At 69.5% G+C, this 55965-nt stretch carries 63 protein-coding genes (2 of these 63 cut by a window edge); 44 read left to right on the top strand and 19 right to left on the bottom strand.

Features of this window, described 5'->3' with window-relative positions; genetic code table 11:
- The 3 genes in view from ACQEU1_RS26375 to ACQEU1_RS26365 are tightly spaced (at most 35 nt apart) and all read left to right on the top strand, a layout consistent with a single transcriptional unit that may run on beyond the window.
- A protein-coding gene (locus ACQEU1_RS26375; protein WP_433206980.1) for a DUF983 domain-containing protein crosses the window boundary here: on the top strand, positions 1–406 show its 3' portion. Its footprint begins 32 nt before the window's first position; only the last 406 of its 438 coding nucleotides appear in the window; its start codon lies beyond the left edge, outside the window; its stop codon occupies positions 404–406.
- A gap of 15 nt (positions 407–421) precedes the next feature.
- Positions 422–1288, top strand: a complete 867-nt coding sequence (locus ACQEU1_RS26370) for an Fpg/Nei family DNA glycosylase (RefSeq protein ID WP_433206977.1) — start codon at positions 422–424, stop codon at positions 1286–1288.
- A 35-nt stretch (positions 1289–1323) separates the two neighbouring features.
- Positions 1324–1764, top strand: coding sequence for a hypothetical protein (locus ACQEU1_RS26365; protein WP_433206974.1), 441 nt, complete (start codon positions 1324–1326; stop codon positions 1762–1764).
- Here the strand turns inward: ACQEU1_RS26365 and ACQEU1_RS26360 are convergent.
- From ACQEU1_RS26360 to ACQEU1_RS26350, 3 genes are read right to left on the bottom strand one after another with little or no spacing between them, the layout of a single operon-like run.
- The gene (locus tag ACQEU1_RS26360; protein WP_433206971.1) at positions 1761–2336 is read right to left on the bottom strand and encodes a LutC/YkgG family protein; all 576 of its coding nucleotides are present in this window, start codon (positions 2334–2336) and stop codon (positions 1761–1763) included. The two genes, ACQEU1_RS26365 and ACQEU1_RS26360, sit on opposite strands and share 4 nt — an antisense overlap.
- Positions 2329–3747 carry a LutB/LldF family L-lactate oxidation iron-sulfur protein gene (locus ACQEU1_RS26355; RefSeq protein ID WP_433206968.1) on the bottom strand — a complete coding sequence of 473 codons (1419 nt, stop codon included), beginning with the start codon at positions 3745–3747 and terminating at the stop codon, positions 2329–2331. The genes ACQEU1_RS26360 and ACQEU1_RS26355 overlap by 8 nt, the downstream gene beginning before the upstream one ends.
- Positions 3729–4436, bottom strand: coding sequence for a (Fe-S)-binding protein (locus ACQEU1_RS26350; RefSeq protein ID WP_433211781.1), 708 nt, complete (start codon positions 4434–4436; stop codon positions 3729–3731). The genes ACQEU1_RS26355 and ACQEU1_RS26350 overlap by 19 nt, the downstream gene beginning before the upstream one ends.
- Before the next feature lie 111 nt (positions 4437–4547).
- On the opposite strand from ACQEU1_RS26350, the gene ACQEU1_RS26345 reads away from it, so the two are divergent.
- From ACQEU1_RS26345 to ACQEU1_RS26335, 3 genes are read left to right on the top strand one after another with little or no spacing between them, the layout of a single operon-like run.
- A complete protein-coding gene (locus ACQEU1_RS26345; RefSeq protein WP_285636256.1) occupies positions 4548–5810 on the top strand; it encodes a sensor histidine kinase in 1263 nt (420 codons plus the stop codon).
- A 9-nt stretch (positions 5811–5819) separates the two neighbouring features.
- Positions 5820–6368: a DddA-like double-stranded DNA deaminase toxin gene (locus ACQEU1_RS26340; RefSeq protein ID WP_433206964.1), complete on the top strand. Its 549-nt coding sequence runs from the start codon at positions 5820–5822 to the stop codon at positions 6366–6368.
- 28 nt (positions 6369–6396) lie between these two features.
- Positions 6397–6813 (top strand): Imm1 family immunity protein, encoded by a 417-nt coding sequence (locus ACQEU1_RS26335; protein ID WP_433206961.1) that lies wholly within the window; start codon positions 6397–6399, stop codon positions 6811–6813.
- Positions 6814–7044: 231 nt separating this feature from the next.
- On the opposite strand, the gene ACQEU1_RS26330 is transcribed toward ACQEU1_RS26335, so the two are convergent.
- Positions 7045–7212: a hypothetical protein gene (locus ACQEU1_RS26330; RefSeq protein ID WP_177220854.1), complete on the bottom strand. Its 168-nt coding sequence runs from the start codon at positions 7210–7212 to the stop codon at positions 7045–7047.
- Between the two features lie 102 nt (positions 7213–7314).
- Between ACQEU1_RS26330 and ACQEU1_RS26325 the strand changes: the two genes are divergently transcribed.
- From ACQEU1_RS26325 to ACQEU1_RS26275, 11 genes are all read left to right on the top strand, one after another.
- A complete protein-coding gene (locus tag ACQEU1_RS26325; protein WP_433206958.1) occupies positions 7315–8175 on the top strand; it encodes a S49 family peptidase in 861 nt (286 codons plus the stop codon).
- Between the two features lie 72 nt (positions 8176–8247).
- Positions 8248–9105 carry a LytR/AlgR family response regulator transcription factor gene (locus tag ACQEU1_RS26320; protein ID WP_433206955.1) on the top strand — a complete coding sequence of 286 codons (858 nt, stop codon included), beginning with the start codon at positions 8248–8250 and terminating at the stop codon, positions 9103–9105.
- The gene (locus ACQEU1_RS26315; RefSeq protein ID WP_433206952.1) at positions 9102–9530 is read left to right on the top strand and encodes a hypothetical protein; all 429 of its coding nucleotides are present in this window, start codon (positions 9102–9104) and stop codon (positions 9528–9530) included. The genes ACQEU1_RS26320 and ACQEU1_RS26315 overlap by 4 nt, the downstream gene beginning before the upstream one ends.
- A gap of 1 nt (position 9531) precedes the next feature.
- Positions 9532–11331: a cation acetate symporter gene (locus ACQEU1_RS26310; protein ID WP_433206949.1), complete on the top strand. Its 1800-nt coding sequence runs from the start codon at positions 9532–9534 to the stop codon at positions 11329–11331.
- Positions 11332–11589: 258 nt separating this feature from the next.
- Positions 11590–11940: a DUF485 domain-containing protein gene (locus ACQEU1_RS26305; protein ID WP_285636228.1), complete on the top strand. Its 351-nt coding sequence runs from the start codon at positions 11590–11592 to the stop codon at positions 11938–11940.
- Positions 11937–13538 (top strand): solute symporter family protein, encoded by a 1602-nt coding sequence (locus tag ACQEU1_RS26300; RefSeq protein ID WP_433206946.1) that lies wholly within the window; start codon positions 11937–11939, stop codon positions 13536–13538. The genes ACQEU1_RS26305 and ACQEU1_RS26300 overlap by 4 nt, the downstream gene beginning before the upstream one ends.
- Positions 13539–13652: 114 nt before the next feature.
- Positions 13653–14147, top strand: a complete 495-nt coding sequence (locus ACQEU1_RS26295; protein WP_433206943.1) for a SigE family RNA polymerase sigma factor — start codon at positions 13653–13655, stop codon at positions 14145–14147.
- Positions 14144–14887, top strand: a complete 744-nt coding sequence (locus ACQEU1_RS26290) for a hypothetical protein (RefSeq protein ID WP_433206940.1) — start codon at positions 14144–14146, stop codon at positions 14885–14887. The genes ACQEU1_RS26295 and ACQEU1_RS26290 overlap by 4 nt, the downstream gene beginning before the upstream one ends.
- Positions 14888–14963: 76 nt before the next feature.
- Positions 14964–15287 (top strand): rhodanese-like domain-containing protein, encoded by a 324-nt coding sequence (locus ACQEU1_RS26285; RefSeq protein WP_433206937.1) that lies wholly within the window; start codon positions 14964–14966, stop codon positions 15285–15287.
- Between the two features lie 2 nt (positions 15288–15289).
- Complete coding sequence (locus ACQEU1_RS26280) at positions 15290–16195, top strand: DUF4328 domain-containing protein (RefSeq protein ID WP_433206934.1); 906 nt, start codon at positions 15290–15292, stop codon at positions 16193–16195.
- Between the two features lie 63 nt (positions 16196–16258).
- Positions 16259–17266: a glycerophosphodiester phosphodiesterase gene (locus ACQEU1_RS26275; RefSeq protein ID WP_433206931.1), complete on the top strand. Its 1008-nt coding sequence runs from the start codon at positions 16259–16261 to the stop codon at positions 17264–17266.
- Between the two features lie 3 nt (positions 17267–17269).
- Here the strand turns inward: ACQEU1_RS26275 and ACQEU1_RS26270 are convergent, their stop codons facing one another.
- Complete coding sequence (locus ACQEU1_RS26270) at positions 17270–18454, bottom strand: cytochrome P450 (RefSeq protein ID WP_433206928.1); 1185 nt, start codon at positions 18452–18454, stop codon at positions 17270–17272.
- 89 nt (positions 18455–18543) lie between these two features.
- Here ACQEU1_RS26270 and ACQEU1_RS26265 point away from each other — a divergent pair, with 89 nt between their 5' ends.
- The 9 genes from ACQEU1_RS26265 (at position 18544) to ACQEU1_RS26225 (ending at position 25078) form a co-directional block, all read left to right on the top strand.
- Positions 18544–19284, top strand: coding sequence for a glycerophosphodiester phosphodiesterase (locus ACQEU1_RS26265; protein ID WP_433206925.1), 741 nt, complete (start codon positions 18544–18546; stop codon positions 19282–19284).
- A gap of 27 nt (positions 19285–19311) precedes the next feature.
- On the top strand, positions 19312–20247 hold the full coding sequence (locus ACQEU1_RS26260; protein WP_433206922.1) for a DUF5926 family protein: 936 nt from the start codon (positions 19312–19314) through the stop codon (positions 20245–20247).
- A gap of 45 nt (positions 20248–20292) precedes the next feature.
- Complete coding sequence (locus ACQEU1_RS26255; RefSeq protein ID WP_433206919.1) at positions 20293–20631, top strand: DUF952 domain-containing protein; 339 nt, start codon at positions 20293–20295, stop codon at positions 20629–20631.
- Between the two features lie 90 nt (positions 20632–20721).
- On the top strand, positions 20722–21246 hold the full coding sequence (locus tag ACQEU1_RS26250; RefSeq protein ID WP_433211778.1) for a SigE family RNA polymerase sigma factor: 525 nt from the start codon (positions 20722–20724) through the stop codon (positions 21244–21246).
- A gap of 3 nt (positions 21247–21249) precedes the next feature.
- The gene (locus tag ACQEU1_RS26245; RefSeq protein WP_433206916.1) at positions 21250–22053 is read left to right on the top strand and encodes a hypothetical protein; all 804 of its coding nucleotides are present in this window, start codon (positions 21250–21252) and stop codon (positions 22051–22053) included.
- A gap of 179 nt (positions 22054–22232) precedes the next feature.
- Entirely contained in the window at positions 22233–22826 is a 594-nt protein-coding gene (locus tag ACQEU1_RS26240) for a hypothetical protein (protein ID WP_433206913.1), read from the top strand.
- Positions 22827–22853: 27 nt separating this feature from the next.
- Complete coding sequence (locus ACQEU1_RS26235) at positions 22854–23432, top strand: hypothetical protein (RefSeq protein ID WP_433206910.1); 579 nt, start codon at positions 22854–22856, stop codon at positions 23430–23432.
- 104 nt (positions 23433–23536) lie between these two features.
- Positions 23537–23944: a YciI family protein gene (locus tag ACQEU1_RS26230; RefSeq protein WP_433206907.1), complete on the top strand. Its 408-nt coding sequence runs from the start codon at positions 23537–23539 to the stop codon at positions 23942–23944.
- A 3-nt stretch (positions 23945–23947) separates the two neighbouring features.
- Entirely contained in the window at positions 23948–25078 is a 1131-nt protein-coding gene (locus ACQEU1_RS26225) for an RNA polymerase sigma factor (RefSeq protein ID WP_433206904.1), read from the top strand.
- Positions 25079–25149: 71 nt separating this feature from the next.
- Here ACQEU1_RS26225 and ACQEU1_RS26220 read toward each other — a convergent pair whose 3' ends face one another.
- The 4 genes from ACQEU1_RS26220 to ACQEU1_RS26205 all read right to left on the bottom strand — a co-directional run bounded on the left by ACQEU1_RS26220 (position 25150) and on the right by ACQEU1_RS26205 (position 28681).
- On the bottom strand, positions 25150–25710 hold the full coding sequence (locus ACQEU1_RS26220; protein ID WP_433206901.1) for a ferritin: 561 nt from the start codon (positions 25708–25710) through the stop codon (positions 25150–25152).
- Positions 25711–25809: 99 nt separating this feature from the next.
- Positions 25810–26997, bottom strand: coding sequence for an arginine deiminase (locus ACQEU1_RS26215; protein ID WP_433211775.1), 1188 nt, complete (start codon positions 26995–26997; stop codon positions 25810–25812).
- 147 nt (positions 26998–27144) lie between these two features.
- Positions 27145–27843 (bottom strand): CPBP family intramembrane glutamic endopeptidase, encoded by a 699-nt coding sequence (locus tag ACQEU1_RS26210; protein ID WP_433211772.1) that lies wholly within the window; start codon positions 27841–27843, stop codon positions 27145–27147.
- Between the two features lie 73 nt (positions 27844–27916).
- Positions 27917–28681, bottom strand: a complete 765-nt coding sequence (locus tag ACQEU1_RS26205; RefSeq protein ID WP_433206898.1) for a DUF2470 domain-containing protein — start codon at positions 28679–28681, stop codon at positions 27917–27919.
- A gap of 78 nt (positions 28682–28759) precedes the next feature.
- Here ACQEU1_RS26205 and ACQEU1_RS26200 point away from each other — a divergent pair, with 78 nt between their 5' ends.
- Together ACQEU1_RS26200 and ACQEU1_RS26195 are read left to right on the top strand one after the other, a co-directional pair.
- Positions 28760–29224: a hypothetical protein gene (locus ACQEU1_RS26200; protein ID WP_433206895.1), complete on the top strand. Its 465-nt coding sequence runs from the start codon at positions 28760–28762 to the stop codon at positions 29222–29224.
- Positions 29221–29673, top strand: a complete 453-nt coding sequence (locus ACQEU1_RS26195) for a hypothetical protein (RefSeq protein WP_433206892.1) — start codon at positions 29221–29223, stop codon at positions 29671–29673. The genes ACQEU1_RS26200 and ACQEU1_RS26195 overlap by 4 nt, the downstream gene beginning before the upstream one ends.
- On the opposite strand, the gene ACQEU1_RS26190 is transcribed toward ACQEU1_RS26195, so the two are convergent.
- From ACQEU1_RS26190 to ACQEU1_RS26175, 4 genes are read right to left on the bottom strand one after another with little or no spacing between them, the layout of a single operon-like run.
- Entirely contained in the window at positions 29670–30812 is a 1143-nt protein-coding gene (locus ACQEU1_RS26190) for a VWA domain-containing protein (protein ID WP_433206889.1), read from the bottom strand. The two genes, ACQEU1_RS26195 and ACQEU1_RS26190, sit on opposite strands and share 4 nt — an antisense overlap.
- Positions 30809–31441: an IclR family transcriptional regulator gene (locus tag ACQEU1_RS26185; protein WP_433206886.1), complete on the bottom strand. Its 633-nt coding sequence runs from the start codon at positions 31439–31441 to the stop codon at positions 30809–30811. Before ACQEU1_RS26185 ends, ACQEU1_RS26190 begins: the two co-directional genes overlap by 4 nt.
- Positions 31441–32604 (bottom strand): fumarylacetoacetate hydrolase family protein, encoded by a 1164-nt coding sequence (locus ACQEU1_RS26180; RefSeq protein ID WP_433206883.1) that lies wholly within the window; start codon positions 32602–32604, stop codon positions 31441–31443. Before ACQEU1_RS26180 ends, ACQEU1_RS26185 begins: the two co-directional genes overlap by 1 nt.
- Entirely contained in the window at positions 32601–33464 is an 864-nt protein-coding gene (locus ACQEU1_RS26175; protein ID WP_433206881.1) for a hypothetical protein, read from the bottom strand. The genes ACQEU1_RS26180 and ACQEU1_RS26175 overlap by 4 nt, the downstream gene beginning before the upstream one ends.
- Before the next feature lie 70 nt (positions 33465–33534).
- On the opposite strand from ACQEU1_RS26175, the gene ACQEU1_RS26170 reads away from it, so the two are divergent.
- The 6 genes from ACQEU1_RS26170 (at position 33535) to ACQEU1_RS26145 (ending at position 41673) form a co-directional block, all read left to right on the top strand.
- Entirely contained in the window at positions 33535–34707 is a 1173-nt protein-coding gene (locus ACQEU1_RS26170) for a homogentisate 1,2-dioxygenase (RefSeq protein WP_433206879.1), read from the top strand.
- A gap of 33 nt (positions 34708–34740) precedes the next feature.
- Positions 34741–35904, top strand: coding sequence for an SWIM zinc finger family protein (locus ACQEU1_RS26165; RefSeq protein WP_433206876.1), 1164 nt, complete (start codon positions 34741–34743; stop codon positions 35902–35904).
- 880 nt (positions 35905–36784) lie between these two features.
- A complete protein-coding gene (locus ACQEU1_RS26160; RefSeq protein ID WP_433206873.1) occupies positions 36785–38209 on the top strand; it encodes a DUF5691 domain-containing protein in 1425 nt (474 codons plus the stop codon).
- Positions 38206–39291 (top strand): ATP-binding protein, encoded by a 1086-nt coding sequence (locus ACQEU1_RS26155; protein ID WP_433206870.1) that lies wholly within the window; start codon positions 38206–38208, stop codon positions 39289–39291. Before ACQEU1_RS26160 ends, ACQEU1_RS26155 begins: the two co-directional genes overlap by 4 nt.
- On the top strand, positions 39284–41461 hold the full coding sequence (locus ACQEU1_RS26150) for a DUF5682 family protein (protein ID WP_433206867.1): 2178 nt from the start codon (positions 39284–39286) through the stop codon (positions 41459–41461). Before ACQEU1_RS26155 ends, ACQEU1_RS26150 begins: the two co-directional genes overlap by 8 nt.
- Complete coding sequence (locus ACQEU1_RS26145; RefSeq protein ID WP_433206864.1) at positions 41458–41673, top strand: hypothetical protein; 216 nt, start codon at positions 41458–41460, stop codon at positions 41671–41673. Before ACQEU1_RS26150 ends, ACQEU1_RS26145 begins: the two co-directional genes overlap by 4 nt.
- Here ACQEU1_RS26145 and ACQEU1_RS26140 read toward each other — a convergent pair.
- Complete coding sequence (locus ACQEU1_RS26140; protein WP_433206861.1) at positions 41670–42044, bottom strand: cupin domain-containing protein; 375 nt, start codon at positions 42042–42044, stop codon at positions 41670–41672. The two genes, ACQEU1_RS26145 and ACQEU1_RS26140, sit on opposite strands and share 4 nt — an antisense overlap.
- 60 nt (positions 42045–42104) lie before the next feature.
- Here ACQEU1_RS26140 and ACQEU1_RS26135 point away from each other — a divergent pair, with 60 nt between their 5' ends.
- Positions 42105–42554, top strand: a complete 450-nt coding sequence (locus ACQEU1_RS26135; RefSeq protein ID WP_433206858.1) for a MarR family winged helix-turn-helix transcriptional regulator — start codon at positions 42105–42107, stop codon at positions 42552–42554.
- Between the two features lies 1 nt (position 42555).
- Here the strand turns inward: ACQEU1_RS26135 and ACQEU1_RS26130 are convergent, their stop codons facing one another.
- Positions 42556–43134 (bottom strand): TMEM165/GDT1 family protein, encoded by a 579-nt coding sequence (locus ACQEU1_RS26130; RefSeq protein WP_433211769.1) that lies wholly within the window; start codon positions 43132–43134, stop codon positions 42556–42558.
- Between the two features lie 327 nt (positions 43135–43461).
- Between ACQEU1_RS26130 and ACQEU1_RS26125 the strand changes: the two genes are divergently transcribed.
- Genes ACQEU1_RS26125 through ACQEU1_RS26110 form a run of 4 tightly spaced genes read left to right on the top strand, consistent with a single transcriptional unit; the run spans position 43462 to position 50005 of the window.
- Positions 43462–44916, top strand: a complete 1455-nt coding sequence (locus tag ACQEU1_RS26125; RefSeq protein ID WP_433206855.1) for a cytochrome ubiquinol oxidase subunit I — start codon at positions 43462–43464, stop codon at positions 44914–44916.
- A 12-nt stretch (positions 44917–44928) separates the two neighbouring features.
- On the top strand, positions 44929–45900 hold the full coding sequence (gene cydB / locus ACQEU1_RS26120) for a cytochrome d ubiquinol oxidase subunit II (protein WP_433206853.1): 972 nt from the start codon (positions 44929–44931) through the stop codon (positions 45898–45900).
- A complete protein-coding gene (gene cydD, locus ACQEU1_RS26115; RefSeq protein ID WP_433206850.1) occupies positions 45900–48893 on the top strand; it encodes a thiol reductant ABC exporter subunit CydD in 2994 nt (997 codons plus the stop codon). The genes cydB and cydD overlap by 1 nt, the downstream gene beginning before the upstream one ends.
- Before the next feature lie 5 nt (positions 48894–48898).
- Complete coding sequence (locus ACQEU1_RS26110; protein ID WP_433206847.1) at positions 48899–50005, top strand: GAF domain-containing sensor histidine kinase; 1107 nt, start codon at positions 48899–48901, stop codon at positions 50003–50005.
- Here ACQEU1_RS26110 and ACQEU1_RS26105 read toward each other — a convergent pair.
- Entirely contained in the window at positions 49983–50600 is a 618-nt protein-coding gene (locus tag ACQEU1_RS26105; RefSeq protein WP_433211766.1) for a response regulator, read from the bottom strand. The two genes, ACQEU1_RS26110 and ACQEU1_RS26105, sit on opposite strands and share 23 nt — an antisense overlap.
- Before the next feature lie 61 nt (positions 50601–50661).
- Between ACQEU1_RS26105 and ACQEU1_RS26100 the strand changes: the two genes are divergently transcribed.
- On the top strand, positions 50662–51156 hold the full coding sequence (locus ACQEU1_RS26100; RefSeq protein WP_433206844.1) for a GNAT family N-acetyltransferase: 495 nt from the start codon (positions 50662–50664) through the stop codon (positions 51154–51156).
- 88 nt (positions 51157–51244) lie between these two features.
- Here the strand turns inward: ACQEU1_RS26100 and ACQEU1_RS26095 are convergent, their stop codons facing one another.
- Complete coding sequence (locus tag ACQEU1_RS26095; protein WP_433211763.1) at positions 51245–51877, bottom strand: macro domain-containing protein; 633 nt, start codon at positions 51875–51877, stop codon at positions 51245–51247.
- 32 nt (positions 51878–51909) lie between these two features.
- On the opposite strand from ACQEU1_RS26095, the gene pheA reads away from it, so the two are divergent.
- The 3 genes from pheA to ACQEU1_RS26080 all read left to right on the top strand — a co-directional run bounded on the left by pheA (position 51910) and on the right by ACQEU1_RS26080 (position 53745).
- Positions 51910–52800 carry a prephenate dehydratase gene (gene pheA, locus ACQEU1_RS26090; protein WP_433206841.1) on the top strand — a complete coding sequence of 297 codons (891 nt, stop codon included), beginning with the start codon at positions 51910–51912 and terminating at the stop codon, positions 52798–52800.
- Complete coding sequence (locus tag ACQEU1_RS26085) at positions 52797–53390, top strand: histidine phosphatase family protein (RefSeq protein ID WP_433206838.1); 594 nt, start codon at positions 52797–52799, stop codon at positions 53388–53390. Before pheA ends, ACQEU1_RS26085 begins: the two co-directional genes overlap by 4 nt.
- 70 nt (positions 53391–53460) lie before the next feature.
- Positions 53461–53745, top strand: a complete 285-nt coding sequence (locus ACQEU1_RS26080; RefSeq protein WP_433206835.1) for a DUF7660 family protein — start codon at positions 53461–53463, stop codon at positions 53743–53745.
- A 1-nt stretch (position 53746) separates the two neighbouring features.
- Here the strand turns inward: ACQEU1_RS26080 and ACQEU1_RS26075 are convergent, their stop codons facing one another.
- Positions 53747–54097 carry a metallopeptidase family protein gene (locus ACQEU1_RS26075; protein WP_433206832.1) on the bottom strand — a complete coding sequence of 117 codons (351 nt, stop codon included), beginning with the start codon at positions 54095–54097 and terminating at the stop codon, positions 53747–53749.
- Complete coding sequence (locus ACQEU1_RS26070) at positions 54094–55116, bottom strand: septum formation family protein (protein ID WP_433206829.1); 1023 nt, start codon at positions 55114–55116, stop codon at positions 54094–54096. Before ACQEU1_RS26070 ends, ACQEU1_RS26075 begins: the two co-directional genes overlap by 4 nt.
- Positions 55117–55308: 192 nt before the next feature.
- On the opposite strand from ACQEU1_RS26070, the gene ACQEU1_RS26065 reads away from it, so the two are divergent.
- Positions 55309–55965, top strand: the 5' portion of a protein-coding gene (locus ACQEU1_RS26065; RefSeq protein ID WP_433206826.1) for a hypothetical protein. The gene runs 30 nt beyond the window's last position; the window shows 657 of its 687 coding nt (coding positions 1–657); the start codon lies at positions 55309–55311; its stop codon lies beyond the right edge, outside the window.

Here is a 55965-nt window from a genome sequence, read left to right as displayed (position 1 = left end):
GATGTGGACGGTCCACAGCCGCATCGAGTGGCGCAACCCGGTGGAGTCCGACGACTTCGAACACGACGTCAGCGGCGGTGTCCTGCCCGGCATCATGATGGCGGGCATGCTCGTCGTGATGGTGGTCGTGCTGATCGCCTGGACGCCCGCGCAGGTCGTCGTGCCGGCGTGGCTGATCCTCGCGCTGATCTTCCTGTTCGCCTTCTTCCCGGTCCGCTGGGCGCTGCGCCGCCCGCACACGCTGGTCGCGGAGAGCAAGGCCACCGCCGACGAACTGCCACCCGAGCGGTGGATCGGGTCCGTGCGAGGCCCGCTCGCGGTGCGCCAGGAGGCCTCCAGGGTCGCCCGCACCATCGAGATGCACTCGCTGCCGGACGTCGAAGGCCCGTTGCAACCCGTCGACTGATGCGACACTGGACCGGTGCCCGAGCTACCCGAGGTAGAAGCGCTGGTCCACCACCTGCGTGAGAACGCGGTGGGCCGCACGGTGCACCGCGTCGACGTCGCGTCGCTGCAGGTGCTGAAGACGTTCGACCCGCCGTGGACGGCGCTGCACGGCCAGGAGGTCGTGGCGGCGCACCGGCACGGCAAGCACCTCGACCTGGAGGTCGCGGACGGCCTGCACCTGGTCGTCCACCTCGCCCGCGCCGGCTGGCTGCGCTGGGCCGACACCATGTCCGCCCCGCCGCCCAAGCAGGGCCGCGGGCCGCTCGCGTTGCGCGTGCACCTGGGGCCGCCCGGTCAGGGGCCCGGGTTCGACCTGACGGAGGCGGGCACCAAGAAGGGGCTCGCCGCGTGGATCGTGCGCGACCCGAAGACCATTGCGAGCGTCGCCCGGCTGGGGCCCGACGCGCTGGGGATCACCCGCACGCAGCTGGAAGACCTGTTCGCCGGGCGCACCGAGCGGCTCAAGACGTCGCTGACGGACCAGGGCCTGATCGCGGGCATCGGCAACGCGTACTCCGACGAGATCATGCACATGGCGCGCCTCTCGCCGTACGCCACGGCGGGCAAGTTGAACGACGAACAGCTCGACCACCTGCACGAAGCGATGCTGACGACACTGACCGATGCCGTCGCACGGTCCGTTGGTCAGGACGCGGCCCGGTTGAAGGGCGAGAAGCGTTCGGGGTTGCGGGTGCACGCGCGCACGGGGCTGCCCTGTCCCGTGTGCGGTGACACGGTGCGTGAGGTGTCGTTCGCGGACAAGGCGTTCCAGTACTGCCCGACGTGCCAGACGGGCGGCAAGCCGCTGGCCGACCGCCGGCTGTCCCGGTTGCTCAAATAACCACCGCTTAACCGCACCCGGCTTTGCTCGGACGCATGATCCGTCTGGGCAAAGCCATTGCCGTTCTCGCCATCGCGGCCGCGGCATCCGTGATCGCGCCGATGAACGCCAACGCCGCCGAGTACGGGTGCTCAGGCTCGCTGATCGACACCTACAAGGTGAAGTCCAGCGTCGGCAACCACCTGAGCACCATCCGGCTGTACTACAACTCCAGCACCGGCTACAACTGCGCCGCCAACGTGAAGACGGCGTACTACTCGCAGTTCAAGCACGACGCCTCGATCCAGCTGCTGAACTCGGACTGGGCGGAGGACAACCACCGGCCCGGCTACAACATCGACACCGACAGCGGGAAGTTCCAGTACTACGCGGGTCCCGTGAAGGTGTACGGCAAGGGCAAATGCATGTCCGTCACCGCCCACACCTGGTACTACGACGAGATCGGTTACGGCCACGGCAGCGGCCACTGCGGTTAGACGATCAGGACCTCCAGCGTGCGCGGTCCGTGCACGCCCTCGACCCGGTTGAGCTCGATGTCGCTCGTCGCCGAGGGGCCGCTGATGAACGTCAGCGGGCGCGTCGGTTCCAGTCGTCGCAGGGCTTCTGGAACCGACGCGGCGATCTGGTCCCGGCGCACCACGCACAGGTGGTAGTCGGGCAGCAGGGTGAGCGCCCGCCGTCCCTGGGCCTCGCCGCCGTCGAGCACGATCGTGCCGGTGTCGGCGATCGCGACCGCGCACCCGGTGAGCACGCCGTCGGCCTGGTCGAGCTCCTCGATGGACAGCGGTTCGTGCAGCCACGTGACGCCGTCGATCAGCCACTCCGCGGGAACGTCCTGGGGCGCAACGATTCTCTTGCCCCTGAGGCGTTCCAGAGCGGCCGGCACGTCGGCCACCTCGTGGACGATCGCGCGGTAGTCGGCGACCCGTTCGGCGAAGAGCTCGACGCCGCCGGGGCCTTCGACGTGGTAGCCCCGGACAGTTGGTGCCGCCGGAGGGACGTTCGCTCGCCGGATGCGGTCGAGGATCTCTTCTTTGGCGCTAGCCACGGTTCTTCCTCCACCACGTGCGGAACGACTCGGCCGGCGGTGCGGGCACGTCCCGTGAGGACGTCCACTTCGAACCGGGCCACGGCAGCGACGTGATCTTGCCGTCGCGGGCCAGGAAACGGGCCAGGGAACCGGCTTTCTGCGCTTTCTCGTAGCGCGAGGCCGACGCGAACATCCACGCGGCGGCCGCCATCGCGACCGACTCCGCCGTGCGCCCCTTGGCTTCCACGGCCTCGGCGCGCAGGTGCGTGAGGACGGACGGGATGTCGATCCGGACCGGGCAGACCTCGAAGCACGCGCCGCACAACGACGACGCGTAGGGGAGCGAGGCCGCCTGCGGGTCGTGCATGTCGCCGACCAGCTGCGGGGTGAGGATCGCGCCGATCGGGCCGGGGTAGACCGAGCCGTACGACTGGCCGCCGGTGCGTTCGTAGACGGGGCAGACGTTGAGGCACGCACTGCACCGGATGCACCGCAGCGCCTGGCGGCCGACGGAGTCCTCCAGCGTGGCGGTGCGGCCGTTGTCGATCAGCACGAGGTGGAACCTCTGCGGGCCGTCGTCCGGGGTGACGCCCGTCCACACGCTCGTGTACGGGTTCATGCGTTCGGCCGTGGACGAGCGCGGCAGCAGCTGGAGGAAGACCTCCAGGTCCTGCCACGTCGGCACGAGCTTCTCGATGCCCATCACGGTGATCAGGGTCTCCGGCAGCGTCAGGCACATCCGGCCGTTGCCCTCGGACTCCAGCACCACGATCGACCCGGTGTCGGCGACGGCGAAGTTCGCGCCGGAGATCGCGACCTTCGTGGTCAGGAACTTCTCGCGCAGGTAGACGCGGGCGGCCTCGGCGAGGTCGGCCGGTTCGTCGCTCACCTCGACGCCCATGCGGCGTTGGAAGATCTCGCGGATCTCCGAGCGGTTGCGGTGGATCGCGGGCACCAGGATGTGCGACGGCCGGTCGTCGCCGAGCTGCACGATCAGCTCGGCGAGGTCGGTCTCGATGGCGTGCACGCCGCCTTCTTCGAGCGCCTCGTTCAGCCCGATCTCGGCCGTGGCCATGGACTTGACCTTGACGACCTCGCGCGCGTCCTCTGCTCGGCACAGGTCGAGGACGATCCGGTTGGCCTCCTCGGCGTCGCGTGCCCAGTGGACCGTGCCGCCCCTGGCCGTGACCTGCTCCTCCAGCTGGAGCAGGAGCGGTTCGAGGCGGGCCAGGACGTCGTTCTTGATCTGCTCGCCGGCGACCCTGAGCATCTCCCAGTCGGTCATCTCGGCGACCGCGGCTTCGCGACGTCCCCGGATCGTGCCGGTGGCCCTGCGCAGGTTCTGCCGCAGCTGGGTGTCCTGGAGGGCCTCCCTGGCGGCCTTCGGGAACGTCGGGCTGCCCAGCCACGTCACCGGGTTGCGAGCCACGGTTCCTCCTCCGTCGAAGCCAGGATCTCGGCCAGGTGCACCGGTCGCACGCCCGCGCGCAACCGCGAGAGCCCGCCGCCGATGTGCATGAGGCACGAGTTGTCGCCCGCCGACAGGACCTCCGCGCCCGTGTCGAGCACGCACCGCATCTTGTCGGCGAGCATCGCGGTGGACGTCTCGGCGTTCTTCACCGCGAACGTGCCGCCGAACCCGCAGCAGTGCGTCGCGTCGGGCAGCGTCACCAGATCGAGTGCTTTCACGGCCCTGAGCAGCGCCAACGGCTTGTCGCCGACACCGAGCATGCGCAGCGAGTGACACGTGGGGTGGTAGGTGACCCGGTGGGGGAACCAGGCGCCGACGTCCGTCACGCCGAGCACGTCGACGAGGAATTCCGCGAGCTCGAACGTGCGCGGCGGAGACTCACCCAGGGTGGGATGGATCTCCCGAACCATGCCCGCGCATGACCCGGATGGCGCAACGACGTGGTCGTAGCCCGCGAAGACGTCGGTGTACTTGCGCGCCAGAGGCTTCGCGTGGTCCCGGTAGCCGGTGTTGAAGTGCATCTGGCCGCAGCACGTCTGGTCGAGGGGGAAGTCGACCTCACAGCCGAGCCTCTCCAGCAAACGCACCACGGCACGGGCCGTCTCCGGGAAGAACGTGTCGGTCAGGCAGGTCGCGAACAGTGCCACTTTCACCCGCACACCCTCTCCCTGAATTCATCCGATGTCTACCCGTACCGGTGGACCGTCCGGGGGTACGCTGGGCGCGCCTCTTGCTATAGGGGCACCCCACAGCACAGCATGTGCACCGTGGGCGACCTGTTGACCGAGCGCGCCGTGCTCGGTGTCATCGCGACCCTGGCCGTTCTGGGCCTCTTCGTGATGCTGTGCCGCGCTCGACGAGTCAGCACCTCCGTCGAGGATGCTGTGATGGACATGCTCGACCGCATGTCCAGGGCGTCGAGCGACCTCCGCGCGGGCTTGACCGAGGAGGCGGCCAACAAGGCCACACCCCACCTGCGCGAGATGCTCAGGTGCGTGGCGGTCGCCATCACCGACGAGGAGGGCACCGTCCTGTCGTGGGACGGCGGCGCGAACGACCACTACGAGTACCTCCGCGACACCGTTGCCCGAGCCATCAACAACTGCCACAAGGAACACGTCGACCACCGCAAGCTCGGCTGCGAGCTGCAAGGCCCGTGCTCCCTGCACAGCGTTGTCGTGGTCCCCCTGGTTGTCGAGGGAGACGTGGCCGGCACGTTGATCGTGGTCTCGGGCGTCGCCTCGAAGCGCCAGATCCGCATGGCAGAGGAAACGGCCCGCTTCGTCTCGACCCAGCTGGAACTGGAAGTAGTCCAGAAGCAGCGGCAGGCACTCGCCCAGGCCGAGGTGAAGGCCCTGCGAGCCCAGATCTCCCCGCACTTCGTCTACAACGCGCTGAACACGATCTCCTCGCTGATCCGCACCGACCCCGCGCACGCCCGCGAGCTGCTGCAGGAGTTCGCGGAGTTCACGCGCTACTCGTTCCGCACCGACGGCCTGTTCACGACCCTCGCCGACGAACTGACCAACATCCACCGCTACCTGACCATCGAACAGGCGCGCTACGGGTCCCGGCTGAACGTGCGTCTTCGAATCGCACCCGAGGTCCTGCAGGTCGTCCTGCCGTTCCTCGTGCTGCAACCGCTGGTCGAGAACGCGGTGCGCCACGGCCTGGCCAAGAAGCCGGGCGGCGGCATGCTCACCATCACCGCCGAGGACAACGGCAACGAAGCGCTCATCAGCGTCGAGGACGACGGCGTCGGCATGGACCCCGAACGCCTCGACGACATCAAGGACGCCCACCAGACGGGCGCGCACGTAGGTATCGGCAACATCAACGACCGCATGCGCACCGTCTTCGGCGTGGAGTACGCGCTGGTGGTCGAGACGGCCCCCAACGCGGGCACCAAGGTGATCCTCAACGTGCCGAAGTTCGCCCGCAACGTGCTGCCGAACCTGAACATCGGGTCGCAGATGACGGACGAGCCGATGACGAACGAGCAGCCGGCGATCCGCGCCTGATCAGCTGGCTTGGCGAGCATCGGCGAGGTGGTCGCCGCGCCGCGGCAGGTCATCACAGATCTGCCGTTCACGGCTCTGGCAGAGGCTCTCGAGTTGGCCGAGGACGCGAAGCACTGGTCGAGCAAGCTGCAGACGGCAGCGGGCAAGAGGAGTTCCCACGTCATCACTTGGTTCGGCCAAGCGGCTGAAGGCATCGGTGAACTTCAACGAAGGCTCACCGACATCCAACGGTCGGTAGCGGCGACCGCGAACAAGCTGGAAGGGCTGGACCAGGACGGGCGGGTCCGAGGGCCGGTCGGGAGCGGGCGAGGGCCGTTACGCGATCAAGCGGTCGAAGGGCTTCGCCGACTCGGCTTGGTGTCTGGACGGGGGACGCTGACGGTCGCAGACCACGTCGAGGTGCAAATCGCTGTTCAGCTAGAGCTCAGCGGGGAAGCAGACACGATTTTGGCCGTCAACAACCGCCCTTGCGACGTGGCCCATTTTCCTGCGACCGCGTGGTGCCGGGGGTGCTTCAACCCGGCCAACGCCTTACGGCCTACTGGCCGGGCGGAGTGAAGACGTACATCGGCAAGGAGCGTTGACCGTGGCCTATGTGCTCGACGTGGCTTACCGGCACGATCAGGAACCCAGGCACCTGCGCAGCCGCGAGGACGTGGACGCGTTCGTCGAAGAGTTGCTGGCCCTCGGACCTGCGTACAACGCTGCTACTGCTTACGTGGTGGAGGAAGGCAGCGATGACCTCCCCGATCACGAGCTGCTGATCGGCGCGAATGCTACGACCGGGTTCGGTTCCGCGCGGTACAGCGGAGAAGCAGGCACGTGGTACGTGCAGGGTGAGCACACCAAGCCTGGAAACGTCTCGTTCGCCTACTTCGGGACAGAGCACGAGTTTCCAGCAGACGCCGAGGTGCCGCTGGACCTCGTCCGCGAAGTCCTGTGGGGACTGCTTGAGAACCGAGGCGGGCGACCCGCCGGCCAGAACTGGGTCGAGACGGACTGATCCGCGCCTGATCTTTCCGAAAGTTGCACGCACAACCATGCTCAACCCAGGCGTGCATCGTGCCGATTGTGGTGGTGACCCATGACCCGCCGGTCGTTTGAGCAACCAGAGGCCGGCCGCGAGCAAAGGCCACATCCAGTGCACGAACCCAAGGCACCCGAACGCGTCCGCGTCTGCATCAAGTGCACCGCAAAGGGCTTCAACAGCTGCAAGTGCTGACCCAGTAGCAGGTCAGCGCGCTGCGACCGCCAGAGTCGTGATCAGCACGACGGCGCACACGCCCCAGCTCACCCACATCCAGTAGATGTGCATCGGTGTCGGTCCGGCCGCGTTCTGCCGGCCCCGGTCGTCCCACCACTCGACGTACCGTTCGAGCCACCGGATCGGGTTGAACGTCACCGGCCGAACCTAGCAGCTCAAATCGTGTTCCAGATCACGCGGGAGCAACCTGCCACCATCGAGGCTCCCGCGTGACCGCGAAACGCACGTACTGTCGAGTACATGAGCGTCACGGACAAGATCGCGGCCCGTCTGCCGAGGGTCATGGACCGGGGTGAGCGGCCTCCGGTCGTCGCCGCGGTGCGGTTGCACGGGGTCATCACCCCGCAGTCCTCGCCGGTCGCGCGCAACACGATCAGCCTCCAGAACGTCGAGTCGGCCATCAACCGGGCCTTCGACAACGAGCGGCTCATCGCCGTGGCTCTGCTCATCAACTCTCCCGGGGGCGCGCCCACCCAGAGCGCGTTGATCGCCGAACGCATTCGCGAGCTCGCCACCAAGAAGCACGTGCCGGTGCTCGCGTTCTGCGAGGACGTCGCGGCGAGCGGCGGGTACTGGCTGGCGTGCGCTGGCGACGAGATCTACGCGCACGGCACGAGCCTCGTGGGTTCCATCGGCGTGGTGAGCGCGGGCTTCGGCCTCAACGGTCTGCTGGACAAGGCGGGCGTCGAGCGCCGCGTCTACACCGCGGGCGAGAACAAGGTGCGGCTCGACCCGTTCCAGGCGGAGAAGCCGGAAGACGTCGAGTGGCTCAAGGGCCTCCACGCGGACCTCCACGAGCAGTTCAAGGCGTGGGTGACGGAACGGCGTGGCGCGAAGCTCTCCCAGGACGCCGACCTGTTCAGCGGTGAGGTGTGGACCGGCAGCAAGGCGCAGGAGCTCGGGCTGATCGACGGCATCGGCACGATCCGGACCGTCATCGCCAAGCGCTTCCCGGACGCCGAGCTCACCATCGCGGAGCCGCGCAGGCCGTTGCTGGCCAAGCTCGGGCTGACCGGCGCGTCCACCCGATCGGGCGATCTCGTGGCGCAGGTGCTCGCCAGTGTCGAGGAACGTGCTCGCTGGTCCCGATTCGGGCTGTGAGCATCAGTTCGGTTTCACCGGGCGTGTCGAGACCTACCCCGGCGTAGACACGACTGCACATTGGTGGGCAAGATGCCCGACACAGTGAGTACCCAAGACAACGCCGGTCTCCTCGTCCTCGCAGTCGATGACGAGGCCCCTGGCCTGAGCGAGATCAAGTTCCTGCTCGAGAGCAGCCCTCACATCCGGCACGTCCTCACGGCCTTCGACGCCGCAGAGGCACTGCGCATCCTGAGGGGTGACTACGAGCAGGAGGTCATGGCTCGGACCAAGGCCGGCCTGCCGCCGGTCGACGCCGTCTTCGCCGACATCAACATGCCGGGGCTCTCCGGCATGGACCTGGCGCGGGTGCTCAGCGCGTTCCGGTACCCGCCCGCGCTCGTGTTCGTGACGGGCGTCGAGGAACGGGACGCGCTCGTGACGGCGTTCGACGTCGGCGCGCTCGACTTCATCAACAAGCCGATCAACGAGGAACGCGTCCTCAAGGCGATCTCGCGCGTCGCGGACCGGGTGGGACGCACGGCGGCACCCACCACGCCCGCGGCCCAGGCGGCGCAGAACCCCGCCGAACCGACCGACGACGAGGTCATCCCCGTCGAGCTCGGCGGCACCATCAAGCTCGTGCCGCGCGCGTCCGTGCGGTACGTCGAGGCGCAGGGCGACTACGCCCGCCTGCACACGCAGGACGGCAGCCACCTCGTCCGCATCCCGTTGGCACAGCTCGAAGAGCGGTGGGCCAACGCCGGGTTCGTGCGCATCCACCGGTCGTTCCTGGTGGCGTTGCCGCTGGTGAGCGAGCTGCGGATGACGGCGAACGGCTACGCGGTCGTCATCGGCACTGGCGAGGGCGCCAAGGAGCTCCCGGTCAGCCGCAGGCACACCAAGGAGCTCAAGGAACGGATCGTGCGACCGCCGAAGAGCGGCTGGTGAGCAGGCACGACGCGGGAAAGCCGGAGCAGCCCGCCCGCGAGGCCTGGCTCGGTGAGCAGGGCAGCAGGCCACGCCGGCGCCGGGTCGTGCTCGCGGACTCCACGAAGAGGACCGGCAAGGCGTTACGGACGATCATCGAGCTGGAGGAGCAGACCAGCGTCGGTGAGAAGCTGGTGCGCGACCTCATCCGCCAGCAGCTCAAGTCGGCGTTCGGGCTCGCGTTCGCGGTCCTGATCGGCATGTGCCTGCTGCCGATCACGTTCTACCTGGTTCCCTCCATCGGGGACCTCAAGATCCTCGGCATCCCCATCCCGTGGCTCGTGCTCGGTCTCGCGCCCTTCCCGATCCTCTACGGCGTCGGGTGGGTGTTCCGCAGGCAGGCCGAACGGCACGAGCGGGACTTCGTGAACATGGTCGACCGCTGACGTGAACGCCACCTACTGGAGCCTCAGCGCCATCGTCGCCGTTGCGGCCGTCACGTTCCTGCTCGGCTACGTCGGGTCGCGCAAGGCGAACACCACGCCTGACTTCCTGGTGGCCCGCCGCGCGATCCCCGCCACCCGCAACGCCGCCGCGATCTCCGGCGAGTACCTGTCCGCCGCGTCGTTCCTCGGTGTGGCCGGGCTCGTGCTCAAGGACGGCGTCGACGCCCTCTGGTACCCGATCGGCTTCACCGCGGGCTACCTCGCGCTGCTGCTGTTCGTGGCCGCGCCGCTGCGCCGGTCCGGCGCCTACACGCTGCCCGACTTCGCCGAGGCACGGCTGGGGTCGGCGAACGTCCGGCACTTCAGCACGTTCTTCGTGGTCTGCATCGGCGTGCTCTACCTGGTGCCGCAGCTCCAGTCCGCCGGCCTGACGCTCACCACGATCACCGGCCTGCCCGCGTGGTTCGGCGGCCTGATCGTCACGGCCATCGTGGTGATCAACGTGCTCGGCGGCGGCATGCGCGCGATCACGCTCGTGCAGGCGTTCCAGTACTGGGGCAAGCTCTTCGCGATCGCCGCGCCGACGTTCGTGCTGTTCGTGGTGTTCCTGGCCTCTCCTGACCGCGGCACGCAGCCGATCAGCGACGACGGCGTGGTGCGGTTCCCGAAGTCCGAGTCGGTCACCATCGCCGAGCAGGTCGTGAAGGTCCGCGTCGAGGTGCCGCTCACGTTGAAGGTGCGCGGCCAGATCGACGGCAGGGACGCGGACGGCGCGGTGTTCTGGGGCCGCGGCGTCTACGAGCTCAGCCCCGGCACGACCATGGAGTTCACCGCGGGCAGCCCGGTGCCGGTGGTCGAGGGGTCGCCGACGTCGAACTTCGACTGGACGCGCCCGCAGACCGGCGGCATCTCCGAGCTGATCAGGACGTACTCGCTGATCTTCGCGACGTTCCTCGGCACGATGGGCCTGCCGCACGTGCTGGTCCGCTTCTACACCAACCCGGACGGCAAGGCGGCCCGCCGCACGGCGCTGCACGTGCTCTACCTGCTCGGCCTCTTCTACATCTTCCCGACGGTGCTGGGCGTGCTCGCGCGGCTCTACCTGCCGCAGCTGCTGGTGACCGGGAGGACCGACGCGGCGGTGCTGATGCTGCCGGAGACGATGCTGCCGAACCTCGGCGGTCAGATCGTCGGCGCGATCGTCGCGGCGGGTGCGTTCGCGGCGTTTCTTTCGACCAGTTCGGGACTCGTGGTGTCGGTCGCCGGCGTCGTTTCGACGGACATCATGCCGGGCAAGGTTCGTGACTTCCGGTGGGCAACCGTGTTCACGGGACTGGTCGCAATCGGCCTCGCATTGCTTTTGCCGCGTTCTGATGCGTCACTGACGGTGGCCATGTCGTTCGCGTTGGCGGCGTCGACGTTCTGCCCGCTTCTCGTCCTCGGCATCTGGTGGAGGGGACTCACCTGGGTGGGCGCGGTGTGCGGTCTCGTGGTCGGCGGCGGCATGGTGATCACGGCCCAGGTCGTCAGCGTCATCAGCTCGTACACCGGCCGCTGGGCGCCCGCGTTCATCACCCAACCTGCGCTGATCACCGTCCCGATCGCGTTCATGACGATGATCGTGGTCAGCAAGGCGACCCGCAGACGGGCACCGGCGGACGTCAACCAGATCCTGCTGAGACTCCACGCGCCGGACCCGCTGGGCTTCATCCGAGACCGCGACGTCGCCCGCTTCGGGACCGCCGAGGAGAAGGCCAGAATGGCCGACGACAAGCGCAGGGGAGCTGGACGAACACGCTGAGTGACCACCGTTTCAAATGGGTGAAAATTGGTCACTCGAATCGGTGAACGGTGATTCCCGTCACGCAGAGTGCCCTTCGTCTACGCATACTGACCGTTCGTCGCATCACCCGACTGCTGGGCGCAACGGCACGAACGGGGCCTTACCTGAGTGACTCAAGTCTCCATACGGTTCTCGACCAAGAACGGACCGCACCTGGAGGCATTACGTGCACGTCACGTTGCTGACACCTACGACGAGTACCGCGAGGAGGGGCTTGTGAGCAGCGTCGAACACACCCCGTCTGAGTCGGCCCCAGACGCACAGAAGTGGGCCGACGTCCAAGCGAGCGCTGACTTCACCGAGCTGAAGCAACGACTGCGCAAGTTCGTGTTCCCCGTCTCCGGACTGTTCCTCGCCTGGTACCTGCTGTACGTGCTGCTGGCTGACTACGCACACGACTTCATGTCCACCAAGGTGATCGGCAACATCAACGTCGGGCTCATCTTCGGCCTGCTGCAGTTCGTGTCGACGTTCGTCATCACGACGCTGTACGTGCGGCACGCCAACAAGAACCTCGACCCGCTCGCGGAGAAGCTCCGCAACGAGATCGAGGGAGACGGCAAGTGAACGAGTCCAGCCCGATCCTCAACATCAGCATCTTCGGTGTCTTCGTCCTGATCACGCTGGTCGTGGTCATCAGGGCGAGCCGCAACACCAAGACGGCTGCCGACTACCTGGCCGCGGGCCGCGCGTTCACCGGGCCGCAGAACGGCATCGCGATCGCGGGTGACTACCTGTCCGCCGCGTCGTTCCTCGGCATCGCGGGCGCCATCGCGCTGAACGGCTACGACGGCTTCCTGTACTCGATCGGCTTCCTGGTGGCGTGGCTCGTCGCGCTGCTGCTGGTCGCCGAACTGCTGCGCAACACCGGCAAGTACACGATGGGCGACGTGCTCAGCTTCCGGATGCGCCAGCGTCCGGTCCGCGCGGCCGCCGCCACGTCGACGATGGCGGTCTCGTTCTTCTACCTGCTGGCCCAGATGGCCGGTGCGGGCGGCCTCGTCGCCCTGCTGCTCGGCATCACCGGCACCGGTGGCCAGGCCCTGGTCATCGCCGTGGTCGGCGCCCTGATGATCGCCTACGTCCTCATCGGCGGCATGAAGGGCACCACCTGGGTGCAGATCATCAAGGCGGTCCTGCTGATCGCCGGTGCGGGCATCATGACCCTCTGGGTGCTCGGCAAGTACGGCTTCAACCTCTCCGCCCTGCTCGGTGCCGCGGTCGACGCCGCTCCGAAGGCCGGCGAGAAGCTGCTCGGCCCCGGCCTGCAGTACGGCAAGACCGGTACCAGCCAGCTGGACTTCCTCTCGCTGGCGCTGGCCCTGGTCCTCGGCACCGCCGGCCTGCCGCACATCCTGATGCGCTTCTACACCGTGCCGACGGCGAAGGAAGCCCGTCGCTCGGTCGTGTGGGCGATCTGGCTGATCGGCATCTTCTACCTGTTCACCCTGGTCCTGGGCTACGGCGCCGGCGCGCTCGTCGGTCCGGACAAGATCAACGCGGCTCCCGGCAAGGCCAACTCGGCCGCCCCGCTGCTCGCGCTGGAACTGGGTGGCCCGATCCTGCTGGGCCTGATCGCGGCGGTCGCCTTCGCGACGATCCTCGCGGTCGTGGCAGGCCTGACGATCACGGCGTCGGCGTCGTTCGCCCACGACATCTACGCCAACGTGATCAAGAAGGGCAACGGCAACGGCGACGAGAGCAAGACCGACGAGGTGAAGGTCGCCCGCATCACCGCGATCGTCATCGGTCTCGTCTCCATCGGCGGCGGCATCATCGCCAACGGCCAGAACGTCGCGTTCCTCGTGGCACTGGCGTTCGCGGTCGCGGCCTCGGCGAACCTGCCGACGATCCTCTACTCGCTGTTCTGGAAGAGGTTCAACACCTCGGGCGCGCTGTGGAGCATCTACGGCGGTCTGGTCGTGACGATCACCCTGATCATCCTGTCGCCCGCCGTCTCCGGCACGCCGACCTCGATGTTCAAGAACGTCGACTTCCACCTGTTCCCGCTGTCGAACCCCGGCATCGTCTCGATCCCGATCGCGTTCCTGCTCGGCTACGTCGGCACGATCCTGTCGAAGGACAAGGCCGACCCCGCCAAGCAGGCCGAGATGGAGGTCCGCTCCCTCACCGGTGCGGGCGCCGAGAAGGCCATCGCTCACTAGTTCGCGTTCCACGGAAACGGGCCGTCCTTCACGGGGGCGGCCCGTTTTTTCGTGCAACCCTCCGAGCGCTGTCCGCGTAGTCAACGCGACCGCGGCAAGACTTGGGGGACCGGAGTGCGACGAGACGAAGAGTTCTCGGAGTTCTTCCAAAGCAGGTTCGACTGGGCACGGCGCACGGCGTACGCGTTGTGCGGCGACTGGTCGGAAGCGGAAGAACTCGCGCAGAACGCATTCGTGAAGGCGTATGCGAAATGGCCGAGCGTCCGGCGGGAAAGCGCGGACGCCTACGTGCGGACGATCCTCGCCCGCCTGTTCCTGGACACCAAGCGACGGGTCCGGGGACGCGAGCACCCGGTCGCCGAGGTGCCGGAACGAGGGGTCGCCGGGGGCTTCGGCGAGCACGACTCCGCACTGCACCAGGCGTTGCAGCAGGTGCCGCCCAAGCAGCGAGCGGTGCTCGTGCTGCGGTACGTCCACGACCTGTCCATCGAGCAGACAGCCGCTGAGCTGGGGTGTTCGACGGGCAACGTGAAGAGCCAGTCAGCAAGGGGGTTGTCGGCGCTCCGCGAGGCGTACGGCCGCCCGGTCGAATCGGAGAGTGCCTCATGAGGATCGAAGACGAGCTGCGCGGAGCTCTCGACGTGCCCGCGCCACCACAGGTCACCACGCTCGAGACCGTGCTCGCGCGCGGCAGGCGCAAGGTCGCCGTCCGCAGGGCCGCGATCACGGGAAGCACGTTGGCACTGGTCGCGGTCGTCGCGGTGGGAGTCATCGCCTGGCCGTTCGGGACGTCCCGCGGAACCGATCCGGTGAACTGGGCGCGGGCGACGCCGGCGCCGGGGCGGACGGCCGACCCGCCGCGCCAGGACTCGGCGTGCGAGCGCGGTGAGCCTCGCATCGGAGTGGCGACGTTCGGCGACGCGTTGTCGGCCGAGGACATGCGGAGCTGGTGGACCTCGACGCAGTCGGTGCTGCCGGGCAGGAAGGTCAGCGCGAAACATCCCGAACAGGCGGAGGCCGAGTCGACCAGGGTCTACGCGGTCGACATCGCTGCCACCAGCATGGTGCTGTTCTCGACCGAACGTTTCGACGGCAGCCCTGCCGCCGCGGCCGACAAGGCCTTCTGGCTGACCGGCGAATGTGCTCCGCCACGCCGCACGACCAGGGACGACGGGACGGTGTTCCAGCTCTACGGCCCTGCCTCGTTCGCGCAGACCCTGGTCGTCTTCCGCGCGGGCGGCCGCACGTTCCGCCTCGACCAGGTCAACAACGGCAGCTCCGGTGACGGGCTGCCGATGACCGAGGACGAGCTCGTGAGGCTCGGGGCCGCCGTCGCGGAGGTGTCCTGAGAGGTGGACCCGTGCCGGAGGTTCACGTCCGTGCAACCTCCGGCATGGGAACATCTACGGCGTGACTGTTCCAAGCGTGGGAATCTCCGACGTTCCCGCTGAGCTGCCCGAGGGCGCCGTCCTGCTGGACGTGCGCGAGCAGGACGAGTGGGACGCGGGCCACGCGCCCGGCGCCGTGCACGTCCCCATGAGCGAGATCGGCGCCCGCCTCGAAGAGGTGCCGAACGACGTGCAGCTCTACGTCGTGTGCCGCGCCGGCGGCCGTTCCGCCCGCGTGACCCAGTACCTCAACGAGAACGGCTGGGAGGCCGTGAACGTCGAGGGCGGCATGCAGCACTGGGAGGCGGCCGGTCGGCCGCTCGAAGGCGGCACCGACGGCGCGGAACCCCAGGTCATCTGATCGTGCAGCCGCTGCAGCCGATGCGCGTGGACTGGGTGGCGACGCCGCCACCCGGTGCGTACCCGCAGCCGTCGCACCGGTCGCAGCGGCGTTCCTACGTCGGTCCGCCGACCTACCCGGTCCCGCCGCGCTGGGGTTTCCCGCTGCTCGCGTGGCGCTGGCCCACCGCGGTGCCGGGTGCAGCGGAGACGGCGAACTCCGTCGACAACGTCCGCCGGTGGGGCCGGATCACGCAGAACTCGCTGTTCCTGCTGGCCGTCATCGCCCTGTGGTCGGCGGGTTCCGAGATCTGGCGCTACGTGCTGGTCGCGCAGAGCCGCTTCGGCGCGTTGTCCGCGACCACGGTGTACACGTCGGACGCGATGGTGCTGGCCTCCGGCCTCCTGTACTGGACCGTCGGGTGCTTCGCGCTGATCCCCGTCGTGATGTGGTCGTGGCGCGCGCGGAACGTGGCCGCAGACCTGGCGGGCTACCGGCCGTCCCGGTCGGGCGTCGCCGCGCTGCTGCTGATGTTCGTGCCCTTCGTGAACCTCGTGGTGCCCGGTTCGGTGCTCGCGGAGCTCGAACACGCGGTGGCCCGCCGCCCGGTCGACGAACGCCCGCGGCCGTCGAAGGTGCTGCGCTGGTGGTGGGGTTTCTGGGTCGCGTCCGGCCTGCTCTTCCTGCTCATGTTGTTCTGGCGGACCCTGGACAGCACGCAGGCGCGCGCGGACGGCATCCTGCTCTGGGCGTTCGCCGACCTGGTGCTCGTCGGTACGACCGTGACGTCCCTGCTGGTCGTCCGCCGCATCACCACGTTGCTGCTGCCGGTGGACGCCGCGTCCGTGCGGCTGATGCGCGTGGTCGAGGTCAAGGACGCCCCCGCACCGCCGCTGCGCGCCGTCCGCGCCTCCGGTTCGCCCCGCTGAGTTCAGCCGACGTTCGTCCCCGCGGCCCTTCCGAGGCCTTCCGCGTGCTGCCAGGTTGGGGTGATGCGGACACTCATCGGGGCACTGGTGATCGCTTTGGCCACCCCTGGCGCGGCCCAGGCACACCAGCGGGACTTCGACCTCCAGGCACACCGCGGCGGCATCGGCCTGACCGTCGAGAGCACGCTCAAGGCGTTCGGCAAGGCCCTGGAACTGGGCGTGACCACTCTTGAGCTGGACCTCCAGATCACGCGCGACGGCCGTGAGGTCATCACCCACGACCGCAAGACCAACCCGTCGAAGTGCCTCGACACCAAGCCGGCGTTCCCCGGCGACCCGGAGTTCCCGTACGCGGGCAAGTACGTGAAGGACCTGACGTTCGCCCAGGTCAGAACGCTGGACTGCGGCAGCACCCGCTGGTCCCAGTACCCGGACCAGGAACTCTCACCTGGCGCCCGCATGCCCACCCTCGCCGAGCTCTTCGACCTGGCCCGCGAGCACCGGGCCTGGGGCATCCGCTTCAACATCGAGACCAAGGTGGAAGCCGCCGCCCCGCACGAAACGGCGCCGCGCGAACAGTTCGTCCAACGGGCCGTCCAGGAGATCCGCCGCTCGGGCTTCTTCCACAACGTCACCATCCAGTCCTTCGACTGGGCCACCCTGATGCTGATGCGCCGCACCGAACCGCGCCTGCCCGTCGTGGCCCTGACCCAGCCCGAGATGCTGCGCCCCGGCTCGCCGTGGACGGGCGGCCTCGAACTGGCCGACTTCGGCGGCAGCGTCGCGAAGATGGCGAAGAGCTTCGGCGCCTCCGCGCTGTCCCCGGTGCACGGCAACCCGCAGAACGGCAAGGTAGGCGACCCGGACTACGTGCCGTTCACGACCAAGGCGTTGGTGCAGGACGCGCACCGGCACGGCCTGAAGGTGGTCCCGTGGACCATCAACGACCCGGCGACGATGAACAAGCTCATCGACGACGGCGTGGACGGGATCATCACCGACTACCCGGACCGGCTGCGCGACGTGATGAAGGACCGCGGCTTCAAGCTGCCGAAGCGCTACCGGGCCTAGCCGCTACTCGGCGCTGAGCGGCAACGAGTGCAGGCCGCGGATCACGAACTCCGCCCGCCGGTTCGGTTCCTCGGCCAGCACCACGCCGGGCAGCTTCCGGTGCAGCGACGACAGCGCCGCCTCCACCTCGATCCGGGCCAGCGGCGCGCCCAGGCAGTAGTGGATGCCCATGCCGAACCCGAGGTGCGGGTTCTTCTCGCGCCCGACATCCAGCGAGTCGGGCTGCGAGAACACCAGCGGATCGCGCGCGGCAGCGCCCAGCAGAGCGGCGATCTTCTCGCCGGGCTCGATGACGTGGCCGGCGATCTCCACCCGTTCGGTGGCCGTGCGCTCGAAGAGCTGCAACGGCGAGTCGTAGCGGATGAGCTCCTCCACGGCCGTGGGCATCAGAGCGGGCGAGAGGCGTTCCCACTGCGAACGGTGCTGCATCAGCGCGTAGACGCCGTTGCCAATGACGTTGACCGTCGCCTCGTGTCCCGCCATCAACAACAACACGGCGGTGGCGACGAGTTCGTCCTCGGTGAGGCGAGCGCCGTCCGTGTCGGTCACGGCCACCAGGTCGGACACGAGGTCCGTGCCAGGAGACACCCGGCGAAGGGCCACCAGTTCGCGCAGGTACGCGACGAACTCGGTGGCCGCCAGTTCGGCCGCGGCCTGCTGGTCGGCGGGCAGGCCGTACTCGTACATCTTCACGATGGCGTTCGACCACGGCTGGAGCAGGTGGCGGTCAGCAACGGGGACACCCAGAAGCTCCGCGATCACCTCGACGGGGAGCGGCGCGGCGACGTGGGCGAGGAGGTCGGCCTGGCCCTGGTCCTTGATCTTCGCGGCCAGGTCGTCGACCAGCTTGTCGGCCAGGTCGGCGACCCACGGGCGGAGGCGTTCCACGTGGCCCCGGCCGAAGGCGGCGGCGACCAGGCGGCGCAGGCGGGTGTGGGTCGGTGGCTCGTTCTCCAGCAGCGAGTTGCGGTGCAGGAGGTTGAACGACATGAACTGCTCGACCGGCTTCACGTCCGACCAGATGCGGCCCAGCGAGCGGTGGCGCAGGACGGCGCTGCAGGCCGCGTGCGAGACGGCCACGGCGACGCCCATCTGCTCGTGGTGATGCACCTCACCGGCTTCGCGCAGGGCGGCGAAGGCCGGGTACGGGTCTGCGATGAACGCGGGATCGCGCTGGTCGAACGTCACAAGGCGGGACGGTAAGTCGCGATCGGCGTTTCGTCCACGTCCATTTGATTGATGACTCAAATTGTTGCGGAGACCGTATCGTTCGGGTTGTGCAGCAGCCTGCCGTCGTCGCGCACCGCGGTGCGTCCACAGACCGTCCTGAGCACACCATCGGCGCGTACGAACTCGCGCTCAAAGAAGGTGCAGACGGGCTTGAATGCGACATCCGTCTGTCCAAGGACGGCGAGATCGTGTGTGTGCACGACCGCACGCTCACACGGACGTCGAACGGCCGTGGCACCGTGAGCGCACTCACACTCGAAGAGCTGAAAAGCTACGACTACGGCAGTTGGCACCCGCACGGTCAACGAGCCGAGCTGCTGCTGCTCGACCAGCTGCTGGAACTGGTCAAGGGCACGAACGTGCAGCTCTTCATCGAGACCAAGCACCCGGTCCGCTACCGCAACGAGATCGAACGCAAGCTCGTCCAGGCGCTCGAGAAGCACGACCTCAACGCCCAGATCGTCATGATGTCGTTCTCGCCCACGGCGGTGAAGGCCTTCCGCGAGCAGGCGCCGGACATCCGCACGGTGCTGCTCCTCGACCGCCTCGGCCGGTACCGCAGCGGCGCGCTGCCGTCGTTCGCCGACTACACGGGGCCAGGCGTGCACCTGCTGCGCAACGACCCCGGATACGTCGATCGGGCCAGGCGCGCAGGCCACGAGACGTACGTGTGGACGGTCGACAGCGCCGAGGACGTCGCCCTGTGCCGTGACCTGGGGGTCCGCTACCTCGCGACGAACGCCCCGGCGAACACCCGCCGCCTGCTGACGGCTAACTTGGCCACCTAGCAAAGCCTGAGCACGAGGAGGGCCAAGGTGGCCAAGCGGACCGCGGTCAAGGACGCACCGAAGGACGGGATCAACCCCAAGCAGCCCTGCCCGTGCGGGTCCGGCAAGCGCTACAAGGCCTGCCACGGCGCGCCCGGTGGCGCGACCGACGTGATCGTGTCCCGGCCGTTCGAGGGCCTCGCCGCCGAGTGCGAGCTGATCGCGCTGCGCGAGTTCGTGCCGTCGGCCGTGGTGAAGCTGCCGGTCAAGGACGGCCGCGAGGTCACGCTCGCCACCGTGCTGCCGATGGCCGCCGCCGGTCTCATCCGCGGCGACGACGTGCCGTTCGTGGGTCTGCAGGTGCAGACGCGCTCCGGTGACATCAGCCGCGACCTCGCGCGCGCCGTGAGGTGGGCGCAGGACGCGAAGACCGGTGACGTGCTGCCGGTCGTCGGTCCGGACAACGGCGAGAACCCCGGCCGCCTGCAGGACCTGCTGGACGTCGACGCCGACATCACGCCCGTGCTGCACACCGACTTCATCTGGTGGATGCCGGAGGGCACCGAGCCGACCGGTGACGTCGCGCTGTCGCTGGAGCGCGCGAACGCCGCGATCCTGCCGACCGAGCGCCTCGACGCCCCCGGCGTGAAGGCCGCCTACTGGGTCGACGCGGGCGACAAGGCGCACCTGCGCTGGGTCCGTCCCGAGGCCGAGGAGAAGCTGCTGGACGCGATGGCCCGCCTGGCCGCCCGCGGTGAGCTCGACCTCGGCGAGGGCTCGCGCTACGCCGGTTCGTTCCGCGCGCACGGCCTGCTCGTGCCGGTGTGGGACCTCGACCGCGAGATGCACGCCCGCGAGTGGGCCGAGCCGGCCGAGGCGCTGGGCAAGCGGCTGCTGGAGGCGCTCGCGTCCGACGAGCAGCTGTCCGACGCCGAGCGCCGCGCCCGCGAGGGCCTGCGGGGACGCCAGATCACCCTGCGGTAGTCCACAGGGTTGTCCACATAGTTGTGCACAGGGAGCTGTGGATAAGTGCTGCTGCACATCATCACGACGGCCGGCTGGGCCGCTGCCCAGTCGGCCGGGGTCATCACGCCCAACGACGGTGACGAGTTCGTGCACTGCTCCGATCGGGGCGTCGTGCACGTGTCGGCCGGCAAGTTCTTCCACGGGCAGAGCGGCCTGCTGCTGCTCGTCATCGACCCGAAGCTGGTCGAGGTGCCGGTCAGGTGGGAGCCGGTGGCGGACTCGCCGCTGTGGTTCCCGCACGTCTACGGCCCGATCCTGGTCACCGCGGTGACCGAGGTCCACGAGTTCCCCAGCGAGCGAGATGGTTCGTTCGTACTGCCGCAAGCCGTTGCGGTTCTGTGATTAAGTAAGGCAACCGTCCGGCACCCCTTGGGCGTGGACTCCCCGAACGCAGTTTCGCTGCTTCTGGGGAGGGGGTGTGCCGTGACGGCAGTGCTGGGTGGGGAGCTGGCCGCCGAACGCGGCGGGGGAAGAGCGGAAACCGTGGGGGATTTCGCTGAGTTCGTGCGCATTTCCATGCCCGGACTCCTTCGCTACGGGCATGCGCTGACGGGGAACCCGCACGATTCGGCGGACCTCGTCCAGGCGGTGCTGGAGAAGGTCGGTTCCCGCTGGGCCGCCGTGCAGCGCAAGGGCGACGACCCGCTCGCGTACGTGCGCCGGGCGATGGCCAACACGCACATCAGCATCTGGCGCCGTCGCAGGCGCGAAAGCCTCGTGGCGGACTTCCCGGACGTCGGCGCCGTCGCGCCCGAGCTGAGCCGGCTGGAGAACGAACCCCTCTGGCAGGCACTGCGCGCACTTCCACCGCGGCAACGTGCCGTGATCGTGCTGCGTTACTACGAGAACCTCTCCGAAGCCGAGATCGCGGACGCGCTCGGCATCTCCTGCGGGACGGTCAAGAGCCAGAGCAGCAAGGCGATGGCGAGTCTTCGAACACGCCTGGGAAAGGACTGATCAGTGGACGACCTCGACGACGAGCTGAGGAAGCTCTTCAGCGACGATCGGCTGGACGTCCACTCCACGCCGGTCGCGACAGAGTCGGTGGTGGCGGGGGCCAACCGCCGCAGGCGTCGCCGCACCGCCGTCACCGGCACGTTCGCCGTGGTGGCCGTGGTCGGCGCGGTCGCAGGCGTGCTCCAGCTGAACTCGATGCAGCAGGAGGACACGGTCGGCGCCCTGCTGACCACGTCCTCCACGACCGCCAGCACGACCCCGCCGCCGATGTCCGTCAGCACGGTCATCTCGACGGCGACCGTGACGGTCGGAGCGCCTCCGAACAGCAACGGCTCCACCAACCCTGACGTCCCCGGGAGCAGGACCACCCCGAAGTCGAACGTCACCACGTCGGCGCCGGCCACCCCGGAAGCACAGCCCGGCCGCTACGGATCGCTCTCGCTGGGGATGACCGAGGCCGACGCGTTGGCGACCGGATCGCTGCTCCAGGCGGGCACCGCCGCGGACGGCCGGTGCAAGACCTACGCGACCAAGTCGAACGCGAACGACGACGCGGTGGTCATCTCGCCGGACCGGGGCATCGTGCGGATCCAGCTGCCGGACTTCGCCAAGACGCCCAAGAACGTCGGCAAGGGGTCGAAGGTGGCGGACGTGAAGACCGCCTACGCCAACGCCGTCCAAGCCGACGCCAGGACGACCGTGAAAATGGCGGCGACGCCTCCCTGGTCGTACGTCTTCGAAAACGACGGAACCGTGGTGACGCAGGTTTTCATGCGTCTCGACGCCAACGACTGCGCCAGCGTCTGACCAACCACAACTTGCCGAGGTCCCGCTGCTCTTGGGGGTGCAGCGGGGCCTCGGCATCCCCTTTTTCCGGGCAGAAAACCCGCAGTCTCCCGTGACTCTTTCGTGACGAACAAGTCTGCAACCACCAGGTGCTGCCGACGTCTTATGGGTGTCTCGAAAACAAGCCTGGGGGAACTGAAATGAAGAACGCAATCAAGATCGCAATTGTCGCCGGAATCGCCGTGGCCGGAATTACCGCCTGCACGTCCAACCCGGTGCCGGACGCCGCGCCGGCGACGACCCTGCCGTCCGCCACGATCGCGCCGCCGCCCTCCGTCGTGACCAGCGTCGTGACCACCACGGTCACCGAGCAGCGGGAGCCCGACGCGTTCACGCAGGTGGTGGTCGACAACCGCATCGGCTACGGCGCGCTCAAGCTCGGCATGACGGAGCAGGAGGCGGTCGCCGCAGGCCTGACGGACATCGACTGGTCGTCGTCTCACGACCCGGGCTGCACCACCGCGCAGAACGTCGCCATTTCGAAGAAGTACGGAATCGAGCGGATCACGTTGCCCGTCGACGCCAAGACGTCGAAGGGAATCGGGGTGGGCTCGACCATCGCGGACGTGAAGCGGATGTACCCGAACGCCGAGGAATTCCGCATGGGTCTCGGGGTGCAGCTGAACGACACCGCCAGCTACCAGTTCACGACCTACGGATTCGGTGACAACGAAAAGATCGTCGAGATCAAGCTGAAGTCCCACCAGGTCGACTGCTCGATGTCTTCTCTGTAGAACAAGCCAACCACTGGGGGAAAAGAAATGAACCGCTCGATCGTCGCAGTCACCGTTCTCGCCGCTCTGGGCCTGGCCGCGTGCACGTCCACGCCGTCTCCGGACGACGCGCCGGCCACGTCGACCTCCGCCACGGCGCCGTCGGCCGTCGTCAAGACCGAGGTCGTCACCGAGACCGTCACGAACCCCGCCGCGCCGCCACCGCCGGCCAAGCCCGTGATCGGTTCTTTCGGCTACGGCGCGCTGAAGCTCGGCATGACCCTCCAGCAGGCGCTGGACACCAAGCTCATCAGCCCCTCCGGCAGTTCCCTCGCGGGCTGCACGATCCACGAGATCATGGGCACCGACCAGCAGGTGTCGGTGTCCCCGACGCGCGGCGTCGTCTCGATCATGTTCACCGCGGACATGACGGCGGATGGCGCGGGCCGCGGTGCGAGGGAGACGAAGCTCAAGGAGGAGTACACGAACCTCGAGTCCGGCGCGCCGAACTACACCTACCGGGCGGAGGCGGACGGCAACCCGAACGCGGTGTTCCTCTTCAGGGTGGCGCAGGGGACCGTCATCACGGCAGAGGTCGACCTCAAGGACCAGGACTGCCACGACTAGTCGAAAAAATCTTGGGGGACGGTGTCGAGATCCGCGTTTCGGCTCCGTCCCAGGGGTGCAAGTGACCAGGATGGGTCGCAACAGCACCGAGGGAGACACCCGAGATGGCCAAGTACCTGCTGCTCAAGCACTACCGCGGCGCTCCTGACCCGATCAACGACGTCCCGATGGACCAGTGGTCGCAGGACGAGATCTCCGCGCACATCAAGTACATGAACGACTTCGCGGACAAGCTCAAGGAGACCGGCGAGTACGTCGACGGCCAGGCGCTCGAGCAGACCGGCGCCTGGGTCCGGTACGACGGCGAGGGCCGTCCGCCGGTCACCGACGGACCGTTCGCGGAGACGAAGGACCTCATCGCCGGCTGGATGATCCTCGACACCGACACCTACGAGCGGGCGCTCGAACTGGCCGGGGAGCTGTCGGCGGCGCCGGGCAAGGACGGCAAGCCGATCCACGAGTGGCTGGAGATCCGGCCGCTCTACGGCAACGCCCCGACGATCACGGAGTGACGGGTGGACGAGGCACTGCTCAGGAGCCTCACGCCGGCCGTGCTCGGCATCCTCGTCCGCCGCGGAGCAGACTTCGCGGCGGCCGAGGACGCCCTGCAGGACGCGCTGGTGGAGGCGGTGAAGGCGTGGCCGGACGACCCGCCGCGGGATCCGAAGGGCTGGCTCGTCACGGCGGCGTGGCGCAAGTTCCTCGACGCGACGAGGGCGGACACCGCGCGGCGCCGGCGTGAGGACGTCGTCACCGCGGAACCTGAGCAGGGCCCGTCCCCCGACACCGACGACACGCTCCAGCTCTACTTCCTGTGCGCGCACCCGTCGCTCACGGCGTCGTCGGCCGTCGCGCTGACGTTGCGGGCCGTCGGCGGGCTGACCACCAGGCAGATCGCGCAGGCGTACCTGGTGCCGGAGGCCACCATGGCCCAGCGCATCAGCCGGGCCAAGAAGACCGTCGGCGACGTGCGGTTCGACCAGCCAGGCGACGTCGCGACCGTGCTGCGCGTGCTCTACCTCGTCTTCAACGAGGGCTACTCCGGCGACGTCGACCTGGCCGCGGAGGCCATCCGGCTCACCCGCAGGCTCGCCGCCGCGATCGACCACCCCGAGGTCGCCGGGCTGCTCGCGCTCATGCTCCTGCACCACGCCCGCCGCGCGTCGCGGACGCAGGACGGCAACCTCGTGCCGCTCGCCGAGCAGGACCGCGGCAGGTGGGACACGCGGCTCATCGCGGAGGGCGTCGAGATCCTCCAGGCGGCCCTGGCGCGGGACCGGCTGGGCGAGTTCCAGGCGCAGGCGGCGATCGCGGCACTGCACGCGGACGCGCCCGTGGCCGAGGAGACCGACTGGGTGCAGATCGTCGAGTGGTACGACGAACTGCTCGCGCTGACCAACAGCCCGGTCGTGCGGCTCAACCGCGCGGTGGCCGTGGGCGAGGCGGACGGGCCGCGCGCCGGCCTGAAAGCGTTGGCGGAACTGGACGAGTCATTGCCCCGCTACTCGGCCGTGGCCGCCTACCTCCACGAGCGGGACGGCGACCTCCGAACGGCCGCGCGCCTTTACGTCGAGGCCGCCGGGAAAGCGTCGAACGCGGCCGAACGGGATTACCTCACCCGCCAGGCCGCCCGGCTCAACAACTGAAAAAGGCCCGCCACCCGAAAGGGTTAGGCGGGCCTTTGTGATCAGGCACTCAATCGTGCGGAAGGATTACGTCAGAGTGCTCCGCCGGCAGCACTGGGGGCACCCGAGTCGGCGCCTTCGTCACCCACGTGCTCGCGGGTCAGGAACGTCTCCACGTAGAACATGTTGCCGTCGGCGCGGTCCATGATGGTGAGCAGCGTCTTCATCGAGGAGACCTCCTCGACCTGCTCCTTCAGGAACCACTGCAGGAACTGCTCGCCGATGTAGTCGCCCTCCTCGCGGGCGGCGCTGGCGAGCGCGACGATCTGGTCGGTGACCTGCTGCTCCTGGGCGAGGGCCAGCGCGACGAGGTCACGCGGCGCCTTGAACTCGTTGATCGGCGTCCCGACGCCCGGGATGGTGATCGCGATGTCGTTGTCCATCAGGAACCGCACGATCATCATCGCGTGGTTGCGCTCTTCGAGAGCCTGCTTGTAGAAGTGCGACGCGAGGCGGGGGAGGTCCTCGTTGTCGAACCACACGGCGAGAGCGATGTACTGCTGCGAAGCGGCGAACTCGTTGCCGACCTGAGCCTGCAGGAGCTCGTGGAACTTCGACTTCTTCGTCAGGATCTTCTTCACGTTCGAGGCCATGAGGAGTACGTTAACCCAAAATGGAGAACCGCGCATTCCAGGAAAAGCTAACCTTTGTTTGGAAAGGTGATCCAAACAAAGGTTAGGCGTTCCTAACGATCACACCAATGGCGCGCGGTCGATCGGGCACGACATGCAGCGGGGTCCGCCGCGGCCGGAGCCCAGTTCCGAACCGGCGATCCGCAGCACCTCGACGCCTTGATCCTCCAGGCGCGCGTTGGTCTCCACGTTGCGTTCGTATGCCACGACGAGACCGGGTGCCACGGCGAGGGTGTTGTTGCCGTCGTCCCACTGCTCGCGTTCGGCCGTGACGACGTCCAGGCCCGTGTCGATCACACGCAGCCGTTCGATGCCCATCGCCTCAGCCGCCGCCTCCAGGAACGGCACGGGGCCGTCCACGCGCACGCCGCCGTTGCCGTCGGAACGCAGCGGGTAGGCGGTGAGGGAGTCGCTGATCGCCGGGTACATCACCACGGCGTCGCGGTCGACCATCGTGCAGACGGTGTCGAGGTGCATGGTGGCGCGTTCCTGGGCGATCGGCACCGCCAGCACGGTGTGCGCGAGGCCGTCCGCCAGCGCAGAGCGCGCGAACGACTCGGCGCCCGCCGGGGTGGTGCGCTCGCCGACGCCGATCGCGATCACGCCGGGGGCGAGCAGCAGCACGTCGCCGCCCTCCAGCGGCGCCGAGTGCGCGCCGTACGCGCGACCCGTGCGGCGGAACCGCGGGTGGTAGGCGTAGATCAGGTCCGTCAGCGTCGTCTCGCGGTCGCGGGCGGGCAGGGCGAGGGAGGTGATGGCCACGCGGTCGCCGACCCACACCGACGAGTCGCGGGTGAAGAGCAGGTTCGGCAGCGGGTCGACGGCGAAGTCGATCGGCAGGTGCATCTTGCGCACCAGCGACGCGCCCTCGGCGGCCGGCAGCTCCTCGAACGTCATGCCGGTCATCAGCACCTGCGCGAGCTGCGGCGCCGGCAACGAGGTGAGGTGGCTGCGCAGCGCGTCGGCCAGGTCGATGCCGAGGCGGCGCTCGTTGACGGCGCTGTGGATGCCGGCGATGCGCGCGCGGTTGTCGTCCAGCGCCTGCACCAGCACGTCCGCGAGCAGCAGGACCTCGACGCCCTTCGAGGTCAGCGTCGCGGCGAACGCGTCGTGCTCCTCCTGGGCCCGTCCGACCCACGGCACGCCGTCGAACAGCAGCTGGTCGTTGTTGCGGGGCGTGAGCCTCTTGAGCTCGTTGCCCGGCCGGTGCAGCAGCACCGTGCGCAACGGGCCGACCTCGCTGTCCACGCGGGGCGCGGCGTCCGGGAGTGCTTCCGTCTCAGCGATCGTGTGCGCAGTCACCGGTCGAGCGTAACCCTGAACAGCACAAATCGCCGCTCACGGGCTCAGATTGGCAACGAATCGTGTGGAATGCCGCTCTGGACCGTCGAATCGTTAGGGCAACCAGCTGACTTTGCCGCGAAGTATTGTGTAGCCGACGAACGCCACGACGTCGAGGATCGTGTGAGCGATCACCAACGGCCACAACCGCTTCGTCCGCTGCCAGTAGTACCCGAACACCAGGCCCATCACGACGTTGCCGACGAACCCGCCGAAGCCCTGGTAGAGGTGGTACGACCCGCGCAGCACGGCGGCCGCGAACAGCGCCGTGTACTGCCGCCACCCGAGCTGGTTCAGCCGCGTGATCAGGTACCCGACGACGAGCACCTCCTCCGCCCACGCGTTGCCGGCGGCGGCGAGGATCAACGCGACGCTCATCCACCACTGGTTGTCCAAAGTGGACGGCTGGACGGCGAGGTTGAGCCCGAGCGCCCACGCGGCGAAGTACAGCCCCAGCCCGGGGATGCCGATGATCGCCGCGAGCCCCAGCGCGCCGAGCGAGTCGGCGAGCTTGCGCGTTCCGTCCAGCCCGATGACCTTGAGCTTGATCCCCGTGCGCCACAACAGGTACAGCCCGATGCCGCCCCACGCGGCCAGCTGCAGCACCCCGAGCAGCTGCGCGACCAGGTCCAGCAGGTCGGCACGCGCCTGCGGGACGTTGATCGCGACGGACTGCTGGTTGAGCGGCGTCGGCTGCAGCAGGCTGTCGATCAGCCGCACCAGGCTGCGCAGCCCGGACAACCCGAGCGTCATGCTGAAGACGATCAGCAGTTCGAGCTGGTAACCGCGCTTCTCGTCGGCGGGGATCAAGGTCACCCGCGCGAGGCTACCTCTGGGAGAGGAACGGGCAGCCCATCAACCGCCGCAGCTCGGCGGCGAGTTCCTGCGGCGTGCTGACCGGCTTCGAGAACGCGATCCGCACGTCGTGGTCGTCGCACTCGGCCTCGACCCGCAGCCGCAACCCGAACCGGTCGAGCCCGAGCGGCCGCACGTGCCCCGCCTGCAGCTCCTCCGGCAGGTGCCGCGCGAGCTGCCCGACGACGTCCCGGTGCGCCGCCTCCAGGTGTCGCAACCAGTGGTCCTCGTTGCGGCAGAACGGATCCGGCTGCGCACTTGCGAACTGCTCTGGCCGGATCGACGACGTCCCCTCCGCGTCCGCGATCACCATCGACGCCGGTGTGAGCCTCAGCACGGAAGCCCCGTGCCCGGCGTCCAGCAGCCGGTGGTCGGGCCGCACGTCGGCCACCGCGAGGATCTCGTCGCGCGCCTCTTTGCCGTCCAGCGCGGCCACCCACCCGGTCAGCCACAACAACCCGCGCACGGGCTCGCGCAACGGCACGGGCGCCTGGTCGGCGATCTCGAGCATCGCCGTCAGCTCCGTCCGCGGCGTCTGCCACAGCTGCCCGACCAGCGGATGTTCGTCCGGCAGCAACAGGATCGTGGTGCCGCACGGGTGCACGTGGTGGAACAGCGGGCTGGTGCGCGACCCGGACTGAGGAAGCAGCGCGGCGGCCCCGTGGCGCTCCGCGATCGTGCGGGCGCGCTCTGCGGCGTGCGGCGCCGGCGGGCGCTTGGTCTGGGTGTCGGTCACCGCTCCACCTCCTCGAAGGTTAGGCAAGCCTAACTTAGCTTCGCTCATCAAGGGAAGCATCACCTGTACCTTGGTCAGGTGGTCGTGCCCAACAAGCCGTCCACCGAGGTGACGGCGCTCGACGATCGGTGGACCCGGCACTGCGTCGACCGGGCGAGCCGTCGTGCCCTGGTGTGGACTGTGGTCGCGGGTGCGGCCTTCGGACTCCAGTTCCTGCTGGTACTGGTGTGGTCGTGGTCGTCGCCGGTGGCCCTGGTGCTGCTCTTCTTCGCCGCGGCCGTGCTGTGGGTGGTGACACGCCGCCGTCCGGTGCGTTTACCGGAAGGCGAACCGTGGCATTTCGCCCATGTGCAGTGGGAAGGAGGGCGTCTGGTCGTGTTGAGCTCACCACCGCTTTTGCTGACCCTGCGCGTAGGGCCTCTGTTGCGTGGACGGATCGCGCGTCATCGGCGCGTGTGGTTCGTACCGCCGGACGCGTCGGGGAACACCGTCGTCACGTTCCGCGGGGTGCCGCAGCTGATCCCGGCGCGTGTCCGCAGATGATCCTCGAGACGTGGAGCGACACCTGTCTGGCGCGGGCGGATCGTCGCGCCGTCGGTCACATCTTCTTCGCGCTCGCCGTGTTCGGCGTGGTGCTCTTCATCGGCTGGCTCTGGCTCACCGTGCTGTCCGTGCCCGTGGTGCTGGAGTTCGCGGCGCCGGGGATCAGGCACTTCCTCACCCGCCGCGGCACGCTCGCGTTGATCGAGCAGTTCCCGTGGCGCCCGGTGTCGGTGAGCTTCGTGGCGGGCCGGCGGATCGGGCGGTCGGCGTACCTGAAGGTCGACGGGTCGGAGAAGAACCTGCGGCTGCCGGAACTCCCCGAACGGGCGCGGGTTCTGGTGCGGCACACCGGACGCGTGTGGATCGCCGGCCCTGACGAACGCGGGCGCGTGGCCGTGATGACGCGTGGCCTGGCGTTCTTGACGCGTGGTCGGGTCGTGGAACGCTAACGGCCCGTGGCGATGCCTTCGGCCTCTGCCCATTGCGTGAGGTCGTCCTTGCGCAGCGCGGCCGCCAGCAGTTCGGGGAACTTGTCCGGCGTGCAGGCGAACGCGGGCGCGCCCAGCGCGTGCAGCTTCGCGGCCAGCTCGTGGTCGTACGACGGGGTGCCGGAGTCGCTGAGCGCCAGCAGGTTCACGACCGTGACACCGCTCGCGACCAGCTCGCGGACGCGCCGTTGCAGCTCGGTCTCCGACCCGCCCTCGTAGAGGTCGCTGATGATCACGACGACCGTGTCGGTGGGCCTGCGGACCTGCGTCTGCGCGTAGGCGACCGCGCGGTTGATGTCCGTGCCGCCGCCGAGCTGGGCGCTGAACAGCAGGTCGACGGGATCGCTCAGCTGGTCGGTCAGGTCGGCGACCTCGGTGTCGAACGCGACGAGCCGCGTCGAGATCGACCGGATGCTCGCCAGCGCGGAACCCAGCACCGCCGCGTGCACCAACGACTCCGCCATCGAACCCGACTGGTCGACCAGCAGGACCACGTCCCGCATCGCCGCCGTCCGGCTGCGCCTGCGGTGGCCGATCAGGTCCTCGACGATCACCGTCTTGTGCTGCGGCTGGTAGTTCTTGAGGTTCGCGCGGATCGTCGTCGCCCAGTCGACGTCCGGCAGCTGCGGCCGGTGCGTGCGCTTCGAGCGGTCGACGGCACCGCGGACGGCCTCGACCAGCCGGTCCTTCAACCGCCGTTCGATGTCCTCGACCACCTTTTGCACCACGGCTTTCGCGGTGTCGCGGGTGCGGGCGGGGATCGCGCGGCTCAGCTGCAGCAACGTGCTGACGAGGTTCACGTCCGGCTCGACCGACTGCAGCAGCTCGGGTTCGAGCAGCAACTGCTTCAGGCCGAGCTTCTCGACGGCGTCGCGCTGCATGACCTGGACGACGGACGTGGGGAAGTACTTGCGGACGTCACCCAGCCACCTGTGCAACTGCGGCGAGCTCGCGCCGAGTCCCGCGCCGCGGTCGCCACCGCCGCCGTACAGGCCCGTTAGCGCGCCATCACGCCGTTGGTCGTCCTCACCGAGTTCGGACACGTCCTCGGCGCTCGGCCCCAGCAGCAAACGCCAGCGCCGCAGCCGTTCGTCCGTCATTTGAGTGATGCTGCCACTTCTTCGGCCGCACGCACGACGTGAGGGCCGACAACGTCCGCGTCGAGCTTCTCCAGCGCCACGACACCAACGGACGCCCTGAGACCGGGGACGCCACGCACTGGTGCCGCGACGCCGTACGCGTTCGGCTGCAGCTCACCGGCCGACACGACCCACAGCTCGGACGGCTGCGAGATGGCCTTGCCGGCGGCCCCGCGCTGCACCGGGTGGCGCGAGCCGACCCGGTACGCCACGTGGAAAGCCGTCCACGACGGTTCGACGACGGCGACGGCCTGCGCCTCGCTGCCGTCCGCGACCGTCAGGTGCGCGGTGGCGCCGACCTTCTCGGCGAGCTCGCGCAGCGCCGGGTTCGCCGCCATCCGCAGCTGGGGGAGGACGTTGGAGGCGAGCCGCAGCACGCCGAGGCCGAGCCGCACCTTCGAGCCCTCGCGGCGCACGAGACCGCGCGACTGCAACGGCACGAGCAGCCGGTAGACCGCGGCCCTGGACGCGCCGATGGCCGTGGCGAGCTCCGAGATCGACGGTGCCTCGGACTCCGCCTCAGCGACCGCCTGGAGCAGCGCCAGACCCCGTTCCAGGGTCAGCGAGCTCTCCTTCGTCGCTCCGACCATCACGCACTCCGAACTGTTCCCACCACCTCGGCGAGACCGACCACGGAACCGCCTTCACCGGGGGCGGTCGCGGTCAGCTTGACCGTGTCGCCGTCCTCCAGGAAGGACCTCGTGGAGCCGTCGTCGAGCTTGAACGGTTCCTTGCCGCCCCAGCTGAGTTCGAGGAACGAGCCGCGCTCGTCCTTCTCCGGTCCGGAGACCGTGCCGGAGGCGAACAGATCACCTGGGCGCACCGTAGCGCCGTTCACCGTCATGTGCGCCAGCTGTTGCACAAACGACCACGACATTTCCCGGAACGGGGGTCGCGCGACGATCGTGTCGTTGAGCTCCACCGTGATCGTGATGTCGAGGCCCCAGGGCTGGTCGCACGTCAGGTAGTCGTGCAGCTTGTTCGGCAGCGGCGGCGTGGGCACGCGTGCAACCGAGAACGCCTCCAGCGGCGTGATCCACGCGCCGATGGACGTCGCGAACGACTTGGCGAGGAACGGGCCGAGCGGCTGGTACTCCCACGCCTGGATGTCGCGCGCGGACCAGTCGTTGACCAGCGTGACGCCGAAGACGTGCTCGGCGGCCCGGCTCGTGGACACGTTGGCCGCCTTCGGGCCACCGCAGACGAACCCGACCTCCGCCTCGATGTCGAGACGCTCGGACGGGCCGAACTTCGGGCCCTCGCTGCCGCGCTTCTGGCCGTTCGGGCGGACGATCTCGGTGCCGGAGACGTACACCGTGCCCGCGCGGCCGTGGTAGCCGATCGGGAGGTGCGTCCAGTTCGGCGTGAGCGCGTCGCCGTCGGGGCGGAACATCTTCCCGACGTTCTCCGCGTGGTGCCTGCTCGAGTAGAAGTCCACGTAGTCGCCGACCGTGAACGGCAGCTTCGCCGTCTCGATGCCGACGAGTTCCGCGCCCTTGGGAGCGGAACTCGACGTGACGATCTCGCGCAGCTTCGCCCGCAGCACGCTCCACAGCGGCCGTCCGGCGGCCAGCAGCGGGTCCAGCGAGTCGCCCTGGACGTACTCGCTGCACTTGCCCAGCGCGAGGCTCCCCAGGAGCAACGCCCGGTCGCCGACGCGGACCGCCACACCGCCGTCGACGACGCCGTAGGGGAGGGTCTGCGGTCCGAACGGCTGGTCCTCGGTGAAGTTCGGGTCGCTGATCCAGCTCACAGCAGTCCAAGCCCCTCGAGGTCGGCGACAGGTTCGGCGAGCGAGCACGAGCCGTAGCTCGCGAACACACCGCGGACGGCGTGCGCGGCCTGGTCGCTCAGCGCCTTCGCCTCGGCGGTGAGAGCCTCGGCGTCGGTGCTCGCGAGCGCCTCGCGGACGTCGCGGCCGCTGAGGCTGCGGGCGGTGGCCACGAGGAGGTTCAGGAAACCGTGGTGCGTGAAGCCCTGCTCGTCGGTGTAGCGGACGGCCTTGTGCAGGCCCGCCGTCGCCTTGAACGCGACGCCGCCACCGCTGACGACGGAGAGGAAGTCCGCGACCTCCTCGACGCTCGGGAAGTTCTCCTGGGAGAGACCACCGCAGCGCAGCTTGGGCCAGCTGCCGTGCTCGATGACCCGGCGGACGCCGTCGAGCCACTCGGCACCGCCGCGGCGGGGTTCGACGACGCGGATGACGTCCTCGGGCACGAACTCGGACACGCGCTCGAGCCACACCTCGTCCACATCGGACGGTGCGGGCATCTCGACCATGCGCAGGGCGAGGAGCTCACTGCGGCTCTCGACGATGGACACGGCCTTCGGCACGCCGCCGAGGCCGGTGTCGATCACGAGGCTCAGTGCGATCGGTTTGGCCGGCTTCACCTTGATCAGCTCGGTGATCAGCTCGGCCAGACGGGAGGCGGGACAGAGGAAGAGACCCATGACGCCGGACCACTCGCCGACGCGTCCGTCGAGGTGACCGCGCACCGCGTCGGGCATCGACGCGTTCCCCGGAGGGAACAACGCGGCATCGTCCACAAGCCTCGCGAGCAGGGGCGGAGTACCGCGCGGACCGGGCGCACGGAGTTCGACAGCGCTTGACACGGCTGACACGCTAGCTGGGTATCGGTAAGTGAACAAAGATGTCCGATAATCGAACGCCCTCGGAGAGGTCATGGCTTACTACCGCCAGGTCGGTGAGATCCCCCGAAAGCGCCACACCCAGTTCCGCAAACCGGACGGTGGGCTCTACGCGGAAGAGCTCATGGGCGTCGAGGGGTTCTCGGCCGACTCCGCCCTGCTCTACCACCGGCACCTGCCGACGGCGATCGTCAACGCGGAGACCGTGAAGGACGAGCGCGGCTCGGTCGCGCCGAACCTGCCGCTGAAGCCGCGGGCGTTCAAGACGCAGGACCTGACCTGGGCTTCGGACGAGGTCGACGCCGTCACCGGTCGTCGCCGGCTGTTCGGCAACCCGGACGTGACCATTGGTTTCGTCGTCGCCACCGTGCCGTCTCCGTTGTACCGCAACGCTTTCGGTGACGAGCTGCTGTACGTGCAGTCCGGTTCGGGCGTCATCGAGACGATCTACGGGGCGTTGGAGGTGGGGGACGGCGACTACGTCGTGATCCCAACTTCCTGCACGTACCGGGTGGTGCCGTCCACGCCGATGTCGATCCTGACGATGGAGGCGACCGGGCACATCGGGCCGCCTCGCCGCTACCTGTCGAAGGCCGGACAGTTCCTGGAGCACTCGCCGTACTGCGAGCGGGACATCCGGGGTCCTGTGGAGCCGTTGGTCGTGGACGGCGAGGACGTCGACGTGCTCGTGCGGCACCGTGCGGGCCTCACGCGCTTCACCTACGCGAACCACCCGTTCGACGTAGTCGGGTGGGACGGGCACCTCTACCCGTGGGTGTTCAACATCCGCGACTTCGAACCGATCACCGGCCGCGTGCACCAGCCGCCGCCCGTGCACCAGACGTTCGAGGGACCGAACTTCGTCGTGTGCTCGTTCGTGCCGCGCAAGGTGGACTACCACCCGTTGTCCGTGCCGGTGCCGTACAACCACGCGAACGTCGACTCGGACGAGCTGATGTTCTACGTGGGCGGCAACTACGAGGCGCGCAAGGGCTCCGGCATCGGCGTCGGCTCTCTCTCGTTGCACCCGTCCGGCTGCACGCACGGACCGCAGCCCGGAGCGGTCGAGGCGTCGCTGGGCGTGGACTACTTCGACGAGACGGCGGTCATGGTCGACACGTTCCGGCCGCTGGAGTTGGGCGAGGCCGCGGAGGCCTGCGAGGACCCCGGTTACGCGTGGACGTGGGCCCGTCGCGGTCCGGCCTGATTTTCTGTCGGAGGTCCTCGCTACTTTGGTCTGGTGAGGACACGAGCCGTTCCGATGCGCTGGCAGGGCCTGGGCAAGGCCCTGCCGGTGCTGTGGGGCCTCTACGCGGGCTCCGGCTCGACGCCGTACCGCGTCTGCGTGGACCTGGCGGCGGGCTCGGCCAAGTGCACCTGCCCGTCCCGCAAGTTCCCCTGCAAACACGCCATCAGCCTGCAGGAACTGGATCTCCCCGACTCGTCTCCACCGGAGTGGGTGGCCGAGTGGACGTCTCGTCGCGCCGCTCGTGAGCTGGACTCGTCGCCGGAAGCCGTCGCTCGCCGCCTGCGCGCCCGTGAGAAGACGGCGGCCAACCGCGCGCTGGCGATGTCGTCGGGCATCGACGGTCTGCGCGACTGGTTGCTGGACGTGGCCTCGGCCGGCATCGCGTCGTTGCCGGGCCGTCCCGCCTCGTGGTGGCAGGCGTTCACCGCGCGCATGATCGACGCCCAGGTGCCCGGCATCGCCGCCGCGGTCACGGAGATCCAGGAGATCGTCTTCCGCTCGGGCCCGCGCTGGACCTCGGACGTGGCCGACCGCCTCGGCGGCCTGCACCTGCTGTGCTTCGTGCAACCGCGCACCCGCCTGGGCGTGACGATCCCGGAGGAGACGGTCAGGGCCACTCCCGGGATTTCCGACCGTTGGGTGGCGTTGCTGCGCATGGAGACCGACGACGGCCGAGTGCGCACGGTCCGCCAGTGGTGCTGGGGCCGCACCTCCGAGCGCTGGGTGGTGGCGATCCGGCACTCCGCGGTGGGCGCACCGGTCCCGCTGCTGCCCCACGGCCTGGAGTCCACCGCCCTGGTACACCCGTACCCGGCCTCAGACCGGGTGGCGCTGGGGGAGCTGACGGAGTCCGCAGCCCCGGCACACGTCCCGGCCCCCACCTCGTGGCGCACGTCGCTGGCCTCGCTGGAACCGATGCTGCTCGCCGACCCCTGGCAACGGCTGTTCCCGCTGGGGTGCGCCGCAGTCCGGCTGCACGGCTCGTCACTGGTAGACGCCTCGGGCCACGGCCTACCAGTACGCGACGACACGGGCCTGGACATGGCGCTGGCGCTGACAGGCGGCGTGCCGTTCGACGCCTGGGGCCTGTGGGACGGACACGCGCTGAGGCTCGGCGCGGTGTCGATCAACGGCGTCCTGGAGGTGGTGGCATGACCACCCAGACCACGAGCCTGACGCTCACCACCCCCCGCAACCCCACGCCACCAACCCGGCCCGGCAGCAAGCCAGCCGCGCCGCCCGCTCCGCGCCACGCCGCAACCCCGACGCTCCTCTCTCCGCCCCGCCCGCCGGCCACTAAGCACGGCTGCGCGGCCGCAGCGCTGCTTTCGTCGCCGGTTCCGCCGCACGTGCCGCTGGCCTGGCTCGCCCGCGTGACCGCCGTGCTCGCGCCGCCCGCCCCGCGCCACGCCGCAACCCCGCTGCCCCTCTCTCCGCCGGTTCCGCCTCACTCGCCGGCCACTCGGCACGGCTGCGCGGCTGCGGCGCTGCTTTCGTCGCACGTGCCGCTGGCCCGGCCCGCTCGCGTGACCACCGTGCTCGCGCCTGAGCCGCCTCACGCGCCGCCTGCCTCGCACCGCCCCGCAACCCCGGCGCCCTCTCCGCCGGTTCCGCCCCGCCCGCCGGCCTCCCAGCACGGCGGCGCGGCTGCGGCGCTGCTTTTGCCGCCGGTTCCGCCGCACGTGCCGCTGGCCCGGCCCGCCCGCGTGACCGCCGTGCTCGCGCCGCCCGCCCCGCGCCACGCCGCAACCCCGGCACCCCTCTCACCACCGGTTCCGCCCCACCCGCCCGCCTCCCAGCGCGGCTGCGCGGCCGCCTCTCACCACCCCGCAACCCCGGCGCCTCTCTCTCCGCCGGTTCCGCCCCACTCGCCGGCCTCCCAGCGCGGCTGCGCGGCCGCCTCTCACCACCTCGCAACCCCAGTGCCCCTCTCAACACCGAGGCCGCACCACCCCGCCCGCGTCCCTTCCCGCCCCTCGCACCACCCCGCCCGCGTCCCTTCCCGCCCCTCCCCCCACACCCCGGAGGTGGTGGCGTGAAGGACGAGTGGTCCAAGACCGTCCAGGACCTCCTCATCGGCACCACCCGCGGCGGCGGCGACCCGGCCGCTCTGCTGGCCGACTGCGCCGCCCTGGGCGTGGCCGCGTTCGGCGCCACGCTGCCCCAGGAGGCCGCAGCCGAGCCGGTGCCCCTCGCCCCACCCGAACCCGCCGCCCGCCCCCGCCCGGCCGCCAGAGCGGTCCTGGAGGCGATCATGAGCCTGGACGACGAGGTGCTGCTGACGGAGTGGTGCGCGCTCGCCAAGGCCAACGACGTCGTGGCCGAGCACCGCATGCTGCCGTCCCTGCTCGCCATCGGCACGGCCCGGCCAGGTCTGCGCGCCGCCGTGGTCGAGGTCCTCGGCACGCGCGGCCGTTGGCTCGCGTCCACCCGGCCCGGCTGGTCGTGGGCGAGCGGTGCCGCGCCGCTGGTGGACGAGGTGCCGCTGGAGGAGATCCTCGACCTGCCCAGCGCCCAGCGCGTGCGGGCGTTGCGCCGCAAGCGCAAGGCCGACCCGGTGCGGGTGGGGGAGTTCATCGCGCGGGAGTTCGCCGAGTCGCGGCGTTCTGCCGACCGGCAGGTGCTGATCAGCGCCCTTGAGACCGGCCTGAACACGCAGGACGAGAAGCTTCTCGAAGTCGCGCTCGACGACAAGTCGGCTGCCGTTCACGACGAGGCGTTGAGGCTGCTGCGCAGGCTGAAGCCCACCCGCCTGCAGGCCCGCGCGGCCCACCGCCTGCGGCACGGTCTGCGCCTCACCGCGGAGGGCCTCGACATCCGGCCCGACGAGCTGTGGACCGTCCAGGCCGAAGACCCCGAACTGCGCGACCTCATGCGGGACGGGTCGGAGAAGGGCGTGGCCGGGCGCATCCGGGCCGCCGCCGCGAGCGTGCCGCCGTCGTACTGGACCTCGACCCTCAAGGCCGACGACGAGAAGGCCGCGAACATCCTGCGGAAGGGTCCGTGGGCCGGGCCGTTGCTCAGAGGTGTCGCCGACCAGCTGGCCGCCGCCAAGGACCCGCGGCCGTGGGCGGTGGCCGCCGCCGAGACGCTGACCGGCATGGAACAGCTCGAGATGCTGGCCGCGCTGCCCGCCAAGGTCGCCGAGCAGGCGGTGGTGGCCGTGTCGAAGAACTGGCACTACGACCTGCTCGACCACGCGTGCGCGCAGCTGCCGGCGCCGTGGTCGGCGGAGACGACCCGTGCGTTGATGCACCGCTACGCCGCCCTGCCCGACCCCCGGTGGCGTGCGGGGAGGCCGCCCGCCGTGCTGCTGGCGCGGGGTGACGCCGACCTGCTCGGCGCCAACTGGGAGGCTCTGACCCGTCGCTGGCCGGAGAACTCGCTGGAGCTCGAGGTGCTCCGGCTCCGCATCCGCCTGCGTGAATCGTTCGCTCCACCGTCCCAGGAGGCCCAGTGACCGCCGTGCTCAGGCCGACGGCCGAACAGCAGTACGCCGCCGAGCTGGAGGCCGTCGCCGCCCAGGACGACCGGCAGCGGCCGCCCAACTGGCGGCTCTCGCCCCAGGCCGTGGTCACCTACGTGCTGGGCGGCACGCTGCCGGACGGCACGGTGATCACGCCGAAGTACGTGGGCGCGCGCAGGCTGGTGGAGGTCGCGGTCGGCACCCTGGTGACGGACCGCGCGCTGCTCCTCGTCGGTGTGCCGGGCACGGCCAAGTCGTGGCTGTCCGAGCACCTGGCGGCGGCGATCAGCGGCGACTCGACGCTGGTCGTCCAGGGCACCGCCGGCACGAGCGAGGACCAGGTCCGCTACGGCTGGAACTACGCCCGCCTGATCGCCGAGGGCCCGAGCGAGGCCGCGCTGGTGCCGAGCCCGGTGCTGCGCGGCATGCAGAGCGGCGCGATCGTGCGGGTCGAGGAACTGACCCGCATGCCGTCCGAGGTGCAGGACTCGTTCATCACGGTGCTGAGCGAGAAGTCGCTGCCGGTGCCGGAGCTGAACACGCAGGTCCAGGCCGTGCCGGGGTTCACCGTGATCGCCACGGCCAACGACCGCGACCGGGGCGTCAACCAGATGTCGTCGGCGCTCGCGCGGCGTTTCAACACCGTCGTGCTGCCGCCGCCCGCGACCGAGGACGCCGAGGTCGAGATCGTCATCACCCGCGCCCAGCAGCTCGGCAAGGCGCTCCAGCTGCCCGCCGAACCGCCCGCGCTCGACGAGGTGCGCCGGGTCGTGCGGATCTTCCGCGAGCTGCGCAACGGCTCCACCGTGGACGGTCGCACGCAGCTGAAGAAGCCGAGCGGCAGCCTGTCCACGGCGGAGGCGATCTCGGTCATCGCGAACGGCATGGCGCTCGCCGGCCACTTCGGCGACGGCACCCTGGGCGCCGACGAGCTCGCCAGCGGCCTGATCGGCTCGGTGATCAAGGACCGGGTGTCGGACGCGACGGTCTGGCAGGAGTACCTGGAGACGGTGCTGAAGGAGCGCTCCGAGTGGCGCGACCTCTACCGCGCCTGCCTGGACGCCAGCGGTGACTGAGGCGGACTCCGGCCCGGTCCTGCTCGGCATCCGGCACCACGGCCCCGGCTCTGCCCGCATGGTCACGCGGGCGCTGGAGCAGACCCGCCCGTCGCTGATCCTGATCGAGGGCCCGCCGGAGGCCGACGCGCTCCTGGAGCACGTGCACGCCCTCACCCCGCCCGTCGCGATCCTGCTGCACGACGAGACCGAGCCGGAGAATGCGGCGTTCTGGCCGTTCGCCGAGTTCTCGCCGGAGTGGCAGGCCCTGCGCTACGCGGCCGACAACGACGTTCCGGCGCGTTTCTTCGACCTGCCGGCCGCGGCGTCGATCGGCGACGACGGCCCGAGCGGGAACGTGGACCCGATCGGCCTGCTGGCCGAGGCCGCGGGCTTCGACGACCCGGAACGCTGGTGGGAGGACGTCGTCGAGCACAGCGCGTCCGATCCGCTCGACCTGGCCGGCGCCATCGCCGAGGCCATGGTCGCCGTGCGCGCGGAGTTCGAACACGAGGTCGGCGAACGCACCCTGCGCCGCGAAGCCTTCATGCGCCAGACGATCCGCAAGTCCCGCAAGGAGACCGACGGCCCCATCGCCGTCGTCTGCGGCGCCTGGCACGTCCCGGCCCTGCTCACCAAGCCGACGATCGCCTCCGACACCGCCCTGCTGAAGGGCCTGCGCCGCCGCAAGATCTCCGGCACCTGGGTCCCATGGAGCCACGGCCAGCTGGCCGCCGCCTCCGGCTACGGCGCCGGCATCGACTCGCCCGGCTGGTACGCCCACCTCTGGCAGCACCAGCAGGACGTCGTCCCGCGCTGGTTCGCCAAGGCCGCCGCCGTGCTGCGCGAAGAAGACCTCCCGGCCTCCACGGCGAGCGCCGTCGAAGCAGTCCGCCTGGCGGAAACCCTTGCGGCTCTGAGGGAACGCCCCTCGGCAGGCTTGAGCGAGGTCAACGAGGCAGCCCTCGCCGTCCTCTGCGGCGGCGAGGAGATCCACCTCCAGCTCGTCCACCGCAAGCTGGTCGTCGGCGAACGCCTCGGCGAGGTCGGCGACGCGGTCCCGCGCTCCCCGCTGGCCGCAGACCTCCAACGCCTGCAACGAAAACTCCGCCTCCCCGCGGACGTCCAGCCCAAGCAGCTCAAGCTGGACCTCCGCAAGGACACCGACCGGGAACGCTCCAAACTCCTGCAACGCCTGGACGTCCTGGGCGTCCCGTGGGGCAAACCGGACCGGTCGAACTCCCTCGGCACCTTCGCCGAGGTCTGGCAGCTCCGCTGGGACCCGATCTTCGCCGTCTCCGTCGCCGTGGCGGCCCGCCACGGCACGACGGTCCACACGGCAGCCGAGAACGTCCTGACCCAGTCCGCGAAGGACGCGCAGCGAGTGGCCGACGCGGCCGCCACCCTCACGAAGTCGGTCGGCTGCGAACTCCCCGCCGCGGTGGCCGAGTCCCGCAGGGCCCTCGACCGCTGCGCGGCCCTCGCCACCGACGCCCTCGAACTCCTGGCCGCCCTCCCGGACCTGGCCAGAACAGTCCGCTACGGCTCGGTCCGGGGCACCGACCCGGAGCTCCTCCGCGTGGCCCTGCACGGCCTGCTGACCCGAGGCGCCGTAGGCCTGCCCATCGCCTGCCGCAACGTCGACGACGAAACGGCGGAACACGCCCTCCAGATCGTCGACGGCGCCCACGAGGCAACGCGCCTGGCGGCCGACGAGGACCACCAGAAGACCTGGTGGCGAGCCCTGCACGCCCTCGTCAAAGCCGAAGCCCACGGCCTCCCGACCGGCAGGGCAACGCGCCTCCTCTGGGAAGCGGGCGAACTCACCAGCGACGAGGTGGCCACCCGCCTGCACCGCAACGTGGCCACCGCGTTCGTGGCGGGCTTCCTCCGCGGCTCAGCCACCCTGCTGGCCGCCGACCCACGTCTCTTCGGCCTGATCGACGAGTGGCTCAGCGGCCTGCGAGGCGACGCCTTCGACGACGCTCTGCCGTTGCTCCGCCGAGCCATCACCGACTTCACCCCGGCCGAACGCCGTCTGCTGGGCGAACGAGTGGTGGCGGGCGAGACCCCGCAACCGACGTCCGACGACGAGTGGGACCTCGCCATCGCCGAACGCCTCGCCGCCCACGTCCGCGGCCTGATGGCGGGAGTTTCGCGCCCCTCGGATGCGCCGATCCCAGAGGCGTGACCGCACCAGGAGAAACCGCCGGCTCGGCCGAGGACCGCACCCCTGACGAGCGCACCTCTGACGAGCGCACCCTCACCGCGCCCGACGAGGAGCGCCTCGAGGAGTCGCAGCACCTCATCGACGAGGCCAAGAAGATCGCCCACGACCTGCGCGAAGAGGTCCCGGACACCGCACCGGAGCCGCCGCGCGAAGAAGGTTCCCCGGCGAACTAGAGCGACCAGGGCGGCGTGATGGTCTGCCCGTCCGCCAGCGTGCCCTGGATGCCCACCGACGTGGCCACCAGCACCCGCGCCGGCCCGCCCGTCAACGCCAGCTCCGTGTTCGGCGGCACCACGATCGCGTCCCCGGCCGCAGCCGTCCGCCCCTGGATCGTCACCGACCCGGACAGCACGTAGAACACCTCTTCCTTCGACACCCGATGCGGCGTCCCATCGCCACCCTCCGGCACGTCGACCGTCCACAACGCGATCTCCGAACTTCCGCGCGACGGCACGGCCAAAGACCTGAACTCGAACCCGCCGAACTTGTGGAGCTCAGCGGAATCCCCCGTGATCAGCACGGCAACAACCTCCAAAGTGGTCAACCAAGTTGTCCAACCTTAGAATAAGGTCAACCAGGTTGTCTACCCAAAAGGGGAAGCCCAGTGGAACCGGTGCCGATGCTGCTGGCGATGACGTACCGCGCCCTCGGCGACCAGTTCCACGACCGCCTGGCCCAGATCGGCCTCGAACCCCTGAGGCCGGCTCACGGCTACGTCTTCCGGTTCCTCACGCAGAAGCGAGCCACGACCGTCGACATCGGACACCACCTCGGCGTCACCAAGCAGGCCGCCGCGAAGATCGTCAGCGAGCTGGACGAGTGGGGCTACGTGCTCAGGGAACCGCACCCCACCGACAAGCGCGCCCAGTACGTCACCCTGACCACCAAGGGCCGCGACTACCTGAAGCTCGCCGACAACCTGTGGTCGGACCTGGAGGCCGAGATGGCCGCCGAGATCGGCGAGGACACCCTCGCCACCATCAAGCAGGGCCTCGCCGCGTACCTCCAGCACGTCCACGGCGAGGACCAGCCAGGGCTGCGACCGGTGTGGTGACTCAGAAGACCTGCGTCAGCGCGATCACGCCGAACACCGCGAAGACCACGCCCGCGACCCGCTGGATCCAGTGCGTCGGCAACCGCCCGGCGAGCTTGCGGCCGACCAGCACGGCCAGGCCGGCCACCGCGACCAGCGCCAGCCAAGCTCCTAGGCCCACCGCGATGGGCTCGCCGTAGCGGGCGGTGATGCCGGCGGTGGCGAGCTGCGAGGCGTCGCCCCACTCGGCCGCGAACAGCACGCCGAACGAGGTCAGGGCCGCCCGCCAGAACGGCACGGCGGTGCGCACGCCCGCCTCGTCCTCGGAGTCCTCCTCCTTCGAGAAGCCCTCCCTCAAAAGCAAGAACGCGCCCGCGAGGAACAGCAGCGCCACGACGCCCGCCACGAGGCGGTCAGGCAGCAGGGTGATGGCGGTGCCGAAGGCGGCGCCCACGACGGTCTGCACGGCGAAGGCGGCGATCACGCCGACGAACACCGGCCAGCCGCGGTAGCGCGTCGTCAGGACCAGGGTGGCGACCATGGTCTTGTCGGGCAGCTCGACGAGGAACACCACCGCGAAGGCGGTGATGAACGCGAGCAATGAAGTGGCCACGAGGTCCTCCACGTCCGAATACGAGCCCGGACGGAGGCGCATCAGACCCCGACCAGGCATGACACAGCCTGGCCGGAGGTCTCGTTCGCCCGCGAAAGCGGGTGTGGGACCGGATCTGCTCGAAGGCGGATCAGTATGTCGATCACCACGCCACCGGCCGAGAACTCCGGTGGGAACTACTCCCCTCTGGCGCACACATCGTAACCGACGCATGTCACCCACATGGCGTGACTTCGCGCACGGGACCTTGGTCCCGAGAGGGAACGGGACCGTCGTACCTGATGAGGCCCATGATCCACATTTACGCTCGGAAACGTGGACGTACTCGAACTCGCACGGTGGCAGTTCGGCATCACCACCGTCTACCACTTCCTCATGGTGCCGCTGACGATCGGTCTCTCGATCCTGGTCGCCGGTATGCAGACGGCTTGGGTGCGCACGGGCAACGAGCGCTACTACAAGATGACGAAGTTCTGGGGGAAGCTCCTCCTGATCAACTTCGCCATGGGTGTCGTGACGGGCATCGTGCAGGAGTTCCAGTTCGGCATGGCCTGGAGCGCCTACTCGCGGTTCGTCGGTGACGTCTTCGGCGCTCCGCTCGCGATGGAGGGGATCGTCGCCTTCTTCGTCGAGTCGACCTTCCTCGGCCTGTGGATCTTCGGCTGGGACCGGCTGCCCAAGAAGGTCCACCTCGCGTGCGCCTGGGCGTTCAGCCTCGCCACGGTGGCCAGCGCCTACTTCATCCTCGCCGCCAACTCGTGGATGCAGCACCCGGTGGGCATCGAGATGCACGACGGACGGCCGCGGCTCACCTCGATCTGGGCCGTGCTGACCAACAACACGGTGCTCGCCGCCTTCCCGCACACCATCGCGGGCGCGTTCGCGGTGGTCGGCGCGTTCCTCGTGGGCATCGCCGGCTGGCACCTCTGGCGCAAGTCCGAAGAGGAGCGGGTCTGGCGCAGCTCGCTCAAGCTCGGCACGTGGGTCGGCGTGGTCGCGTTCGCGGCGCTCAGCATCAGCGGTGACCTCCAGGGCAAGCTGATGTTCGAGCAGCAGCCGATGAAGATGGCCGCCGCGGAAGCCTTGTGCCACACCGAACAACCGGCGAGCTTCAGCGTCTTCGCGGTCGGCGACGTCACCAGGCCCGACTGCGAGAACGTCAAGAGCATCACGGTCCCCGCACTGCTGAGCTTCTTGGCGCACAACGACTTCAGCAGCGAGGTCAAGGGCATCCAAGATCTCGTGCCGATGTACCAGGAGAAGTACGGCGAGTTCTACCCCGTCGACGAACGCCTGGGTGAGCTCAGCGGCAAGCCGATCGACTACGTGCCCGCGCTGCCCGTGACGTACTGGGGCTTCCGCCTCATGATCGGGTTCGGCGGCATCTCGGCCGGCCTCGGGGTGTTCATGCTCTGGTTGACCCGGAAGAACCGGACGCCCACCGGCTGGTGGTTCCCGGTACTCGGCCTCGCCGGCATCGCGACTCCCTTCCTGGCCAACAGCTTCGGCTGGATCTTCACGGAGATGGGGCGCCAGCCGTTCGTGGTCGTCCCGAACCCGACGGGCGTCGACGGGGTGTGGATGTTCACCGCGCAGGCGGTCAGCCAGGTCTCGCCCGCCGAGATCCTGACCTCGCTCATCGCGCTCACCACGGTCTACACGGTGCTCGCGGTCGTGGAGTTCTACCTGATCCGCAAGTACGTCAGGGGCGGGATACCCGGCGTGCTGCCGCAGAAGACCGACGACGGCGCCCTGGCGTTCGCGTACTAGGGGAGAGGCGACGTGGAAACGCTCTGGTTCGTCATCATCGCCGTGCTGTGGCTCGGCTACCTGTTCCTCGAAGGTTTCGACTTCGGCGTGGGCATGCTGCTGCCGGTTCTCGGGCGCAGCAACGAAGAACGCCGAGTCATGATCAACACCATCGGGCCGGTCTGGGACGGCAACGAGGTGTGGCTCATCGTCGCGATCGGTGCCACGTTCGCGGCCTTCCCCGGCTGGTATGCGGCGCTGCTCAGCGCCGCGTACCTGCCACTAACGCTGTTCCTCATCGCGTTGATCGGCCGCGGGGTCGCGTTCGACTACCGCGGCAAGGTCGACAACCCGCGCTGGCGCAAGGCGTGGGACTGCACGATCGTGGTCGGTTCGTGGATCGCCACGCTCTGCGTCGGCCTGCTGATCTCGACGACGGTGCTGGGCCTGCCGATCGATGCCAACGGGGACCGCGTCGGCTCGCCGTTCGAGGCCATCCGGCTCGAGACAGTTGTTGGCGCGCTTGCCTTCGCGGGCTACGCGCTGGTGCACGGCGCGGTGTTCACGGCGCTCAAGACCGAGGGCGAGATCCGCGAACGGGCCCGCCGCGTCGCGTTGATGATGGCGCCGGTCGTGCTGCTGCCGCTGGTCGCGTTGCTCGCGATCGTCGCCGGGCTGTGGACGGCCGTGGTCGTGGCGATCCTGGGCCTCGCGATGTGGCGGCTCGCGGCGGACCGCGACGGGCAGTCGTTCGCGTTGATGGGCCTCGCGATCGCGGCCACCGTCGTGCTGCTGTTCGGCTCGCTCTACCCGAACGTCCTGCCGTCGACGCTCAACGACGCGTGGTCGCTCACGGTCGCGAACACCGCGTCGAGCCCGTACACGCTGCAGGTGATCACGTGGGTCGCCGGCTTCGGCACGCCTGCCGTGCTCGTTTACCAGGGCTGGACCTACTGGGTGTTCCGCAAGCGCATCGGCGTTCAGCACATTCCGGCAGGACACTGATGAAGCGAGGCCCGCTGGGGGCTCTGCCCCAGCTCTCCCGGAACGCCAGGCGCGCCCTCGTCGGGGTGGGCGCGCTGGCGTTCCTCAACGCCCTCGCGCTCGTGGCCCAGGCCGTCGCGCTCGCGTCGGTGATCACCACACGCGAAGGACTGCCCCTTCTGGCCGTGGCGATCCTTGCGCGCGCAGGCCTGTCATGGGCCACCGAGTCAGCTGCCGCTCGTGCCGCCGCCGGTGCCAAGGAGGAGCTGCGGACCCAGCTGCTCGCCAAGTCGTTCGAACGCGGCCCCGGCTGGATCGCCGACCGCGGCACGGCCGAGCTGTCGGTGCTCGCGACCAAGGGCCTCGACGCGCTCGACGTCTACTTCACCCGCTACCTCCCCGCGCTGGTCACGGCCGTGGTCGTGCCGCCGCTGGCCGGGGCGTGGATCCTCTTCACGGACTGGCCGTCGGCCGTCCTGATCGCGTTGACCGTGCCGCTGATCCCGGTCTTCGCCGCGTTGATCGGCTGGTACACGGAGAAGCGCGTCAAGAAGGCCGCCGACGTCACCGAGCTGCTGTCCGCGCAGCTCCTCGAACTGCTCCGCGCGCTGCCGGTGCTGACGGTCTTCGGCCGCGCCAAGCAGCAGGCGGGTGCCGTCCGGCAGATCGGTGAGCAGCACCGCAAGGCCACGATGGGCACGCTCCGGATCGCGTTCCTGTCGGCCCTGGTGCTGGAGATCGCGGCTTCGTTGTCGGTCGCGCTGATCGCCGTCGGCATCGGCATCCGGCTGGTGCACGGCGACATGACGCTGATGACCGCGCTGGTCGTGCTGATCCTGGCGCCCGAGTGCTACCTGCCGTTGCGCGCGGCCGGTGCGGCGCACCACGCCAGCGAGGACGGCCTCGAAGCGGTCCGGCGCGTGGCCGAGGTCGTGGAGCACGAGGGTTCGGCCCGGCCGCGGCTGCCCGGTGGCTCGGTGCACGTCGACAACCTGCGCGTGCTGCGGCGCGACGGGTTCGCCCCGGACGGCGTCAGCTTCGACGTCCGGCAGGGCGAGATCCACCGGCTCGAAGGCGCGAGCGGCAAGGGCAAGTCGACGACGTTCCAGGTGCTCCTGGGCTTCCTCGAACCCACGGACGGCACGGCGTTCGTCGCGGGCGACATCGCGTACGTGCCGCAGAAGCCCGCGTTCGCCGCCGCCACGCCGCGTGCCGAGCTGGAGCTCGCGGTGCCGGGCGCCGAGGACGTCGAGCAGGTCGCGGACGAGGTCGCGGCCGCTCATCTGCTCGACCGCCGGATCACCGACCTCTCGACCGGCGAACGTCAACGCGTCGCCGTAGCGCGCGCTCTGCTGAGGGTGCGGCACGGCGCGACGGTGCTGCTCCTCGACGAACCGACCGCGCACCTCGACCCGGTGACAAGTCGCAAAGTCGACAAAGCGATCAGGAGAGCAAGCGACACGGCGGCGGTCATCCTCGCCTCGCACCGCGAGAAGGAGGCGGCAGAGGACGAGACGTTCGCACGGGTCGTCACCGAGGAGACCACGCCGGAACGGCCGAAGCGCCTGCCCGTGCCGTGGAAGGGCGCCGGCCTGGGCGTGCTCGCGGCGATGGCGGGCATCGCGCTGACCGCGCTGGCCGCCCACCTGATCGCCCGCGCCGCCGAGATGCCGCCGATCCTGACGCTGTCCGTGCTGGTCGTGGGCGTGCGGACGTTCGCGCTGAGCAAGGGCGTGTTGCGGTACATCGAGCGGTTGGTCACGCACGACGAGACGTTCCGGCTCGCGAACAACCTGCGTGCCGAGCTGTGGTTGCGGCTCGTGCGCACCCAACGGCGTGATGGCCTGCAACGGCTCGTGGACGACACGGACACCGTTCGCGACCTGATCCCGCGCGTCCTCGTGCCACCGATCGTCGCCATCGGTGCCGGTATCGCGACGACGATCCTGTTCGCGTTCATCGACCTCAAGTCCGCGCTGGTGCTGGGTGCGCTGCTGCTCGCGGCAGGCATCGCCGCCCCGGCCGTCGCCGTCTGGACCGAACGCCGGGCCAGCACGAAGCTCGCCAGAGGCCGTCGGCAGATCGCCACGGACACGATCAACGCGTTGACCGCCGCACCGGACCTGATCGCGCACGACGCTCACCACCGCCTGCTGGCCCGCCTGCACGCCGACGACGTCGACCTCGCCGCGCAGACCCGCAGGCAAGCGTTTGGCACCGGCGCGGCCACGGCGATCGTCCTGCTCGCGACCGGGGCGGCGGCGCTGGTCTGCGCGCTGACCGGCAACCCGGTGCTCGGGCTCGTCCCGCTGGCTCTGGCCGAACCGCTGGCCGCGCTGCCGCTGGCCGCACAGCAGCGCAGGGCGTTGCGGGAGGCTTCGGCCCGGCTCCGGTTCGACGCGCCCGAACGGCCGGAGCCCGCGCGGGGCAAGCGCATCCGGCTGGAGAACGTCGACGTCCGCTGGCCAGGCGCGACCGAGCCGACGTTGCGCGACCTGCACCTCAACGTCGAACCCGGCGCGCATGTGGCGATCGTCGGGCCGTCGGGCAGCGGCAAGTCGACGCTGTTCGCGCTGCTCCTGGGCTTCCTGCCGCCGGAACGCGGGATCGTCGAGCTGCCGCGCGCCACCTGGTGCCCGCAGGAACCGATGCTGGTCAGCACGACCGTGCGGGAGAACCTGCGGATGTCGGGTCAGCACGACGACGAGGCGTTGCGGAAAGCTCTCAGCGACGCGTGCCTGCCGGACTGGGCCGACCGGCTCGACACCGTGATCAGGCCGGACCAGGTCTCGGGCGGCGAGGCGCAGCGGCTGGCGCTCGCGCGGGCGTTGCTGCACGACGCCGACGTGGTGCTGCTCGACGAGCCCACCGCGCACCTGGACGAGCCCACCGCGCGCCGGCTGCTGGAACGGCTGCGGCACGACGGCAGGACGGTCCTGCACATCACGCACCGCCCGGACGAGGCGGCGAGGGCGGACCTGGTGCTGGACCTCGGCACGCCCGCATACCGTTGAGAGCCATGGACCCCTCTCTGGCGCGGCGCGTGCTCGTCGCGTCCACCGAGATCACGTCGGCGGCGCTGGAAGACCCGGAGAACGTGCTGCGGCTCGTGGTGGAGGCGGCCGCGGAGATCGCGGACGCCGACCTCGGCCTCGCCATGCTCGCCACGGACGAGGACGACGGCACGCTGACCGTCGAGGCGTCGTCCGGCGAACCTGTCGTGGCCACGCTGAGCCCGCGCAGCGCTGCTGCGAAGGCCGCACGCACGGGCGTGCCGGTGATGGCGGACGACGTCACGAGCGACCCGCGCACCGCGCCGTACGTGCCGCACGCGTTGCGGACGTACGGGCCGTTCGCCGTGGCGCCGTTCGGCACGTCGGACCGCAAGATCGGCGCCCTGGCGGTTTATCGACGTAGGGACAAGGCACCGTTCACACAGGAGACGGTGGACGTGCTGTCGGCGTTCGCGGCCCAGGCAGGCCTCGCCGTGGTGCTGGCCGAGGGCTTCACGGCACGGCAGCGCGTCGCGGTCTACGAGGAGCGCGAACGGATCGCCCGCGACCTGCACGACGTGATCATCCAACGGCTCTACGGCGCCGGCGTGCAGCTCAGCCTGCTGGAACGGCGCCTCGGCAAGAAGCTCGACCACACCGACCGGGCCCGGATCAACGAGGCCGTCGACCTGGTGGACGAGACGATCGCCGAGGTCCGCGGCACCGTGCGCAAGCTGCGCAACACCGACCCCGCCGAGGGCGCCGACCTGCTCGACTCGATCAAGGCCGAGGTCCGCACAGCCGGTGAGCTGCTCGGGTTCGCGCCACGCCTGCACGTGGCGGGCGACCTGGCGAACGTGCCGCAGCGCCACGCCGACGACGCGCGCGCTGCGTTGCGTGAGGCGTTGTCGAACGTCGTGCGGCACTCAGGCGCCACGAACCTCCAGATCGACGTACGGCGCGATGAGAAGCATCTGCTGCTGCGCGTCGCCGACAACGGATGCGGCATCCCGTCCGGCGTGACTCAGCGCGGATTGCGGCACCTCGCCGAACGGGCGAAGTCCGCGAGTGGCGATTTCCGCGTCGTGAGTTCGCCGAACGGGACGACGCTCACCTGGTCCGTCCCCGTTTAGCCACCCATGCGGCGGCTTGCGTCCGCCGTTCCATGCCGAGTTTGGACAGAACCGACGTCACGTAGTTCTTCACCGTCTTCTCGGCGAGGAACAGACGTTCACCGATTTGGCGGTTCGTGAGGCCCTCACCGATGAGTTCCAACACGCGCTGTTCCTGGTCGGTGAGTCCGATCGGGGCTGGATTGCGCATCCGTTCGAGTACTCGGCTTGTGGTCGCGGGGTCCAGAAGGGACCGTCCAGCCGCGACCTCGCGCACGGCCGTGACGACGTCCTGACCCCTGACCTGTTTGAGCAGATATCCCGAGGCCCCAGCCATGATCGCGCCGACGAGCGCCTCTTCGTCGTCGAACGCCGTCAGCACGAGACACCGGATGCCGAGGTCCCGCAGCGTCCGGCAGAGGTCGACACCACTGCCGTCCGGCAGCTGCACGTCGACGACCGCCACGTCAGGCGGGGTCTTTTGAGCCCGTGTCACCGCCTCGTCGACGGATCCGGCCTCGGCAATGACCGAGATGTCCGCCTCGTCGTCCAACATCTCGCGCAGTCCTCTGCGCACCACTTCGTGATCGTCAACCAACAAAACGCGCACTGGCACGAATCCACCGTACGTCGAATGGCTGTTCCTGACAGTGACTCGGATTGGCACAGTTCTTGTCATGGCAGAAGGCTCGGTAAGGCCGATCGAGGAAGCGGATCGCATAGTTGTCGCGCGATTGGTCCTGGAGCTGTGGGGCGCGCACACCTCGGTGGCGCACGGCGAGGTGTTCTTCCCCGCGAGTCTGCCGGGCTTCCTCGTGGAGAAGCAGGGTCACGTGCTGGGTCTGCTGACCTACGCGGTGGCGAACCACCAGCTGGAGATCGTCACGATCGACGCGCTCCGGCGGGGCCGCGGCGTCGGCACCGCGCTGGTCGACGCCGCGGTCCGTCAAGCACGCACGCTCGGATGCAACCGGGTGCGGCTGACGACCACCAACGACAACCTGGACGCGATCCGCTTCTACCAGCGGCGCGGGTTCAAGCTCACGGCGCTGAGACCGGACGCGGTCCGCGAGGCGCGCAAGCTCAAGCCGGAGATACCGGCTGTGGGTGACTTCGGCATCCCCATCACGGACGAGGTCGACCTCGAACGATGGGTCGCGCCACGCCAGTAGTCCACAAGCATCCACAGCTCTGTCCACAGGGTTGTGCACAAGTCCTGTGGACAGCTCTAGACGTCGACAGCTCTAGACGTCGACAGCTCTAGACGTGCAGGGGGTTGAACGCCTCGTCCCACGCGGCGGCGACCTGGTGCGCGCACGTGGACGGTGCGACGCCGCCGACCCCGGTGCCGAGGCCCGGCATCGCGATCGTCCGCACGGCGTCGCGCACCGGCGTGCCGTCCTCCAGGCGTCCGGTGAGCCAGAGCATCAGCACGGCGCGCGCGGCGAGGTACGGGTGGACGGTGTCGACCGGCAGCCGTTCGCCCGGCCGGCGCATGGTCGGGGCGCTGATGAGCCACGCGGGTTCCGTCTCGCCCGTCGCCACGATCTGCGCCTCGCCCACCGGGAGCTCGCCGCCGTGCAGCGCGAGGACCGCGCTGCGGACGTTGTTCTCCACCATGGGGAACGCCGTGGCGTAGACGGCGTCGATGCCGCCGCGCATCCAGCCCTGCGAGTTGGCGGGGCTCACGATGGCCTGCGCGTGGATGTCCAGCACGGACCCGCGATGCACCCGCACCCCGGTGCGTCCGTCCGCGACGGCGAGCCAGGCGTTCGCCATCGGTTCGTCGACCGCGCACAACACGAGTTCTGGCGCTAGAGCGGGCACGCCCCAAGCATTCCAGTTCGAACGGTCCTGACGGAACCCAGGTTTGGTGCCTGACACAGGCGTGATTCGCGACTCGTAGGCCGCACTACGCTGACTCGGTGCCTCGCATTGCGTACTTCGGACCACAGGGGACCTTCACCGAGCAGGCCGCCATGCGGTTCGAGGGTGAGCTCGTCCCCGTCGAGACCATCCCGCTGGCGTTCGCCGCACTGCGTTCCGGCGAGACCGACTTCGCGTGCGTGCCGATCGAGAACTCGGTCGAGGGCGCCGTCCCCGCCACCCTGGACGCCCTCGTGCGCGACTCGGCCGTCGTCGCCGTGGCCGAGACCGTCCTCGACGTCCGCTTCAGCGTCCTGGTCCGTCCGGGCACCACGTCGATCGGCACCGTCGCCTCGCACCCGCACGCCCTGGCCCAGGTCCGCGAGTGGATCGCCCGCGAGCTGCCGTCGGCGACCTCGATCGCCACCTCCTCCACCGCGGCGGCAGCGGCGGCCGTCGAGCGCGGTGAGTTCGACGCGGCGGTTTCGGCACCCGTCGCCGTTCAGCACTACAAGCTCGACGAGTACGCCACCGACGTCCTGGACGTGCCCGACGCCCGCACCCGCTTCCTGCTGCTGCGCCGGCCGGGCGCACTGCCTGAGCCGACCGGCGCAGACCGCACGAGCGTCGTCGTGACCACCCCGAACCGCGTGGGCGTCCTGTCCGAGCTGCTCACCGAGCTGGCGCTGCGTGGCATCAATCTCACCGGCCTCGAATCCCGCCCGCAGAAGGGCAAACTGGGGACGTACCGCTTCTACATCGACGTCGAGGGGCACATCGCAGAGCCGAGGATCGGTGACGCGCTGGCCGCGCTGCACCGACACTCGCGCGAGATCCGGTTCCTCGGGTCCTTCCCGAAGGCCGACCACGAGCCCGTCGAGGCTCACAACGCCGAGTTCGCCGCAGCCGCCTCCTGGGTCGATGCTGTCAGAAAGGGCGAGCGCGGGTGAGGTTGCTGCTGGTCAGGCACGGTGAGACGGCGTCGAACATCGAACGCAGGCTGGACACGGCCATGCCAGGCCCACCCCTCACCGAGCTGGGTCAGAAACAGGCCCGCGAACTGGCGGACACCCTCGCCTCCGAGTCGCTGGTCGCCGTCTACGCGAGCATCGGCCTGCGAGCCCAGCAGACCGCGGCGCCGACCGCCGAGCGCTTCGGCCTGCCCGTGCAGGTGCTGGAGGGCATCGAGGAGATCCAGGTCGGCGCGCTGGAGGGCCGCAACGACCCCGAGGCGTACCGGACCTACCTCGAGACCGTGATCCAGTGGGCAGAGGGAGCGCTGGACGTCCCGTTCCCCGGTGGCGGCGAGACCGGGCAGCAGGTGCTGGACAGGTTCCTCGGCGCCATCGCGTCGATCCGGGCCGAGGGCACCGTCATGGTCGTGACGCACGGCGGTGCCGGCCGCATGGGCGCGCTGGCGCTGGCGTCGAACGTGCCGGTGGAGCTGGCGGAGAACCTGCTGCCGAACACCGGGGTCGTGGTGCTGGAGAGTGAGGGCGACACGTGGGTGTGCCGCTCGTGGGCGGGCGTGCCCGTCTAGCCCTCACCCGCGCGGGGGAGGTCCGAAATCGCATGGCGGTCCCGATGGGCTGACGGCGATCATGCGCTCCATGACTCCGAAGGACGTGAACGACCACCGGGCCGTCGAGACCGCCGAGGACTTCGTCGCCTTCCTGAACCTGCTGGTCGAGGACTACCAGCGCGACGTCCGGGAAGCGAAGCCGTACGGCGGGGGCGAGTGGGCGACCTGGGACCTCGGCTCGTTCCTCGACGCGTGGTCCGCCTGGCTGACGGCGATGGCGATCGAGGGGCGGCCGCACTTCCCGAAGGAACAGCTCGAGCCTTCGTGGAAGAGCTTCGCCCTGCAGCTCGCCGTCGCCCGCCGCTACGAGTGAGCTAGCCCCAGCCGAGTTCGTGCAGCTTCGCGTCGTCCACCCCGAAGTGGTGGGCGACCTCGTGCAGCACGGTCACCACGACCTCCTCCACCACGTCCTCCTCCGTCTGGCAGATGTCGAGGATCGCGTCGCGGTAGATGAAGATGTGGTCGGGCAGCGTCCCGCCGTAGTCCGAGTTGCGCTCGGTCAGCGCGATGCCCTGGTAGAGCCCCAGCAGCGAGGGCTCCTGGTCGTTGCGGTCCTCGACGAGCACCACCACGTTGTTCATGGCGTGCATGAAGTCCTCGGGGAGCAGGTCCAGCGCTTCCTCGACCAGCTCCTCGAAGCGGGCCCGGGTCATCTCGACGGTCATCTGTTCTCTGTGCTCGACGGGGGTGCGTTGGACGAGGGCTTGTCGGGCTTGCCGGAGTCGGAGGGCTTGCCGGACTCGGACGACGGGGGCTGGCCGCTCTCGGAGTGCAGCGGGGCGCCGGTCGGCTCGTCCTGGGCCTTGACCGAGGTGGTCTGCGGCGGGTTCGCGGTGGTCAGCGGTGCGCCGTTGGGGTTGCGGACGGTGCCTTCCCAGGCGACGAGGTTGTTGCCCTGGGGCGGGGCGCCGATCTTGCAGTTGGCCTTGCGGGAGCCGACGGCCCAGCTCTCCTCGGCGCGCGTGTCCCAGGTGACCAGCAGGTTCCTGGCCTTCAGGTCGGCGCCGCCGGTGTACTCGGCCGCGATGGCCGCGCACTTCTCGGACATGATCGGGTCCTGGGCCTCCGGCGTGACGAACGGGCCTTCTGGATGCTGGACGACGCCGACGATCTCGAACGCGTGCGGCTTCGCGCACTCGATGGGGTCGCCGACCGTGTTGTTCTCGCCCAGCGCCACGCAGACGCCGGGGTCGTAGACGTTCGACTGGTCCTGGGTCTTCGCGCTGCCGTAGGACGGCAGGGCGGCGCCGGACGGGGCCGTGACCTGGACACCGCACCTGAGCTGCCGGTAGCCGCTCTTCCAGCGGGTCTCGTCCGGGTTCAGGGTGCTGACGCCGTACTTGCCCTTCGGGTCGAGCTTGCCCGCCATGTACGTCGTGGAGGCCTGCGCACAGTTGTCCTGCGCGACCTTCTCCCAGGCCTCGGCGTTCGGGAACGGCGCTTCCTTCGGGTACGCGGCCGTGATGTCGGCCGTGCCGGTCACCTCGAACTTGTGCGCGGCGGCGCAGTCGACCTTCTGCGCGTCCGACAGGTCCGGTTTCTCCCAGTTGAGGCATTCGCCCGTGACGGCCTCGTAGGCCGCGTTGACCAGCGCGCGTTTCGTGGTGAGCGGGCCTCCTGCCAGCACAGACGTGAACGCGGACAACATCAACAGACCGAACGCGCCCACGAAAGCGCCGACCATCACAAGCCGCGTGTCGCGGATGTGACCAGATCGACTCAACCAACCGGCGCTCGGAGACATCTCATCCATGATGCCCGTGCCGTGTGAGACCGGTGTGCGCCGGGTTGGGTCGAGTGTTGCTATTAGGACACTCGTCACTCAATTGGGCGTGTTGGCGCAGTCTCACTAGGTACCTTGCCCGCGGGAGTGGTGATGACTGACAACAACCTGCCAGGACCTGGCCAGCCGACGCCCGAGCAGGGGCCGCCGTCGGGACAGCCCGGCCAGCCTCAACAGCCGCAGACGCCGCCGCCGTACCAGCCGGCACCGGCGCCGAACCAGCCTGCCCAGAACCAGCAGGCACCGAACCAGGGCCCGCCTGCCAAGGGCCGGATGCGCCAGCAGCAGGCCGGCGTGACCAAGCCGCGTCAGGCGACGGTCGCGGAGCAACGCGCCCGCGCCGCCGCCCAGAAGGCGCAGCAGGAGCGGTTCGCCGCGGAGTCCGCCGCCTTCGAGAAGAAGCGCAAGAAGCGCAAGCGCCTGCTCATCGGCGGTGGCGTCACCGTCGGCGTGGTCGCGCTGGTCGCGATCTGGTACGCGGCCGCCAGCCCGAAGAACGTCACCGCGCAGTGCACCGACTCGAACAACGTGATCGTCGACGACGACTACTGCGACGAGTCGTACTACCGCAGTCACGGCGGGTACACGAGCGGCGGCTTCATCTACATCGGCGGCTCGTCCTACCGGTACAACTACGGCGGCACGGGCTCGGTCGGCCAGAAGGCGGTCGGCGGCAGCTACACGATCCCGAAGGGCGCGAACGTCGCCACGAAGTCGGGCACGTCGGTCCAGCGCGGCGGCTTCGGCATC

Source organism: Lentzea sp. CA-135723 (genome assembly GCF_050936595.1).
In the GTDB taxonomy this organism is placed as follows: domain Bacteria; phylum Actinomycetota; class Actinomycetes; order Mycobacteriales; family Pseudonocardiaceae; genus Lentzea.
This window is presented reverse-complemented; position numbering and strand designations above follow the sequence as displayed.

What these genes read in the sequence shown, in the direction of transcription:
- ACQEU1_RS26290 (WP_433206940.1), top strand. Translation starts at nt 14,144, where the DNA reads ATGAGGATCGAAGACGAGCTGCGCGGAGCTCTCGACGTGCCCGCGCCA.
- ACQEU1_RS26230 (WP_433206907.1), top strand. Translation starts at nt 23,537, where the DNA reads ATGGCCAAGTACCTGCTGCTCAAGCACTACCGCGGCGCTCCTGACCCG.
- ACQEU1_RS26345 (WP_285636256.1), top strand. Translation starts at nt 4,548, where the DNA reads ATGTGCACCGTGGGCGACCTGTTGACCGAGCGCGCCGTGCTCGGTGTC.
- ACQEU1_RS26325 (WP_433206958.1), top strand. Translation starts at nt 7,315, where the DNA reads ATGAGCGTCACGGACAAGATCGCGGCCCGTCTGCCGAGGGTCATGGAC.
- ACQEU1_RS26080 (WP_433206835.1), top strand. Translation starts at nt 53,461, where the DNA reads ATGACTCCGAAGGACGTGAACGACCACCGGGCCGTCGAGACCGCCGAG.
- ACQEU1_RS26220 (WP_433206901.1), bottom strand. Translation starts at nt 25,710, where the DNA reads ATGGCCTCGAACGTGAAGAAGATCCTGACGAAGAAGTCGAAGTTCCAC.
- ACQEU1_RS26210 (WP_433211772.1), bottom strand. Translation starts at nt 27,843, where the DNA reads ATGACGCTCGGGTTGTCCGGGCTGCGCAGCCTGGTGCGGCTGATCGAC.
- ACQEU1_RS26275 (WP_433206931.1), top strand. Translation starts at nt 16,259, where the DNA reads ATGCGGACACTCATCGGGGCACTGGTGATCGCTTTGGCCACCCCTGGC.
- ACQEU1_RS26190 (WP_433206889.1), bottom strand. Translation starts at nt 30,812, where the DNA reads ATGACGGACGAACGGCTGCGGCGCTGGCGTTTGCTGCTGGGGCCGAGC.
- cydD (WP_433206850.1), top strand. Translation starts at nt 45,900, where the DNA reads ATGAAGCGAGGCCCGCTGGGGGCTCTGCCCCAGCTCTCCCGGAACGCC.
- ACQEU1_RS26075 (WP_433206832.1), bottom strand. Translation starts at nt 54,097, where the DNA reads ATGACCGTCGAGATGACCCGGGCCCGCTTCGAGGAGCTGGTCGAGGAA.
- ACQEU1_RS26185 (WP_433206886.1), bottom strand. Translation starts at nt 31,441, where the DNA reads ATGGTCGGAGCGACGAAGGAGAGCTCGCTGACCCTGGAACGGGGTCTG.
- ACQEU1_RS26170 (WP_433206879.1), top strand. Translation starts at nt 33,535, where the DNA reads ATGGCTTACTACCGCCAGGTCGGTGAGATCCCCCGAAAGCGCCACACC.
- ACQEU1_RS26100 (WP_433206844.1), top strand. Translation starts at nt 50,662, where the DNA reads ATGGCAGAAGGCTCGGTAAGGCCGATCGAGGAAGCGGATCGCATAGTT.
- ACQEU1_RS26195 (WP_433206892.1), top strand. Translation starts at nt 29,221, where the DNA reads ATGATCCTCGAGACGTGGAGCGACACCTGTCTGGCGCGGGCGGATCGT.
- ACQEU1_RS26070 (WP_433206829.1), bottom strand. Translation starts at nt 55,116, where the DNA reads ATGGTCGGCGCTTTCGTGGGCGCGTTCGGTCTGTTGATGTTGTCCGCG.
- ACQEU1_RS26235 (WP_433206910.1), top strand. Translation starts at nt 22,854, where the DNA reads ATGAACCGCTCGATCGTCGCAGTCACCGTTCTCGCCGCTCTGGGCCTG.
- ACQEU1_RS26365 (WP_433206974.1), top strand. Translation starts at nt 1,324, where the DNA reads ATGATCCGTCTGGGCAAAGCCATTGCCGTTCTCGCCATCGCGGCCGCG.
- ACQEU1_RS26240 (WP_433206913.1), top strand. Translation starts at nt 22,233, where the DNA reads ATGAAGAACGCAATCAAGATCGCAATTGTCGCCGGAATCGCCGTGGCC.
- ACQEU1_RS26110 (WP_433206847.1), top strand. Translation starts at nt 48,899, where the DNA reads ATGGACCCCTCTCTGGCGCGGCGCGTGCTCGTCGCGTCCACCGAGATC.
- ACQEU1_RS26320 (WP_433206955.1), top strand. Translation starts at nt 8,248, where the DNA reads ATGCCCGACACAGTGAGTACCCAAGACAACGCCGGTCTCCTCGTCCTC.